The sequence below is a fragment of the Salinisphaera sp. T31B1 genome (assembly GCF_040361275.1).
Classification (GTDB): domain Bacteria; phylum Pseudomonadota; class Gammaproteobacteria; order Nevskiales; family Salinisphaeraceae; genus Salinisphaera.
Genome location: NZ_APNH01000006.1, coordinates 113,271 through 170,941 on the forward strand (window position 1 = coordinate 113,271; position 57,671 = coordinate 170,941).

54 protein-coding genes and 1 pseudogene (2 of these 55 cut by a window edge) are annotated in these 57,671 nt (G+C 59.6%); 28 read left to right on the forward strand and 27 right to left on the reverse strand.

The window, feature by feature from the left end:
* The 14 genes from T31B1_RS19360 to T31B1_RS19425 form a co-directional block, all read left to right on the forward strand.
* On the forward strand, positions 1-407 hold the 3' end of the coding sequence (locus T31B1_RS19360; protein ID WP_353251175.1) for an SPOR domain-containing protein. It extends 733 nt beyond the left edge of the window; only the last 407 of its 1,140 coding nucleotides appear in the window; the start codon falls outside the window, past its left edge; its stop codon occupies positions 405-407.
* Between the two features lie 12 nt (positions 408-419).
* A complete protein-coding gene (locus T31B1_RS19365; protein WP_353251226.1) occupies positions 420-1,718 on the forward strand; it encodes a TrbI/VirB10 family protein in 1,299 nt (432 codons plus the stop codon).
* A gap of 22 nt (positions 1,719-1,740) precedes the next feature.
* Complete coding sequence (locus T31B1_RS19370) at positions 1,741-2,274, forward strand: TraV family lipoprotein (protein ID WP_353251176.1); 534 nt, start codon at positions 1,741-1,743, stop codon at positions 2,272-2,274.
* A gap of 68 nt (positions 2,275-2,342) precedes the next feature.
* Positions 2,343-2,705 carry a TraA family conjugative transfer protein gene (gene traA / locus T31B1_RS19375; RefSeq protein ID WP_353251177.1) on the forward strand — a complete coding sequence of 121 codons (363 nt, stop codon included), beginning with the start codon at positions 2,343-2,345 and terminating at the stop codon, positions 2,703-2,705.
* 229 nt (positions 2,706-2,934) lie between these two features.
* Positions 2,935-11,535: an Ig-like domain-containing protein gene (locus T31B1_RS19380; protein ID WP_353251178.1), complete on the forward strand. Its 8,601-nt coding sequence runs from the start codon at positions 2,935-2,937 to the stop codon at positions 11,533-11,535.
* Positions 11,536-11,955: 420 nt separating this feature from the next.
* A complete protein-coding gene (locus T31B1_RS19385; RefSeq protein ID WP_353251179.1) occupies positions 11,956-12,657 on the forward strand; it encodes a thioredoxin domain-containing protein in 702 nt (233 codons plus the stop codon).
* Positions 12,654-15,050, forward strand: a complete 2,397-nt coding sequence (gene traC, locus T31B1_RS19390) for a type IV secretion system protein TraC (protein ID WP_353251180.1) — start codon at positions 12,654-12,656, stop codon at positions 15,048-15,050. Before T31B1_RS19385 ends, traC begins: the two co-directional genes overlap by 4 nt.
* Positions 15,043-15,348, forward strand: a complete 306-nt coding sequence (locus T31B1_RS19395; protein ID WP_353251181.1) for a hypothetical protein — start codon at positions 15,043-15,045, stop codon at positions 15,346-15,348. Before traC ends, T31B1_RS19395 begins: the two co-directional genes overlap by 8 nt.
* Positions 15,341-15,928: a signal peptidase I gene (gene lepB, locus T31B1_RS19400; protein WP_353251182.1), complete on the forward strand. Its 588-nt coding sequence runs from the start codon at positions 15,341-15,343 to the stop codon at positions 15,926-15,928. The genes T31B1_RS19395 and lepB overlap by 8 nt, the downstream gene beginning before the upstream one ends.
* The gene (locus T31B1_RS19405) at positions 15,909-17,135 is read left to right on the forward strand and encodes a TrbC family F-type conjugative pilus assembly protein (RefSeq protein ID WP_353251183.1); all 1,227 of its coding nucleotides are present in this window, start codon (positions 15,909-15,911) and stop codon (positions 17,133-17,135) included. Before lepB ends, T31B1_RS19405 begins: the two co-directional genes overlap by 20 nt.
* The gene (locus T31B1_RS19410) at positions 17,132-17,860 is read left to right on the forward strand and encodes an EAL domain-containing protein (RefSeq protein WP_353251184.1); all 729 of its coding nucleotides are present in this window, start codon (positions 17,132-17,134) and stop codon (positions 17,858-17,860) included. Before T31B1_RS19405 ends, T31B1_RS19410 begins: the two co-directional genes overlap by 4 nt.
* Positions 17,854-18,963, forward strand: coding sequence for a TraU family protein (locus T31B1_RS19415; RefSeq protein ID WP_502951053.1), 1,110 nt, complete (start codon positions 17,854-17,856; stop codon positions 18,961-18,963). Before T31B1_RS19410 ends, T31B1_RS19415 begins: the two co-directional genes overlap by 7 nt.
* A 3-nt stretch (positions 18,964-18,966) precedes the next feature.
* Positions 18,967-21,858, forward strand: a complete 2,892-nt coding sequence (gene traN, locus T31B1_RS19420) for a conjugal transfer mating pair stabilization protein TraN (RefSeq protein ID WP_353251185.1) — start codon at positions 18,967-18,969, stop codon at positions 21,856-21,858.
* A 96-nt stretch (positions 21,859-21,954) separates the two neighbouring features.
* On the forward strand, positions 21,955-22,641 hold the full coding sequence (locus T31B1_RS19425) for an SOS response-associated peptidase (protein WP_353251186.1): 687 nt from the start codon (positions 21,955-21,957) through the stop codon (positions 22,639-22,641).
* 15 nt (positions 22,642-22,656) lie between these two features.
* Here the strand turns inward: T31B1_RS19425 and T31B1_RS19430 are convergent, their stop codons facing one another.
* The 4 genes from T31B1_RS19430 to T31B1_RS19445 all read right to left on the reverse strand — a co-directional run bounded on the left by T31B1_RS19430 (position 22,657) and on the right by T31B1_RS19445 (position 25,281).
* Positions 22,657-22,956, reverse strand: a complete 300-nt coding sequence (locus T31B1_RS19430; protein WP_353251187.1) for a hypothetical protein — start codon at positions 22,954-22,956, stop codon at positions 22,657-22,659.
* Between the two features lie 117 nt (positions 22,957-23,073).
* Positions 23,074-23,550 carry a hypothetical protein gene (locus T31B1_RS19435; protein ID WP_353251188.1) on the reverse strand — a complete coding sequence of 159 codons (477 nt, stop codon included), beginning with the start codon at positions 23,548-23,550 and terminating at the stop codon, positions 23,074-23,076.
* A gap of 47 nt (positions 23,551-23,597) precedes the next feature.
* On the reverse strand, positions 23,598-24,509 hold the full coding sequence (locus T31B1_RS19440) for a hypothetical protein (protein WP_353251189.1): 912 nt from the start codon (positions 24,507-24,509) through the stop codon (positions 23,598-23,600).
* Positions 24,510-24,663: 154 nt separating this feature from the next.
* A complete protein-coding gene (locus tag T31B1_RS19445; RefSeq protein WP_353251190.1) occupies positions 24,664-25,281 on the reverse strand; it encodes a hypothetical protein in 618 nt (205 codons plus the stop codon).
* Positions 25,282-25,583: 302 nt separating this feature from the next.
* On the opposite strand from T31B1_RS19445, the gene T31B1_RS19450 reads away from it, so the two are divergent.
* From T31B1_RS19450 to T31B1_RS19465, 4 genes are all read left to right on the forward strand, one after another.
* The gene (locus T31B1_RS19450; RefSeq protein ID WP_353251191.1) at positions 25,584-26,018 is read left to right on the forward strand and encodes a hypothetical protein; all 435 of its coding nucleotides are present in this window, start codon (positions 25,584-25,586) and stop codon (positions 26,016-26,018) included.
* A 76-nt stretch (positions 26,019-26,094) separates the two neighbouring features.
* On the forward strand, positions 26,095-26,658 hold the full coding sequence (locus T31B1_RS19455; RefSeq protein ID WP_353251192.1) for a hypothetical protein: 564 nt from the start codon (positions 26,095-26,097) through the stop codon (positions 26,656-26,658).
* 86 nt (positions 26,659-26,744) lie between these two features.
* Entirely contained in the window at positions 26,745-27,038 is a 294-nt protein-coding gene (locus tag T31B1_RS19460) for a hypothetical protein (RefSeq protein WP_353251193.1), read from the forward strand.
* Positions 27,039-27,117: 79 nt separating this feature from the next.
* Positions 27,118-27,513 carry a hypothetical protein gene (locus tag T31B1_RS19465; RefSeq protein ID WP_353251194.1) on the forward strand — a complete coding sequence of 132 codons (396 nt, stop codon included), beginning with the start codon at positions 27,118-27,120 and terminating at the stop codon, positions 27,511-27,513.
* Between the two features lie 124 nt (positions 27,514-27,637).
* Here the strand turns inward: T31B1_RS19465 and T31B1_RS19470 are convergent, their stop codons facing one another.
* Positions 27,638-27,895, reverse strand: coding sequence for a DUF4224 domain-containing protein (locus T31B1_RS19470; protein WP_353251227.1), 258 nt, complete (start codon positions 27,893-27,895; stop codon positions 27,638-27,640).
* Between the two features lie 305 nt (positions 27,896-28,200).
* On the opposite strand from T31B1_RS19470, the gene T31B1_RS19475 reads away from it, so the two are divergent.
* Both T31B1_RS19475 and T31B1_RS19480 read left to right on the forward strand, forming a co-directional pair.
* Positions 28,201-29,100, forward strand: coding sequence for an endonuclease/exonuclease/phosphatase family protein (locus tag T31B1_RS19475; RefSeq protein ID WP_353251195.1), 900 nt, complete (start codon positions 28,201-28,203; stop codon positions 29,098-29,100).
* Positions 29,084-29,593 carry a hypothetical protein gene (locus tag T31B1_RS19480; RefSeq protein ID WP_353251196.1) on the forward strand — a complete coding sequence of 170 codons (510 nt, stop codon included), beginning with the start codon at positions 29,084-29,086 and terminating at the stop codon, positions 29,591-29,593. Before T31B1_RS19475 ends, T31B1_RS19480 begins: the two co-directional genes overlap by 17 nt.
* A gap of 134 nt (positions 29,594-29,727) precedes the next feature.
* Here the strand turns inward: T31B1_RS19480 and T31B1_RS19485 are convergent, their stop codons facing one another.
* Positions 29,728-30,087: a hypothetical protein gene (locus T31B1_RS19485; RefSeq protein WP_353251230.1), complete on the reverse strand. Its 360-nt coding sequence runs from the start codon at positions 30,085-30,087 to the stop codon at positions 29,728-29,730.
* Here T31B1_RS19485 and T31B1_RS19490 point away from each other — a divergent pair.
* The 3 genes from T31B1_RS19490 (at position 30,016) to T31B1_RS19500 (ending at position 32,264) form a co-directional block, all read left to right on the forward strand.
* The gene (locus T31B1_RS19490) at positions 30,016-31,290 is read left to right on the forward strand and encodes a DUF4942 domain-containing protein (RefSeq protein ID WP_353251228.1); all 1,275 of its coding nucleotides are present in this window, start codon (positions 30,016-30,018) and stop codon (positions 31,288-31,290) included. The two genes, T31B1_RS19485 and T31B1_RS19490, sit on opposite strands and share 72 nt — an antisense overlap.
* Positions 31,291-31,365: 75 nt before the next feature.
* Positions 31,366-31,827: an Xre family toxin-antitoxin system antitoxin gene (locus T31B1_RS19495; protein ID WP_353251197.1), complete on the forward strand. Its 462-nt coding sequence runs from the start codon at positions 31,366-31,368 to the stop codon at positions 31,825-31,827.
* The gene (locus tag T31B1_RS19500) at positions 31,827-32,264 is read left to right on the forward strand and encodes an RES family NAD+ phosphorylase (RefSeq protein WP_353251198.1); all 438 of its coding nucleotides are present in this window, start codon (positions 31,827-31,829) and stop codon (positions 32,262-32,264) included. The genes T31B1_RS19495 and T31B1_RS19500 overlap by 1 nt, the downstream gene beginning before the upstream one ends.
* A 171-nt stretch (positions 32,265-32,435) precedes the next feature.
* On the opposite strand, the gene T31B1_RS19505 is transcribed toward T31B1_RS19500, so the two are convergent.
* Positions 32,436-35,054, reverse strand: a complete 2,619-nt coding sequence (locus T31B1_RS19505) for an AAA family ATPase (RefSeq protein ID WP_353251199.1) — start codon at positions 35,052-35,054, stop codon at positions 32,436-32,438.
* Between the two features lie 678 nt (positions 35,055-35,732).
* Between T31B1_RS19505 and T31B1_RS19510 the strand changes: the two genes are divergently transcribed.
* Together T31B1_RS19510 and T31B1_RS19515 are read left to right on the forward strand one after the other, a co-directional pair.
* On the forward strand, positions 35,733-38,456 hold the full coding sequence (locus T31B1_RS19510; RefSeq protein WP_502951056.1) for a DNA methyltransferase: 2,724 nt from the start codon (positions 35,733-35,735) through the stop codon (positions 38,454-38,456).
* A gap of 303 nt (positions 38,457-38,759) precedes the next feature.
* Complete coding sequence (locus T31B1_RS19515; RefSeq protein ID WP_353251201.1) at positions 38,760-39,143, forward strand: response regulator; 384 nt, start codon at positions 38,760-38,762, stop codon at positions 39,141-39,143.
* Positions 39,144-39,171: 28 nt separating this feature from the next.
* On the opposite strand, the gene T31B1_RS19520 is transcribed toward T31B1_RS19515, so the two are convergent.
* From T31B1_RS19520 to T31B1_RS19585, 14 genes are all read right to left on the reverse strand, one after another.
* Complete coding sequence (locus tag T31B1_RS19520; RefSeq protein ID WP_353251202.1) at positions 39,172-39,804, reverse strand: hypothetical protein; 633 nt, start codon at positions 39,802-39,804, stop codon at positions 39,172-39,174.
* A 181-nt stretch (positions 39,805-39,985) separates the two neighbouring features.
* Positions 39,986-40,810 carry a manganese catalase family protein gene (locus tag T31B1_RS19525; RefSeq protein WP_353251203.1) on the reverse strand — a complete coding sequence of 275 codons (825 nt, stop codon included), beginning with the start codon at positions 40,808-40,810 and terminating at the stop codon, positions 39,986-39,988.
* A gap of 65 nt (positions 40,811-40,875) precedes the next feature.
* On the reverse strand, positions 40,876-41,316 hold the full coding sequence (locus T31B1_RS19530; RefSeq protein WP_353251204.1) for a DUF2383 domain-containing protein: 441 nt from the start codon (positions 41,314-41,316) through the stop codon (positions 40,876-40,878).
* 321 nt (positions 41,317-41,637) lie between these two features.
* Complete coding sequence (locus tag T31B1_RS19535) at positions 41,638-43,077, reverse strand: IS1182 family transposase (protein WP_353251205.1); 1,440 nt, start codon at positions 43,075-43,077, stop codon at positions 41,638-41,640.
* 87 nt (positions 43,078-43,164) lie between these two features.
* Positions 43,165-43,584 carry a hypothetical protein gene (locus T31B1_RS19540; RefSeq protein ID WP_353251206.1) on the reverse strand — a complete coding sequence of 140 codons (420 nt, stop codon included), beginning with the start codon at positions 43,582-43,584 and terminating at the stop codon, positions 43,165-43,167.
* Positions 43,584-44,810, reverse strand: coding sequence for a DNA polymerase Y family protein (locus T31B1_RS19545; RefSeq protein WP_353251207.1), 1,227 nt, complete (start codon positions 44,808-44,810; stop codon positions 43,584-43,586). The genes T31B1_RS19540 and T31B1_RS19545 overlap by 1 nt, the downstream gene beginning before the upstream one ends.
* A gap of 178 nt (positions 44,811-44,988) precedes the next feature.
* A complete protein-coding gene (locus T31B1_RS19550; RefSeq protein WP_353251208.1) occupies positions 44,989-45,615 on the reverse strand; it encodes a hypothetical protein in 627 nt (208 codons plus the stop codon).
* On the reverse strand, positions 45,588-45,857 hold the full coding sequence (locus T31B1_RS19555) for a hypothetical protein (RefSeq protein ID WP_353251209.1): 270 nt from the start codon (positions 45,855-45,857) through the stop codon (positions 45,588-45,590). Before T31B1_RS19555 ends, T31B1_RS19550 begins: the two co-directional genes overlap by 28 nt.
* On the reverse strand, positions 45,850-46,668 hold the full coding sequence (locus T31B1_RS19560) for a hypothetical protein (protein ID WP_353251210.1): 819 nt from the start codon (positions 46,666-46,668) through the stop codon (positions 45,850-45,852). Before T31B1_RS19560 ends, T31B1_RS19555 begins: the two co-directional genes overlap by 8 nt.
* An 83-nt stretch (positions 46,669-46,751) precedes the next feature.
* A complete protein-coding gene (locus T31B1_RS19565) occupies positions 46,752-47,054 on the reverse strand; it encodes a hypothetical protein (RefSeq protein WP_353251211.1) in 303 nt (100 codons plus the stop codon).
* Between the two features lie 89 nt (positions 47,055-47,143).
* Complete coding sequence (locus T31B1_RS19570) at positions 47,144-47,650, reverse strand: hypothetical protein (protein WP_353251212.1); 507 nt, start codon at positions 47,648-47,650, stop codon at positions 47,144-47,146.
* 297 nt (positions 47,651-47,947) lie between these two features.
* A complete protein-coding gene (locus tag T31B1_RS19575; protein ID WP_353251213.1) occupies positions 47,948-48,802 on the reverse strand; it encodes a hypothetical protein in 855 nt (284 codons plus the stop codon).
* 86 nt (positions 48,803-48,888) lie between these two features.
* Positions 48,889-49,923, reverse strand: coding sequence for a DNA-binding protein (locus T31B1_RS19580; RefSeq protein WP_353251214.1), 1,035 nt, complete (start codon positions 49,921-49,923; stop codon positions 48,889-48,891).
* Complete coding sequence (locus T31B1_RS19585; RefSeq protein ID WP_353251215.1) at positions 49,923-50,252, reverse strand: hypothetical protein; 330 nt, start codon at positions 50,250-50,252, stop codon at positions 49,923-49,925. Before T31B1_RS19585 ends, T31B1_RS19580 begins: the two co-directional genes overlap by 1 nt.
* Before the next feature lie 311 nt (positions 50,253-50,563).
* On the opposite strand from T31B1_RS19585, the gene T31B1_RS19590 reads away from it, so the two are divergent.
* Positions 50,564-50,899, forward strand: coding sequence for a TA system antitoxin ParD family protein (locus T31B1_RS19590; RefSeq protein WP_353251216.1), 336 nt, complete (start codon positions 50,564-50,566; stop codon positions 50,897-50,899).
* Positions 50,883-51,482, forward strand: a complete 600-nt coding sequence (locus T31B1_RS19595) for an ATPase (RefSeq protein ID WP_353251217.1) — start codon at positions 50,883-50,885, stop codon at positions 51,480-51,482. Before T31B1_RS19590 ends, T31B1_RS19595 begins: the two co-directional genes overlap by 17 nt.
* Before the next feature lie 509 nt (positions 51,483-51,991).
* Here T31B1_RS19595 and T31B1_RS19600 read toward each other — a convergent pair.
* The 3 genes and pseudogenes from T31B1_RS19600 to T31B1_RS19610 all read right to left on the reverse strand — a co-directional run.
* Positions 51,992-52,248 (reverse strand): annotated as a pseudogene (locus tag T31B1_RS19600) (Tn3 family transposase); the annotation flags it as partial.
* A gap of 51 nt (positions 52,249-52,299) precedes the next feature.
* Positions 52,300-52,497, reverse strand: coding sequence for a hypothetical protein (locus T31B1_RS19605; RefSeq protein ID WP_348762101.1), 198 nt, complete (start codon positions 52,495-52,497; stop codon positions 52,300-52,302).
* Between the two features lie 46 nt (positions 52,498-52,543).
* Positions 52,544-52,672 (reverse strand): hypothetical protein, encoded by a 129-nt coding sequence (locus T31B1_RS19610; RefSeq protein WP_281273033.1) that lies wholly within the window; start codon positions 52,670-52,672, stop codon positions 52,544-52,546.
* A 13-nt stretch (positions 52,673-52,685) separates the two neighbouring features.
* Between T31B1_RS19610 and T31B1_RS20090 the strand changes: the two genes are divergently transcribed.
* Positions 52,686-53,435: a hypothetical protein gene (locus tag T31B1_RS20090; protein WP_502951054.1), complete on the forward strand. Its 750-nt coding sequence runs from the start codon at positions 52,686-52,688 to the stop codon at positions 53,433-53,435.
* Here T31B1_RS20090 and T31B1_RS19620 read toward each other — a convergent pair.
* From T31B1_RS19620 to T31B1_RS19630, 3 genes are all read right to left on the reverse strand, one after another.
* The gene (locus T31B1_RS19620; RefSeq protein WP_037333449.1) at positions 53,325-56,294 is read right to left on the reverse strand and encodes a Tn3 family transposase; all 2,970 of its coding nucleotides are present in this window, start codon (positions 56,292-56,294) and stop codon (positions 53,325-53,327) included. The genes T31B1_RS20090 and T31B1_RS19620 overlap by 111 nt on opposite strands.
* A gap of 2 nt (positions 56,295-56,296) precedes the next feature.
* Entirely contained in the window at positions 56,297-56,857 is a 561-nt protein-coding gene (locus T31B1_RS19625; protein ID WP_037333451.1) for a recombinase family protein, read from the reverse strand.
* A gap of 276 nt (positions 56,858-57,133) precedes the next feature.
* On the reverse strand, positions 57,134-57,671 hold the 3' portion of the coding sequence (locus T31B1_RS19630) for a peroxiredoxin (protein ID WP_037333454.1). 98 nt of this gene lie beyond the right edge of the window; only the last 538 of its 636 coding nucleotides appear in the window; its start codon lies beyond the right edge, outside the window — the gene reads right to left on this strand; its stop codon occupies positions 57,134-57,136.

Sequence of the window (57,671 nt, forward strand, 5' to 3'; positions counted from 1 at the left end):
TCTATGTGGTGATGCGCCACGTGGCCGAAACGCAGGATCGCGCGCCTGAGCGGCCGTCCTTGATTCAATCCGACCTGACCGCGCGGGTTCCCGCTGCGGCACCACGTCAACCGGCGCCTGCGCCTGCCCCCATGGCACGTCCGGCACCGGTTACGAGCGCCCCCGCACCTGCGCCTGTGGCCGCGTCGGAGTGGAAGGTCATGTACCCGCCATTCCCAACCGCCAAGTCGGCGCGAGAGAAAGTCGGCCAGCTGCGTGCCATGGGCTATCCGGCTGAGACGTATGCCGATGGCGGCGACCTGTTCGTACGGATTCCCGGCTACACCTCGCGCGAGGATGCCAACAGGGCGATGGCCAAGCTTCATCAGAAAGGTGAAGTGAGCCTGACCGTGAGCGGGGGTTACTAAGCCATGCAAGCGATCCGAGCCAAGATTGACCAGATCCCACCCAAGTACCGTCGCTATGTGGTGATGGGCGTAGGCGGCGGTGTGATCGTAGCTGCCTTGTGGTTCTTCGCGAGCGGCGAAGACCAGACGCGTCGCACCGATGAAGGCGAGAGCGTCATCGAGAACGTGCTCACCGATGCAGATACGCGAGCGATCGGCGTCGATTCCTTGAGTGCCCGCATGGACCGGGTTCAGGACGAGAACAAAAACCTCAAGCGTGAGGTCGAGCGCCTGAAGAAGACCGAGCAACGGATGACGGCACGCGAAGGCGGCGTCGATCAGCTCGCGATTGAGCGCATCGAACGAAAGATCAAGGCAGAGTCTGACGCCCGTAAAGAGTTCGAGCGGCGCATGCGTGAACGCTCGGACGAACCCAGCGCGGCAGGGGTCGTTCGCGCTGATGGCAGCCCGTTGAACGAGCGGCCGGAATCAGCAAACGCGGGCCTCTATGACGACACGAGCGAGCGGCCAGCTTTCGATCCGAGTGCGATCTTCAAGACGCCGGGTGAAACGAGCGAAGGCGAGAGCACCACGGTAAGCAACGCCAAGGGCGACCGCGATACGAACCAGGCCGCCAAGATCGTCACGATCGTGGAGGACGAGGCCGAAGTGCCGGAGGAAGAGGGCGAGCAGCCCAACCGCACCTATCTCGCCGCGGGTTCCATTGTGTCCGGCACGAACATTACAGGCATGGACGCACCGACCGGACAGGCTGCACGCCGCGATCCGTTTCCGCTCCTGCTGCGCGTCAAACACGAAGCAATCCTGCCCAACCGTTTCCGTCAGGACATCAAGGAATGCTTCCTGTTGGCGTCTGGCTACGGCGATCTGAGTTCCGAGCGCGCCTATCTGCGTGCCGAGACCATTTCCTGTGTCCGTGATGACGGCGGTGTGATCGAGCAGAGCATCAAAGCCTTTGCGACAGGTGAAGACGGCAAAGCCGGTATCCGCGGTCGCCTCGTGTCCAAGCAGGGACAAGTCATCGCCAATTCGATGATGGCCGGCTTCCTGGGCGGCGTAGCTGAAGCATTCGATGTGAACCCTGTGCCGACCATTAATACGAGCAATGACGGCCAGCAGGAATATCAGCGCGTGCTCAGCCGCGACGCCATGCAAGGCGCAGCGGTTTCGGGCACCAGTGGCGCGCTTGATCGCATTGCCCAGTTCTACATCGACATGGCCGAGGATATGTACCCGGTCATCGAGATCAACGCCGGACGCAACATTACATTCATCGTCCAGTCGGGAGTGAGTTTCGATGTCAAAAAGTAACAAAAACCAGCGTTTTGCGCGCATGTGCGGCTTCGCCGGCACGCTAACTTTGGTTACAGCACTTTCCGGTTGCGCGAGCCTTGGCTACGGCGAGTCGGAGTTCAACGGATGCCCCGATACCGATCATGGTGTGGCCTGTATGTCAGCACGCGAGGTCTACCGGCAAACCGAGGATCGCGACGCGTTGAGTTCGGCGGATATGAAGACCCACGAGAACCACGATCACGATGAAGTCGCCCAGGCGCCCGTTGCGGCGCCGGCGGCTCGTCCTTTCAACCATGCGCCGGCATTGCCCGCAGTCGATGGACCGATTCCGCTACGCACCCCGGCACGGGTGATGCGGATTCGCCTGAGCTACTGGCAGAGCGATGACGGCAACTTACACGTGCCCGGCTACATCTATACCGAGATCGAGCCGCGCCGCTGGCAGGTCGGATTGCAGGAGCCGGGCGCAGCCCCGGTATTGCATCCGCTCCAGACGGTCGCGCCGGTCGGTAGGGATGAGTCTTCGGGCCGACAGAGCAGGTCAGGTCGCCAGAACGGGAACCGAATGTAGACGGCAGACCAGCAACAGGCCGGCTGCGGTCGGCCTCTCAACCCCAAGCCACCAGAGGTAGGCATCAGATGAAAATGCAGATGAAGATGGATAAGAAAGCGGCCCTTTGTGCGGGTCTGACCGTTGCGCTGATCGCGCTGGTACTGCCGGGCGTCGCAGCCGCCGGCACGGGCGGCGAGGCGCTGTCCGACGTCTGGTTGCAGATTTCGGACTTCACCCAGGGCACCCTCGGCCGCATCATCGCAGGCTTGATGGTCGTCGCGGGTCTGGGCGCAGGCATCATGCGTCAGTCGCTCGGCGGCTTTATCGTCGGCCTCGGTGCAGGCATCGGCCTGTATAACGCCCCGACTGTGCTTGAGGAAATGGTCTCCGCGACCTTGCCGGTGATGCAGGCGGCAGCACACACTGCAATGGCCGTTCCGCTGGGGTAACGCCCCCACCCCTCCCTGGCGAACGGAAGCCCCGTCCATATCGGACGGGGCTTTTTTTTTGAAAGTTCGCAAAAGGTGCACTTTCCGGCCCCGGCCACACGGCCAGCGGAATGATCATCGAGCCCGTACCAATGCGAGACGGGGATCTCACTCGATGTGTAAGCGGAAACTGGGTTATTTGATCTGTACGGCCATCCTATTGATGGTTTCGTTATCAGCAAACGCCGGAATGGTCGTCATCGCGTTCGATGATACGAACGGTGAGAGTGTCGAGCGTGAGCCTTGGCCCTATGACTACTCGCCGTATAGCTACTTCAATTATGTTTCCAGCGTGTCTTACAAGGTTGAGGCACCTGTTGGGAGCAAGATCCGAATCACCGATAAGCTCGCCTACAAGACTAAAGACCAGCTTGCTATAAAAACGAGCACGTCCGTTAAAGCAAGCGACTCATTTTCATTTGAAGGGGAAAACTATACCGGGCGAGTTATGGCGATGCCGCCCAAGATCCTGCCATCTGGAGAGACGCTAGGGGACGGGGAGCTCGTAAAAACGACGATCGAGATCCTAGCATCAGACGGCTCGGTACAAGAGACCAGAACGTACAATTGGATGCGCGATCGCGAACCGAGGGTGACCAAAAATGAACACCCATATCCGAATTTCTTTCAGAAATACCAGGACGTTTCGAATCTCGATGAGCGGCGCGCTGATTTGGTTTCGGCTCAGCCGATAGGTATTGAGTACGGCACGTCCGGCACTCTTTCATCACTCCATAAAGTGCTCATTGAGGTTAAATCGTTGACGACTGGGAAAGTCGTAAATATCAGTGATGCGCATACGGAATATCCATCGAGAAACGTGGGTCGTGTGATGATTCCTACCGATCCCTCGATCATGCCTGAACGAAAGGGTAACTATCGTGTAATTGCGACTATCGTGGATGAGGCGGGCAATCGGACGAAAAATTCAATCGAGTTCTACTTCGACGCCGTACCGCCTGCGTTCGAGATCATTGGCGTTCGATCAAACGACTATGGCGCGAACAAGCCCTGGAGCCATGTGTCTGGCCTCGAAAAATTCGTTAAGTACACGCCTGGGTTAACCGTAAAGGATTCATACCCCGTTTTTCTTGTGCGCACACGTCGCAACAAACACTCCCGTTATTCAGATAACGGGTTGATGGTGCCCACAGACGCCGAGTACACCCACGACTACGGCTGCGAATCCGAGAGTCGATTCGATCTGTGTGTCGAAAAAGACATGCACGAAGATGGAAGTTATGTCTATTCGGTGACCGGAGCGGCCCAGGGATATACCCAACATTCGGCTAGTGATTACCGCGTTTACGCTCGTGATGTGGCCGGGAATTGGGGCGTGCGAAACGCAACAGTCCGCGTGGATTCAGCAAGCGCGTTATTGCCGTTCGTTACGGCTGCCAGCCTGAAGTTCACTAACGGGGAAACAGTAGAGATGTATGGCACGCCCGGTGGGCGTGATTGGTTGGGCCTTGTCCGCAATTACTCGACCAATGGGTACGGGCAGATCGATTACAGCAACGTAGAAAGCGTAACGGTGACCGCGATCGAACCGGCGGTGACTTCACACCAGATCAAGCTGCGTGAGGCAACCGGCGGCTGGTATGGGCAAACGACAGATACAACAGTGGGCACGTTCAATGCTGGCGCGAGCCAGGCGACGTTTCCCCTGAAAAACACGACAGAACCCTATCGATTCTGTAACGCATGGGGTACTAACTGCATCGAATACACCTTCAAGCTCACGACGGTTCCGCAAGAGCGGTTCGTGCTCGCTGATTGGGCGTTTGGCGAGTATTACTCGAATGCTTATACAAGCCGCTTCTACATGGACGGCTACGAAGTCGAGATCCTGCATCAACAGACATCGAGGGTCTCTGGCGAGCTGATCGCAACCGAGTCGCGTACCGGAATTACCCACCAGGTCGATCTTCAATACGCCAAAAATGGTAGCAATAACAATGCGACGAAGCTGTACTTTCGGACCGAGAACCTTCCACTGACGGCTTATGACTTTGCTGTTCGGGTAGAGGGCGAAGACGGCGAAACAGAAGTCTTTCAGCTTGAGTCGCGAGATTTCACGCCGGCAGATGCCATCGATCCCACAGTCGCCTTGAGCGCGAACGGCGTGCCGCTCAAACATGCCGTCATTGGCGATTCCGGCGATATCGTCGTGACCGTGACGGACAATCTTGCCGGCAGCTCGATTGAGTCGGCAAAGATCACTGGCGGTCCGGCTGATAAGACGCTCACTGCATCTTGGACGAAAGCCAACGACACGACCTATCGGATCACGGGCCCGGCACTGTCCGCCTCGGCCGCGGCGAATGACTATGCGATCACCGTTGTCGGGATCGATGCGGTGGGTAACAGAAAGGTCGAGACCGTCGCGTTCACTGTTGACGGCGAAAAGCCGTCCGTGTCGCTACGGGACGGCTCGGCTGCGCTCAGTGGCGCCTCGATCGATGACGTTTCCGATATTCGCGTTCGGGTCACCGACAACCTGCCAGGCGCCGATATCAAGTCGGCCAAGATCAGAAAGCCCAACGGGTCCACCGTCAATGCCAGCTGGTCGCGTCTCGACAGCAAGAATTTCCGCCTCACCGGGCCGAGCCTTGCAGCGTCGCAGTCGGCCAACGATTACACCCTGACTGTTGTGGGCGAGGACGAGGGCGGGAATACCGATTCAGCGACCGCCTCGTTCACAGTCGATGGCATTGATCCTGAAGTATCACTTCTCGTTGGCAGCAAAGCCTTGGATGGTGCTGTGCTGACCAATGCCGAGCAGATCACCATTCGAGTTACCGATAACCTCGCCGGGGCGTCGCTGGTTTCGGCCACATTCAGGAGCGGCTCAGACGGCAAGACAATCAACGCTGATGTCTCACAGGTCAATGCAACGACCTACCGTGCGTCCGCGCCGAGTCTTACCGGAACAAGCGACTACACGCTCACGGTTGAGGCTGAAGATAATGCCGGGAACACCGTCACGGACGACGCTTCTTTCATTGTTGACGGTCTCGAGCCTGTGCTCGATTTGAGTAGCGGTGGCCGAGCGCTCAACGGCGCGGCGCTCTCGCCCGATGATCAGATCGATGTCCGTATCACCGATGACCGGTCGGGCGCCGATATCCAGTCGATCAAGGTCAGGGCGCCGAACGGCAAGACCACGAATGCCAGCTGGCAGCGTGTCAGTACCGGCAACTATCGGCTCTCAGCCCCTTCTGGCGCATCGGGCACCTACACGATCACCGTTGTGGGCGTTGATGCGGTTGGAAACAGCGCGCAGGAGAGCGCGAGCTTTACCCTCGACTCAGACGGTCCCGAAGTGACACTGAGTTCATCAGGCAAGGCCCTCGACAGTTCTGTGATCGCCCCTGGTGCGAAGATTCGTATCGCGGTGACCGACAATCGCGCTGGCGCCGATCTCCAGTCCGTGAAGCTCACGCGCCCTGATGGCCGAAAGGTCAACATGAGCTGGGATCGAATCAACAGCGGCACCTTCGAGGTCACTGCCCCGGACGGCGGAAAGGACGACGATTACACGATCGTCGCAGTCGCCGAAGATGCGGTGGGCAATGCTGAGCAGGCCAGTGCTGCTTTCACGGTCGATAGCATCGAACCCGACGTCACCTTGCTTGGTAACGGTAAGCCGCTCGGTGGGTCTCTGTTGATGCAGAGTGGCGATATCCGCGTCGTGGTTGCCGACAACCGCTCGGGTACCACGATCGACTCACTCGAGGTCACCGACTCGAGAGGTCGTGCGGTGGCGACGAACTGGACGCGGCTCAACGGTACGACGTTCCGGTTGGATACGCCCAATGGCGGCGATTACGCGATCAACGTCACGGGCGCCGACGCGGTGGGCAATACGAGCCAGGCCAGTGCCTCTTTCTCGATCGACGGCACAAAGCCCAGTCTTGCACTGACAGTGGATGGCGACCCGCTTGAAGGCGCCATCTTCTCGCCAGAAGGCGATATCCGTATCCGCTTGACCGATGATCGTCCAGATCCCGAGATCCAGTCTGCAAAGCTGACTGGCCCGGGCGGGAAGCTGGTGAGTAGCCAGTGGACCCGGATCAACAGCACCACGTACCGGGTTGGCACGCCGGATGACGGCAAACACTCCCAGTACACACTCGTAGTGGACGCTATCGACGCCGCAGGCAATACCGAACAGGTCAGTGCCACCTTCACGATTGATGCGATCGACCCGGAGGTGACCCTGCGTGCCGATGGGGAATCGCTTGACGGTGCGCTACTAAGGCCGGAGAGCGAGATTCGCATCGTCGTCGATGACAACCGTGCCGGTACGTCGATCCAGTCTCTGATCGTCACCGGATCAGACGACCGTGTGATCGATGCGAGCTGGTCGCGGGTGAATGCCACCACCTTCAAGCTCGATACGCCGGCTGGCGATGACTACACGATCAAGGTCACGGGTGTGGACGCCGTGGGCAACACCACGCAGGTGAGTGCTGCGTTCTCAGTCGACGACACAAAGCCGAATCTGGCGATCAAGATCGATGGAGAGCCGCTCAACGGAGCGATTTTCTCGCCTGCGGGCGAGATCCGGGTTCAGCTCGGTGATGATCGCCCAGGCGCCGGTCTTGAATCCGTGACGCTGACCGGCCCGAGCGGCAAGGCAGTGGATGTCAGCTGGAATCGAATCAACAGTTCGACCTATGTGCTGGCGACCCCGGATAGCGGCGATCACGAGTACACCTATACGGTGGCCGCGATTGACGCAGCCGGTAATACGGCCCAACTCAGTGCGCGCTTCACGGTCGATGCGATCGTGCCGGACGTGACGCTTGTGTCTGATGGCGCGCCATTAGCCGGTGCACATCTGATGCCGGGTGACGATATTCGGATCAAGGTCGAGGACAATCGCCCCGATACGCGCGTCGTATCCGCTTCATTCACGGGTTCCGACGGGAAATCTGAGACGGCAGAACTGGAGCGCCTTGATGGCACGACCCTTCGCGTCGAGACGCCGACTATGGGCGGTGACGATTACACGATGAACGTGGTTGGCGCCGATGCCGTCGGCAATGAAGCCTCGGCCAGCGCCGTGTTCGTTCTCGACGTAGAGCCGCCGGCCATTCTGATCCGGGCCGAAGGCGAATCACTCGATGGTGCAGCGGTCGACCGGACCAACGTGATCCAGATCAGCGTGACCGACAATTACCCAGGGGTCGATATTCAATCCGCCACAATCACGGGCGGGCCCAATGGTGAAACGGTCAACGCGACCTGGACGCGTGTTGATGACTTCACCTTCCGCGTGACCGGCCCCTTCCTGTACGCCTCGGCGTCTGCGAACGACTACACGATCGATGTGGTCGGTATCGACGCGGTTGGGATCACGAATCGCAAATCGGCGTCGTTCACTTACGCGCCGCCGGCGGGTGAGGTCGCGGCCGGCGTCAATGGCGGGGTGGCCATCATCCCCGGCACGAAGCACGCCTTCACGTCCATCGAAAGTGAGCCGTTCACTCGCATGGATGGTTCGGTTCTGGCTGGTAGCCATGCGGTTCAGGCCACCCTTCGGTCTGGTTCGGGTGTCGGGCTCGTCGTCAACGGCGTGGCTTTAGCCCCCGGTGAGACCAAGCGAGTGGCCAAGTCATTCAACTTCACCGCGTCGGGTGGCCAGATCGTGCTACCGGTCGCGGCCCGGTCTATGGGTGACGAAGGCAACGCGTATGTCGATCTGAAGATCGACGCGCCAGGCGTGGGCGAGCTGAGTGCGCCTGTCGAGGTTTGGCGCGCGAACATTGATCTCCAGTCGGCTGCGTGGAAAGTGAAGCAGGGCTTCGAGGAGATCACTATCGATGCCGTGGCCGACGGCGCGACGCGTTGCCGGTTGACGCGCGATGAGGCCGAAGCGCGACAGCATGATGCGTTGTCCGAGCCGGTCTGCTATCTCGAGTGGGACGAGCTGCCGCAGGGGCTCGAGGCTGCACGTGTGGCCGAACCCTATGCCAACAGCATCGGCCTGCGTGGCTTTGCCGAGGTCACGGGCAAGCAGGACATCGAATACAGCGTCTGGATCTTCGACGAGGCAGATGACCCGTATTTGATGCAACAGCGTCGCTTCAAGCTCGACGTGGTGCCGCCCTATGTCATGGGTGATTTCGCGCTCGAAGCCCGTGAGGATGCACGCGAAGCCTACCGTCAGGTACAGACGGTCAACATCTCGTTGCGCCAGTCCGAGGGCGAGCAGTGCCTACTCACGCTCAACGAGGACGAAGCGATCAGCCGCAGCGCAATGGGGCGGCTGACTTGCCTGGTGGAATGGACGAACATGCCGAGCGGTTTGGCCCAGGTGGAGTGGTTCGACACGCCGAACCTGACCGGCATCCTCGATACGATGGGTGAAAACCTGTTGACGTGGGATCTGTCCGTATTCACGCCGCAAGGTGCCAAGATCAAGGTCAACTCACAGACGCTGCGGATCGAGGTCAAAGATCCGCCGTTGCCCTTGCTGGCCATGGACGACAAGGAGCGCGTGGTAGAGGGCTTGTATGCCGCGTCCATGGACGGTGGCTATCTCGGTGATCTGAAGGCCACGAGCTACAGCGCCGATCTGCGTCTGACGCTTTCCCGCGAGGGTGAGGTCTATGAATCGGTCGTGGCGCCGGGCGGCTGGGGCGACTTCAACATTGCCCAACGGCGTGTGAATGCCGACAAGCGCGACCTCTGGACGCAGACCCCGTATAGCGCGAAGGCCCAGTACACCGAACTGCCGACCTACAAGGCAGAAATGGCCTTCAAGGTGCTGGCGGTTCCGTCGGAGTCGATTTCGCCCGAGATCACGGTGGCCGAGGATGAGGTGCTCAACACTGAACCCCTGGCTGTCACGGTTCGCATGAACGATCCCTTCGCTGACACGGGCTACGATCCTGAGAGCATGGGCCGCTGGCGGGTTCGTATCGTCAGGATGGAGGGTCTGGATAGCGAACCGCTGACCGACTATGTGCCGGTACCTGATAGCGGCGAGACATCATTCAGCATCGATCTGGATGACGTCGAAAGCCCGCGTATCCGGTTGAGCGCCCAGGCTGAACTGATCAGTCCGGTACCGGAATACGAGCGTATGGTGCTCTCTCCGAGGCCGCTCTATCTCACAGTGCTGCGCGGCAAGGGTATCGAGGCAACGGTCGAGGGGCGGCGACTGAGCGGTCTCGCACCGCTGACCGCCGTGCTGTCGCTCGATCTGGATAACCGTCTGGATCACACGGCACTTGGTGATGTGGTCTGGGAGATGAGCGACGACAAGGAAACGTGGGAGCCGATGAACTCGCAGCAGCTCTATGCGACCCGCATGGTGCATGTCTTCGAGCGAGGGACGTACTGGGTGCGCGCGAACGTGACCAACGCCAATAGCGGCGTGAAACTGCGCACACCGACCGTTCAGGTCGACGCCTATCTCGTGCCCAAGGTTGTTGTTGAAGGCCCGGAAAACGCGTTCATCGGCAGCACAGGGCATTACACCGCGCTGGCCAAGGATGCCCAAGGCGAGGTTGTCTACGAGTGGTCACTCGACCGCGGCGAAAGCTGGCAGTCGGGCACGGACACGCTGGACATCACGCGTGACGAGGAAACCCGGGTTTCGGTCTATGTCCGCGGCCGATATGAAAACGCCCCGGCAAGTGACGTGGAAGCATGGGATAGCGCTCGCACCCGGTTGTCGTTCCGCGAGCCACGCGGGCCGAACGTGCGTATTTCCGGTCGAAGCCTGATCGAGACCGGGAAGAGCTATGACTACCAGGCAATCGTTCGTCCGCCTTATCGGAACATGGACATCACGATTGGCGGGCGTTGGACGTTGCCGGATGGCACGAAACTCGAAGGCGCCCAGATGGCCTACACGCCGACACGCGAGGATCTGCTCAATGAGCGAATCAAGCTCTACTATCACGCTTGGATCGAAGGCTATGAAGATCAGGGCGCAGTGGACGACGCCGAGCAAACCCTGCGTATCTGGCAATACAGCTGGCCGGAATTCCGGTTCCATAACCGGATCACGGCGAAGTACGCGCCGGCTGATGTTGTGGCGCGGCTGCGTTCGATGACTTCGACTCGGATTCGCGAACTCGAGGAACCGGTCATCGAGTGGGAGATCCCGAGTGGTCTGAATGTCACAGAGGAGGGCACAGACGCGGTTCGGGTGTTCAATGTCGCAGAGCCGGGCGAATACACCCTGCGCGCGTACATTGAAGATGCGCGTGGTCATAGCTCGACGGTGGAACAGACCCTGGTGTTCGGACAGGCGCCGGACTACGCCTTCGATATCAGCTACAGCGCCTCGAATCGCTATAACAGGGCGCCGATGGATATTCGGGTTCGCCCGAACGTCAGCGGTGGTCATCCGCGCGATCGTATCCAGCGCTATATCTACCGGCTCAACGACGAGCAAATCGACACCGATGGCCGCTATGGCTCGATGAGCATCGGCGAGCCGGGCGAGCATCGCGTCAAGGTCTCTATCGAGACCGAGATGGGCGAGCAGGCTATTGGCGAGCTGACCATCGAGGCCAAGGAGAACGCGAAGCCGAGCTGCGAGATCGAGAGCATCGGTGGCGACTCCTACTGGCGCCTCAGTGCGCAGTGCGACGATGAGGACGGCCGCGTGGTTGGCCACGAGTGGTACGTCAACGGCGATCGCGTTGGCCTGAGCGGCAACCGGATCACGGTTCGCAATAGCGGTGACGGCCCGCCACGGGTTCGCATGATCGGGATCGATGATGGTGGCGCACGCGCACCGGAAGCGATCTGGACAGGCGGATAGCCACGGCCTAAACCGAGCCTGGAGTGACCCGGCCTCGAGCCGGGTCTTTTTTGGGAGAAACGTCAGAAATCGACGTTTACCCCGGTTTTCACGAAAGCTGTGTTGGCTACTATTTCTGTGCGGCGATTAACCCCCAATCGTCGTGTTTGTCAAAACCCCCTTGACCCGGCGCCCCCTCGCGCCGGGTTTTTTTTTGAAAAGCTGCAAAAACAGTCGCTTTGCTCGTGTTTCTCGAGACGACTCACGGTTACTCTGTGTCTGCGGGTTCGGTCCCCCAACCTCCCTTTACCCGCGTCCTTGTTGCCCGGCCGCTACGGCCGGGCTCTTTTTCGAGAAACGCTAAAAATCGCCACTTTCCGCACGAGCGGAAACCCTGCGCGTGACTATCTTTGCCGCATGTTCAAGCATGTAGGCACCCCAATGAATCGAGTCGCTGCATCGCTGGCGCTGGCCGTAGGCCTGTTCGCCGGCAACGCAAGTGCGGAACTGCCGGCGAATGCCCTCGACATGAGCGGCATCACGGACATGACCACGTTGCCCACCGAGGGCTTGAAGCTCATCGCGACCGATCACGGGATGATCGCGGTGACCTCCAACGGTCGCTGGGTGATCAAGGGCACCGTTTACGACACATGGCAGATGCGGGCTGTGCGCTCGATCGCTGACGTGCGTGAGTCGGCCAACAAGATCGACCTCGAACGTCTCAAGGTCGATATCGACGGCCTCGAACCGCTTTATGTCGGCACACCGGGCAAGCCCGAAGTGGTGGCCTATATCGATCCCTATTGCGATGCCTGCACCACGCTTGTCCGTCAGATGCAGGCCATCGGCGATGACTACCGCTTCAAGCTGTTGCTCATCGGTGTTGCCACCAAGGAATCCGCCGATCTGGTGCGCACGCTGGGCTGCTCGCCTGACGATGCCGCCGAGCGGGCCCTGGTGACCGGCGACTACTCCGGTCTGAAGCCCGACCCGGACTGCAATCTCGACCCGATGCGCCGAACCCTGATCACGGCGCAGCTGTTCGGCGTCGATGCCCTTCCTTTTCTGATCGCCCCCGACGGCCGGGTGCGCAAGAGCGCGCCGCAAGACCTGTCGGGCTGGCTGGAGGCTGACTCGTGAAGCGATACAACGACGAAGAACGGATCTCGAGCCTGCTTACCGTAGTGGCTTATGACGAGGATTCCTCTCTGTTCTTTCTGGACGACCAGAGCCTGGCATTCGCTTTTGTGTGCCGGCCTCTGGTCGGCGGCACACACTCCGACAGCGATCGCATCAACAATCTGCTGAACAACGATTGGCCGAAAGGCACGTTGTTGCAGTTCTGTCTCTGGACGTCGCCGAACCTGACCGATCACACGCACGCGTTTCGCGCCCGGCGTGTGGGTCTGCGCAACGACCCGCTGCTGTCGTCCTATATCGAATCGGCCTCCACCTTCGCTGCCGAAGGCGCGTACAAGCCGCTACTCGAAAACTCCGAGATGCGGGCGCGCGATATCCAGCTCGTGATCGTGTGCAAGCTGCCGATTGGGGCTGATATGCCCTCCGAGAACGACATGGATCAGGCCAAGCGCCTGCTGTCGGCCACGGAGCGCAACCTCAAGGCGATCGAGATGCCGACCGAACGCCTGACCCGTAACTCCTATCTGGAGCTGATGGAAACGATCCTGAACTGGTCGGACAATCCGGGTTGGCAAACGCGCAAGCCCAATGCAGATGACTATGCGCCCCTCAAGGAGCAGGTGGCCGATTACGACGTGGGGATCGCGCCTGAAAGCGATGGCCTGAACATCGGCAATGCCTTCGTGAAGACGCTTTCGATCAAGCGTTTCCCCCGCAAGGCATCGTTCGGACTGGCGACGACCTATCTGGGCGATCTGATGTCGGGCAGCCGCGGTATCCGCGAGCACTGTCTGATCACGGCCACGCTGTATTTCCCGGATGCCCAGTCCATGCGCGGCAAGCTCGACCAGAAGCGCTACTGGACGATCAACCAGGCCTACGGTCCTCTGCTGAAGTTCGTGCCGCAGCTCGCGGTGAAGAAAGCCGGTTTCGACGCACTGCATGAGGCATTTCAGGACGGCGATCGCCCGGTGCGCATCTATCTCGGCATGACCCTGTTCGCCTCGGACAAGACAGCGGCCGACGCCGCCGTGTCCAACGCAAAGACCTTCTGGAGTGAGGGCGGGTTCCAGCTGGTCGAGGACAAGTATTTCTATCTGCCGTGCCTGCTGAACTGCCTGCCGTTCGGCGCCGACCGCACGGCCGTGCGCGATCTTCATCGCTACAAGACGATGGCCACGCGCCACACGATTCCGTTGCTACCGCTGTTCGGAGACTGGAAGGGCACGGGTACGGCTGATTTTCAGCTCTACTCGCGCAACGGCCAGCTTATGAACATGAGCCTGTTCGACTCCGACGCCAGCTATAACGCCGTGGTCGCCGCTCAGTCAGGCTCAGGCAAGTCGTTTCTGACCAACGAGATCATCTCGGCCTACCTCTCGATGAGCGGCCAGGTCTGGGCGATCGACGTGGGTGGCTCATACGCCAAGCAGCTCGAGATGTACGAAGGCGACATGCTCGAATTCAGCGCCGGCAAAGACCCCTGCATCAATCCGTTCCCTCTCGTGAACAACTACGCCGATGAGGAGGACATCCTGATCGGGCTGATCGTGGCGATGGCCGCGCCGAATCAGCCGCTCAACGATCTTCAGATTGCCGAGCTCAAACGTGTGCTCAAGGGGATCTGGGACGAGAAAGGCAAGCGCATGACGGTCGATGACCTTGCCGCGGTGCTCATCCTGAGCGAAGACCAGCGTGTACGCGATGTGGGCCACCAGCTGTACCCGTTCACCAGCGCCGGCGAGTACGGCCGCTACATGGTCGGCGACAACAACGTGACCTTCACCAACCGTTTCACGGTGCTCGAGCTTGAGGCGCTCAAGGGCCGGCGCCACTTGCAGCAGGTCGTTCTGCTCGAACTCGTCTATCAGATCCAGCAGACGGTCTATAACGGTGACCGGTCACGGCCCAAGATCGTGATCATCGACGAAGCCTGGGATTTGCTGGACAGCCCCAACGTCGCGGCATTCATCAACGACGCCTACCGCCGGTTCCGCAAGTACGGCGCGGCTGCGATGGTCATTCTCCAGTCGGTATCCGATCTCTACGAGAACCCGGTTGGCCGAGCGATCGCCGAGAACTCACCAAATATGTACCTCCTGGGCCAGAAGCCCGAGGCCATCGAGACGCTGCGCACTGAAAAGCGTCTGTCGCTCAATGACGCCGGCTACAACTTCCTCAAGTCGGTGCACACCATCGCCGGCGTCTATTCCGAGATTTTCTGCATCACCAGCCGCGGTGCCGGCATCGGCCGTTTGATCGTCGATCCCTTCCGCAAGCTCATGTACTCGACCCATCCCAAGGACGTGCAGGCCATCGCCAATAAGCAGGCCCAGGGCTTGGGCGTGGTCGATGCGATCAAGGCCATTCAGCAGGAGCGCGCCCGTGCCTAGTCCCAACAAGACGCTGTTCGCCAGCGTGATTCTTGCCGCCATCACCGGCGCCGGTTCCGGTTGGTACGCCAGCCAATACAATCAGGAGAGCGTCGATCATCGACTGCGGCCACCGATCGCGGTGCTCAACTACGTCGATGCCCTCAAGGGGGCGCCCGAAGACGTGGACCGGATCATGGTCAGCCTCGACGCGAAGGCCTCAAAGCTGGCGGACGCCGGCTTTCTGGTCATCAACGGCAGTGCCGTCGTGGCCTATCCCGATCACATGCGGGTACCGGCAGGTGGCGACGATGAGTAGCGTTGCCGCGACGGCTGCCGCCCCACGGCGCCCGCGCCAGCCCTGGCTGTTGTTCTTCGGCAAGGCCGCACTCGTGCTCGGACCGCTCTATCTGGCCGGTCATTTCGCCGCCGAGCGCTATGCGATCGGGATCGACCCGCAGGCCGAGGTGAGCGTTCTCACCGCAGACGGCAAGGCGCCGCGGTTAATGCTCATCGACAAGCAAGACCATGACTTTCAGCGCGGCGATATTGTCTCGCTACGCCTGAATCAACGTGCGCTTGATCTGTGGCAGCGCACGGGATTCGAGTTGCGCGCTGACGGGTTGAACAAGCGCGTGGCTGGCGTGGCCGGCGATCATGTCGTTGTGACCGCGCAGGGCGTGTTCGTGAATGGCGTGCAGCAGGCGAGCGGACTGGCACTGGCCTACACGCTGCGTGCGAACCCGCTGGACTTTGAGCGCGATTTCGTCGTGCCTGAAGGCGAGTTCTTCCTCCTGGGCGATGTGGACTCCAGTTTCGACTCCCGCTACTGGGGCACCGCGAACGCCCGTGTCCTGATCGGCAAGGCAACAGTGCTCTATGCCGAACCGCGTGGTTAATCCCGGCATGACGCTTAGCCGATCGCTGCTTTGCACGGCGCTCGCCGGCGGCCTGTGGGCAGCCAGTGTGCAAGCTGATGCGCCGGACGCGATCCATGAGGCCGCGCGAGCGGCGGCCAAAGCAACCGAGCAGTGGCGCACCGCCGAAACTGGCCCGCAGGCCGAGATCACCGAGCAGATGCGCGAGCTTGCGCGAGCGATCACTGAAGGCACGGCTGAGGATATTTCCGAGCGTATCGCCAAGGAATATAGCGATGCGCATCCCGACGTGATTCTGCCCAAAGCCGATCAGGCGCCGACGCGGCGTGCGTATGTCTTCGTGTCACGCTCGCTGGGTCAGCCTGTGCTTGAGGAGATTTTCCGCAGCATTGCGGGCACATCGACCGTGGCGGTCTTTCGCGGCATCCCCGAAGGCAGTCGCATAGGCCCCGCGGTCAGCGAGATCCACGCCATGCTTTCGGCGTTCGACATCGACCCGATGCCCAACGTGACGATCAATCCAGAGCGTTGGCAGACATTCGGTGTCGAGGACGTGCCGACGGTGCTTATCGCTGACGGCGATACCGAGATTGCTCGAGTCAGCGGCATGACCAATGTGCGCTGGCTGCGAGAACAGGTTGCCGAAGGCGAGGACGGCGATCTGGGCATTCGGGGCCCGATCGACGTGCCTTCCGAGCCTGATTTGATCGAGGTCATGCGCGATCGCGCGAGCAATCTCGACTATGCCGCGATCAGAGACAAGACCATCAAGTCTTATTGGGGCGACGTGCCCATGGAGGATCTGCCTGCCGCGAGCGAGGACAGCCAGCGCGTGATCGACCTGAGCCTGCGGGTTACCCAGGACATCACGACGCCGGACGGCCGGTACATCGCTCGTAAGGGCGACATCATCAATCCCCTCGATATCCGCCCCTTTACCCGGCGGCTCGTCATCTTCGATGCCACGCGCGCGAACGAAGTGGCATTTGCTCGCCAGCAAGCCGAGTCCTATGACAACACGATTCTCATGGCCTCCCGGTTCGACCGGGATCAGGCATGGGACGGATTCAATGCGCTCGAAGCACAGCTCGGGGAGCCGCTTTATCGGCTGACTGAAGACGTGCTGACCCGGTTCCGGGTGCGGGCGACTCCATCGGTCGTGCATGCCACAAAGCAAGGCGAGGTCGCGATCTCCGAATACCACCTGGAACAGACGGTGACCCAATGAAGATAGACGTGGCCTTTCAGAAGATCGTCGATACCGTGACCGGCCGTGCCGTTGCCTATGAGCTTTTGGCCCGCGGGGTCGAGGAGGAAACCGGCCGCGTTCTGACGCCTGGCGCTTTTGCGGGCCGCCCGGGCGGCTCCAAGTGGGAAGACATCGACCTGTGCATGCTCTCGACGTTGAGCCTGAAGCTAGACCAGATCCCGCGCGGCGTCGCCATCAGCGTCAATGTCGCACCCGAAACGATCCTCGACGAGCGCTATTGGGCCCGATTCATCGAGTGGATCGACTATTTCGCTGAACGGCATGACGCCGATGTGATCGTCGAGATTTCGGAACGTATGCACGTTCCTGAATCGGATATCGCCGAGGTCATCAGCACGCTCCACAACGCCGGCGCGCTTGTCGCACTCGACGACTACGGCACGGCCTCCTCGTCAGAGGAACGCCTCATGTCGCATCAGTGGGACATCTGCAAGCTCGACTATCGCCCGATCATGCGTCCTGAAAGAGACAAGATCGCTCAGATGGTCGTGCGCTACTGCGATCGTCGCGGCATCAAGACCGTGCTCGAGGGGCTGGAAACGCGAGCGGATCTGTTGCTCATCGATCGTATCGCAGCGAACTGGAACCAAGGCTTCGTCTACGGCTACCCGTTCCTGAGCCAGCCTGTTGAAAATCAGCGTCTGTTTCCCGCGCTGTCGCCGTGGGAGATGACCCCGTGCTGAGCCGCAGCGTCCGTTTCGGACTGTGCCTTTTCCTGTTGCTGTTCTCAGTGACGCTTATGGCCGCGCCCGGAGATACGGGCGGCACGGGTGGCTCGAACGACACCGGCGGCGCTGAGGATTCTGGCGATGAAGGCGAGGGCGAGGGCGAGGGAAATGATTTCTCCTGTCCCAGTGCTGAGCTGATCTCCGGGCGAATGATCACCGATATCTGCTGGAGCTGCCTGTTTCCGATCAAGGTTGCCGGCGTGGCACTCGGCGGTGGCAGTGGCCGGATTCCCGACGATGCCGCGGATCAGATCTTCTGTGCGTGCGAAGACGATGCCGATGGTACGTTTCAGCCCGGCCTGACGATGAGCATGTGGGAGCCGGCGCGCATCGTCGAGCTGGTCAAGACGCCCGGTTGTTCACCGACCCTGGGCGGCGCACGACTGCCTACTGGATCGTCACGCGAGAAGGGCAAGTCCGCCGATGGCGAGTACGACAACTCGGACGTGTCTTTCTACCACTACCACTACTACGCCTTCCCGATCCTTCTCATGCTCGACCTGTTCGTGGAGACGCGTTGCAATGCCGGCGGCTTCATCGAGATGGATCTCATGTACCTGTCGGAACTCGACCCGACCTGGAATAACGACGAGCTGGCGTTCTTTACCTCGCCCGAAGCTGCGGCCGTCGCCAATCCGATTGCGGTCGCCGCGTGTGCAGCGGACGCGGTGGGCGCGACCGCCGGCCGACCGCTCCAGCGCATGTTCTGGTGCGCGGGATCGTGGGGCACGCTCTATCCGCTGAGCGGACACGACACATCGACCGGGATGGTCAGCGACACGAACCTGGCTGCTGCGAAAGCGGTTGCCGCATTGCACCGTCGTGGCCTGACGCGTGGCACAACTGGCTCGCGGAATCTGTGCGGTAGCAGCATCGAACCGATGTTTCCGAAGGATCAGTACAAGTGGTCGATGTTCTTCCCGCGCGCTGAAGCCGATGGGGATCATGTGACTGGCGAGACCACGCTCAAGTGGGGGTGGGGCCGCTCGATCCCCGGCATGGGTGAAGACGCCGTTTACATGCTCTGGCGCTGGAACGACTGCTGCATGGTGTTCTAGCCGATGCTCAACCGTGATTGCCTGATATTTCGCGCGGTTACTGTGCTGCTGATCGTCGCGACGTTCTGGACGCCACTGGGCGTGACCGTCAACAACGCACGCGTGCTTGGGCTGCTGATGAGTCTGGGCGTCGCCACGGCATATGCCGAGGACAACATACTCAGCGGCGCGGAGGCGGGCAGGGCTTTTGGCTCGGCTCAGATGGACAAGTTCACCAATCCCGAGATGCAGGGAAATACGGTGACGTTCCCGGGCCTGGATCAGAGCCTGGACATGAGCCAGATGTACCCGGATGCGGTGAGCAATGGCGCGACCGGTTCCGACTTGGAGGACGTCTATGGCGATGAACACGCCATGCAGGAGGCCGGTAGCGCGGCACAGGAACGTCTCAAGGACGAGAATTCGACCGACGGCATGGCCTACCGGGTTCTCATCGATACGACGCAGAACCTGTCGCGTCCCGACCTGACAAACGATCCGATCTTCACGCAGACCGATGAGGTCAACGCGAACATCGATCTCTACACGAGCGGCTTCGCTGATTGCTCAAAGGACACGACCTTTGATCAGGGCACGATCGCAGCCCATGTGCCGGACTATCAGTATTGCGATCGCAGCGGGCTGCCCATCGACGACAGCTGCCAGGCCAAACAGGTGGTGCGCTCGAATGAGATTCCGGTGTCCGTTCGGTTGGGCGCCTACATGCTTTCGACGGCCAACTACGAGGTTGATCTCCAGGCGGGCACTTGGGTGGTCACGAACCCCGCCAACGGCGCGCAATACGCCGGTGAAGTGCCCGTGCTCGATTACGACACGGTTTGTCCGGCTGGTGCGCCCAGCGAGGTCACACAGACAAGCTCATTCGACTGGACGAAAGCCCCGGTGCCGGGCGGTTTCGATAGTAGCGCCTACTATCGCGTGCTCGAGATGCCGACCTGTGAGAACGATCTGGTCGGCATCTTCCAAATTCAGGACAACAGCGGAAAGCAGTGGTTTAAGTACGGTGCCGATTTTCGGCTGAGCTTTCGCAGCATCACAGATGCCTACTGGGACAACCCCGAGTGTGCGAAGGCAGCCACGACAGTCGAGGAGTTCTGTGCGAACAGCGACGCGCAGGTGATTACCGACGGTGGCCTCAGCGGCGGCTGCGCGGTGTTCGACGGCTTCCGCATTTGTGAAGGTACCGAGTTTGCCGAGGTGCTCACGCCGCCGGCGCCGGGCTATTCGAAGTGGCTATCGACCGTCACGATCAAAGGCATGACCCCGGACAACTGCCCGTTCTGGAAAGGGCAGATGGAATGCTGGACCGATGCGCAGGGCGTCGAGCAATGCCCGGACATTGAGGAATTCTCCGCGACCGACTGCCAGGAATACGAGCAAGACCCGAGCTGCGGCTTTGTGAGTTCGGATTGCACCAAGGGCGCTGAAAGCGGTTCCGGCCAATGTCTGTCCCGAACAGAGACATGGGATTGCGGCTACGACCAGGACGTGCCGACACTCGAGTCGAATACCGAGTACACCTGCGCCGGCGAGATCCGCTGCATGGGGATGGAGTGCGGCACCGAGAACAGCTCGACCAGCCAGGATTTCGCGCGCGCTGCGGCGGCGCTACAGGCTGCGGAGGCGATCCGTCAGGACGGCTCGTGCGAACAGGCCGTGGACGGCGGGCATCACGACGTAGAGGACTGCAAGATATTCCAAGGCGAGGCCATGGAGTGCAAGAAAGCGGTCGGGGGCTACGTCGACTGCTGCGAGACGCCCGATAACGTCTCGATGGGCGATTACCTGAACCTGATGTTCAGTGCGCACAAGGCCATGACCACGAGCATTGGCACCGGCGGCGCGGTCGGAGGGGCATGGGAAACCCTGCGCACGCCTTATCAGGCGGGCTGGGATCATGTGACGTCGGCCTGGGATAGCGTGAAGGGTGGATTCGCGAACGCCTACGACTCACTCACTGGCACCAGCAAGGCGGCCGGGTCAGAGGTCGCCAAGACGGGGGTGATCGCGAAGGCGAAACAGAAGTTCATGACCAAGACAGTGGAGTGGACTGCCAAGGCATTCGGCCCCGAAGCGGCCAATGCCTTGTTTGTGTCAGTGGGCGAGGCCGGCGCGCAACAGGCAGCGGTCGATTCAGCGACGGGCCAAGTCAATGCGACCGGCCAGCTTCAGCTGGGCGGGGCAGTAGGCAATCTGTTGGGCGGCGTGATGCTGGCCTACACGATTTATACGATCACGAAACTGCTCATTCAGATTATCTGGGCCTGCGAACCGGAGGAGTTCGAGCTCGGCGCTAAACGTGAACTAAAGAGCTGCCATTACACCGGATCGTACTGTGCAAGCGAGGTGTTGGGCGTCTGTGTAGAGAAGCGCCAGAGCTATTGCTGCTTCAACTCGCCGCTATCGCGGATCATTCAGGAACAGGCCCGAGCCCAACTCGGAGTCGGCTGGGGTGATGAAGAAGATCCTGATTGCCGGCCACTGCGCACCAGCCAGCTCAACGATCTGGACTGGGATCGTATAAACCTCGATGAATGGCTCGGCATCCTCAGCGCGAATGGCCATTGGCCGAACGCCGATAATCTCAATCCCGCCGATCTGACCGGCGCCGGGTCCGCGCTCAATACGGGCGATCGTGAAGATGTGGTTACCCGGACCGAAGGCCGTATCGACGGCATCGACATCACCGACAAACGCCATGAGGCAGCCAACGATATCGTCACCGATCTGGACGACTACGCGCCCTCGGACGTACCGCTGACCAGTGACGACGGCGGCGCGAAAGCTGACTGGGATGAAGATGGTGTGCCGAATGCCACTGACAACTGCACTTTCACGGCGAACGCGAGCCAGATCGACCGTGATCGCAATGGTGTAGGGGATGACTGCGAATAGGGCTGCGCTGTTCGATTACGACTGAGCAGAGGCCGAGGTGCTGCGATAGATTAGGGCTCTGTCATTCGAGACCGCGCCAGATCGCGGTGGATCCCTATGTGTGGACGCTACGGCCGAACGACATCGGCAGCTCACTTCGCGAAACTGATCGAGGCGGCCACGCCCGATGATGTAACCGACGGACCAGGGTATAACCTGCCGCCAGGTGGCATGCGGGCGTGCGCACTACGCACGCCACGCGACAACAGCCTCAAGATGGGTTCGGCGTGGTGGGGCTTGATTCCGAGTGGCGCAAAAGACGAAAAGTTTGCTCCGATCAACGCGCGCAGCGAGACAGCTGCAAGCAAGCAGCCTTTCTCCAACGCCTTTCAAAAGCGCCGGCTGCTTTGTGCAGCCGACTACTGGATCGAGTGGCAGAAACGCGAGGAAGGGGGCAAACAACCCTGGTTGATTCGACCTGCCGACGGCGAACCGTTCTTCTTTGCCGGAATGTGGACGCAGGCGAAGGGGCTGCCTTCGGATCACAAGCTCGCGGGTGCTGTGACGTTCACGATCCTAACCGGCAAACCGCACGACGATATCGCTCATATTCATAATCGCCAGCCGCTGGCCCTGACCAACGACGCAGCACGCGCTTGGGTCGATGCGCCGGCCGATGCTTCAGTCGAGCATCTGCATGGAATTCTCGAAGACGGGGTGGTTCGATCCTACGAGAGCTGGCCGATCTCAACGCTCGTGAATAAACCGAGCAACGATGAGGCGACGATAATCGAGCGAGTGTAAGGTCCGGTCGTGACGCTATCCGCGATAGGCGCGGCGCCGCTCCTGTTCGCGCTCAGCCGCAGGGAGCTGTCGTAGATAGGTGTCCAGAGCCGCGCTGAGATACTTTTCCAAGAATCGCCGTCGCAGGTAATACGCAGCGAGAAGCACCGCAGCGAGTACGGTGCAATAACCCGAACCGTCGAGCGGGATCGTGGCCCCGAAACGATCGTGCGTGCTCCATTCGTTCAACAATATGGCCATAAGCGTGGCCCCGAAGAACATGCCCCAGGAGTATTTCGCCCAGGCGGCCAGGCTTTCCCGGTGGGCATTTCGCATGGCTTGGTAGTCGCTCGCGCTCAAAATCGACGAGGGTGTTGGCATACGCTGATACGGGGTGAAGACGTGAAGGAAGCGGGCCGAGCAAACTTTCTTCACGTCCGCTCGGCCTCAAGATCAGTAGCGACGACCGAACCGGCCGGTAGAGCGCCGATTAAGGCAGAAGTCGAGGTTCGCAGCGGCCCAGCCGGAGTAGGGAACCTCCAGTACGCCGTTTCGGATCGCTCTGTCGAGTCGTGCTGGATCGGTTGTGAACTGGCCAATGCGAAACTGAACCATGTCGCCGACGTGATCGACGGTAAATCGTCGTAGCAAGTCACCCATGCCACGTTGCAGCTGGATTTTGATGCCGCGGTAGCGCTCGCCCGAGCACGCGATAATTTCACTACGTCCGATCGCATACTCGTAGACCTCATCCGAGCTCGCGTTCGAACTAGGGCCATCTATCCATCCCTTGCTCGCGCTAGGCAGCCCAATCATCCCACCTTCGGGAACAGGGCCAGTCGAACCCGTGGCCGCTAAAGCCGGCACGGTAAACGCGCAGCAGATCGCAGTAGCGAACCCGACCTTGAGGCCGATTATTTTCTTATTCACTGGGTTTTTACCTTCGTTATATAGCGCAATCTGCGCGTTAGAGCGGACTAGGCGCCCGGTGCGGGTTCGATGAAGTACAGCGCTTGGCCCTCGTGGAGAACCATCGGGGCCGGGAACAGGGCGTACTCGGACTCGTTCTTCTGGAATGGCATGCGGTTCGGCGCGATATAGATGAAGTAATTGCGCGGCAGTTCTGTGCTCATGCCGTTGAGCAAGCGAAGCATTGGCAGGTGTGGCTCTTTAGTAGCCGTCCAGCCTGCGGTGTCGCGGAAGTAGTAACTCACGCTGATTTCAACGCGCCACGCTGGATAGCCGCCGAGCACGGCCGGTGCAACTGCATCATTGATCTGTTGCGAGGCCTTCCCGAGCATGGGGATGCTGAAGCGCACTTCGCAGATGTAGGACGATGTTTCGCATTCGCCGCCGCCGATGTATCCAATTAGCGCGTCATAGGAGGCTTTTTGCGGGTCGGTTTGTCTGATCCGCTCCCAATGGTAGGGAGTGGGCATCTGCATGGCTTCCATGCCCGCGCGGGCCAGCGTCGTGATGCGGCTTTTCGCCTGAACGATTGCTTCATCGCTGGTGGCAGCTTCGCTTTTCGGAATCCAGGCAACGATGTTCGTGCCTCCCGCCTTGGGCACGTCGCCGCCCAGAAGCAGGTTCGTGAGCATGTTCATGCCCACGTTGCCGCCGAGAGAAAGACCATTGGGGTTACTCAGAAAGCCCAGCCCGCCGGCCGCCAGCGTGCCGCCCAGGCTCGCGCCGTTCGTGTCGACCTGTTGCTCGACCTTTTCGTGTTCTACGTCTTCGAGGGTTTCGTAGCCGGCCGCACGCGTGAGATTCCACGCTTGTGAGTGGTCGGGATCGGTGTCGTGCATCGTGGGCGGCGCCGTCGCGCAGCCCGACAAGGCGGTCACTGCGAGCGCGGCTGCAATAGCGAAGGTATGGCGAGAGATCATGGGCTTGGTTTCCTGATAGGTCGTATCGTCAATGCTAGTGCGGAGCGGTAATTCCGCAAGAGGTTCAGCCGCTTAGGTATCGGCGGCAAACGCTCGGGCATAAAAAAGGGCGCCTGCTTCATAGCAAGGCGCCCAGATCGGAAAGAGGGGAGTGTCAGGCCGTGGCAGCCTCCTCGGCGGGGGCGTCGGTCGCCTCAGCATCCTTGGCAGTCTCATCGGCTGTCTGCGGCGGAATTGAAGCCGCGACTTCTTCTTCCTTGCCCTTGGCCTTGGCCGCACGGTGGGCGCGCTGTTCGAGATCGACAATGCGGTTGCCCAGGCGCAGCGTACGGCGCTGCCAGTCGAAGATCAGCTGGCGCCGATTCTTGTTCTCCAGCAGTCCATGAATCCACAGACCGTCGATCACGGCCACGAGAGCGTCGTACAGGCGCATGACATCGAGCAGGCGGCTGACTTGCGGGGATGAGACCTGCACGCTGGTATCCATGGGCGAGGTGTAGGCCACGCCACGCTCGACGCCGCCGGCGCGGCCGATTTCGGTCAGGCGAGCCTTCTCGGCTTCGATGTCGGTTTTCCAGTTGACGATCATGTCGTCGATCACCTTCTCGACTTCATCGACTTCCTCGTCCTCGCCGATGATGCGAAGGATCACGTCGATCGCGTGCAGCGACCGTGCGGTGCGGGCGAAGCTGCGATCGAACACGCGTTGGGCGTATTCGGTTTGCAGGGTTAGCGGTTGGTCTAAGACCGGGTTCGAGTATTTCGTGGCCATGGCTGTTCTCGCTTGGTGTTGGATGTGCCGATCAGGATTTCGGCAGCGTCAAAGTTAGCAACGCCCATCCCCGACACAGGGGCGCAAAGTAGCCAAAATCGGCGTTTTTCAGACGCCGCGATCCCGGTCGTCGGTCTAGTATCGAATCTCTCTCTCGTCCTTTTCGGACGACACGCTGCCCGCGTGTAAAGCCGGGTCTCGATAGCTGATCGAGTCACAAGAACAGCAATAACCCCGCCGTCCCGGAGGTCTTTATGCACCTCCCGGACGGGGGAGGTGCGTCTTCGTTCTGGAGATGTGCCATGGCAAATGCCCAAGTCTCACACCAGAAGCTCGAGGAAATGGGTCAGCTGCTGCTGACGTTCTTTTTCTCGGATGATCCTGAGCCCAATTCGGACCCTGCGTGGTCTGACGTGGACATCGACACGCTGCGCGAGAGCATTCTCAAGGATGCCCTCGGCTGCATTATCGGTGTTGGCGGTCGTCGTCTGGAGGCAATCCGGCGCGACGCCTGGCAATGGATCACGTCTCGTAATCTGCATCCTTTCGCCTTCGACGTATGTGCGAAGTCGCTGGGTGCTGATCCAGACGAGCTGAGGGTGGCTTTCGCCCGTTTGGTCGAGCGCAGCGAATACGCGACCGTGCAAGACCTGAATCGTGCCCGTGCCCTCCTCGCAGAGTATCTCGAGGAACCGGGTAAGCCCTGCGGCAAGCTCGCCGCGCTACTCAACGCCTGATCGTCAGGCGCCATCCCAGCCGGGGTATTTCACCCGGCGGGTGGGGTGCTCCGGCTTTTTTTAGCCAGGAGTATCTATGGAGTCCAAAGCCAACATCTACCGCGTTCTGCGGCAGACGTATTCCTTCATGACAGCGGCTCATGCCTGGGCGTGTGCTCAGGCCGAGATCGATCTTGCCCGGCGAGTCCAAGCAACGGGCTTCGAATGGCAGACCGATGCCCGCTACAACGAGTTCGCAACGTGGGAAGAAGCCGGTTTCACTCTGACAGCACGAAAGGAGCTGGACGAGCTGGGCTGGGAGCTGGTCGGACGCGATTTCTTGGGCACCTTTCAGGAGCTCTGGGCACCGCATGCGATCCATCACAGCGATGATCCTCGGATTCTGACCTGGTTCGTGCCAGCAGAACCCGACTATCGCCATGAGAACTACCGTCGGGCGCGTTCCTACGGTGATGACTGGCACTACGTCGATGTGGTCGTCACTGCCAGCCGAGAAGGCGTCGTTCTGGGTGAGGCCCGGTTATGTGGCATCGAGTCCGATTCGGACGAGAGCCACTTCACCACGGTCGCATTCGAGCAGGCTGACGAAGCCATCGCTTTTGCCCATACGGCACTCAAGAACCTCTGCGGCTGCCACTAGCCGTTCGTAACTGACAAGCAAAACCCTGCCGGGTATCTCACCCGGAAGGGTCGGGGTATTCGGCTTAATCCAACAAGGAAATAGCCATGAAGAATCCCCCAAGCCTGATCAACGGCCTGTATCGCACCCTCTACATCGAGCGCGCCGAGAAAGGTGAAACGATCCAAACCACGCTGGAGTTCCACACCTCGGCCGCGGCTCGCCAATTTGAGGCGAACATCGGTGAGAAGGCACCCCAGGCCCTCGTCGTGCCCGGACAGCACATGATCCACGTCACGACAGATAGCCCCGAGATGAGCCTGAGCGCATTCGACTGCATCGAAAGCGCCCCGGCTCGCAACATTCGCGTTTCGTTTTCGCCCGCAGTAATGCCGGCCTGACAACACGCTTTTTCACCCACCCCGGTCAGGGCCATCCCGACCGGGGTGGTCTTGGCTTTTTTTTAGCCAGGAGAGATTGATGAAGTACGTTATTGGTTACCGAGTGCCGCACATCCATGAGGTCAAGGTAGGCATCGATGCCGACAGCGCAGAGCAAGCGCTGGCCAAGGCTCAGATGATGTTCGACAACGGCAAGCGCTGGGATGAGTCAGACGACTGCATGTTGTTGCACGACGACTTTTCCGAGGATGAAGGCGCGGGTCACGCGTTCGAGTTCACGCTCAGCCAGGAGTTGGGCGACAACGACTATCCCCGGCCGGACTACAGCGTGCGTGCTATGGAAAAGGACGCTACCGCTAGGGCCGTGGTCGAGCAGCTCGTCGAAGCCTATCGGCGTGCCAGTGAAACTGGCGCACCGGTCAAAGGCGGCGATATCGATGCAGCCTACCTGCTGGCCCTTGAGTGCCAGCTCTAGGGCACAGCCGGACGGTTTACCTCGTCCAACAAAGATCAAGCGGGCTTCGGCCCGCTTTTTTTTCGGCATAACCAGGGCGGGCCATACATCTGGCGCGAGTCGAAGGGCGCACTGTCCGTGACCCTTACTTAGAGCTAGGTTGATTTTGCGCCGCGCGTGCGCGAAGCGCGTCGAAGTTTGGCTCGCTAGCGGCGCCCCCTACGTTCTCCATTGCACGCTCGTACGCGCCCCAAGTCGTACGCGGTCGACCGTCGCGACGCAGGGTGAATGGAACGCGGTTTTCTTTCAGCCAACGCAGTTGTCTTTTGACCTGATCCGGGTCGTATCCCGTCAATTCAGCGAGATCCTCATCGGTCAAGAGAGGCTTCGGGTACAGGGTCATGCGGACCTCGAAAATGATCGTCACGGCACACTGCCGATGAGATTAGGTGACACGATGAATACGAGCAACAAGGTGTGCAGAACCCCGATTCCCGATACTTTTCCTATTGCTACGTCGAATCCGTCTCGGACTGTGATGCAAACACCTTTGTGTGGATGCAGGGCAACGCACTGTTCGAGAATCGGCTGCAATTTGTCTATCAAGCTGGTTGCTGAGGGCCCGATACTGACGTATGCGGTACGCCACGATTAGATAACAAGCGGGCTTCGGCCCGCTTTTTTTGTGCGTCATAAAGCAAGAAAAACATGCGTCTTCCGTCGCTTGAGCTGCTTGCGTGGCCGCCTATAGTGGCCCCTGATCCAAGGGAGATAGTGAACATGCGTAGTCGGGTGATGGTGTCGTTTTTCTGCGTGCTGGCTTTGGTGGTGAGCACAGCTCACGCCAGCATCGAAGTGGCGAGTTGGAACGTGAAGCACTTGGGGTGGAACAACGGCAAGGATGAGTCAGCGGTAGCGACGGTCCTAAGCCGATTCGACCTGATTGCGATCCAGGAAGTCATGAAGCCACAGGCGATCAAGCGTCTTGAGCGGCGTCTGGAGTCGGTAACGAGCGAGGGGTGGAGCAGCCTCGCCAGCGACACGATCGGGCGTGGCTCATACAAGGAGGCCTATGCGTTCATCTGGCGCGATGCCGAAGTCTCGTTCGAGGGTGGGGCAGTCGTCTATCTCGACCCCGGCGATGTGTTCGCGCGTGAGCCGTTTTCGGCGCTGTTCGCCGATCGCGATGACGGCCAGCGATTCGTCTACGCCAGCGTTCATATCCTCTACGGCGACGGCAAGGCCGATCGCACACCAGAAATACGGGCGCTTGCCGATTACTGGCAGTGGCTTGAGGAGAGCTTCGATGCGCCGGCCGTGCTAGCGGGCGATTTCAACATGACGCCGGATGAGCCGGCTTGGCGAGCACTCGGTCGAGATGCACGCCCGCTGATCACCCGTGGCGCCACAACCCTGTCGTCACACGACAATCGCTTCGCAAATCTCTACGACAACATCTGGGTGCGGCCCGGGCGGCTCGATATCGCAGGCAGCGGGATTGCGGATTTTCCGAGCTGGCTGAACATCACTCACGAAACAGCTCGGGAAACCGTCTCAGACCATGCGCCGGTCTACATGAGGATCGGAAAGGATGAGCACGAGCGTTAAGGCAGGCGACCACAACAACAAGGCAAAGATCATGGACAACACAATTACCTATAAGCAGCTCAAGAGCGCACGTCTTTGGGGCATACCTCTGAAACTTCTGCTCGTGCCGTGCGCTGGTGCGACATTGCTGTTCGACGCTGGCGTGATCCTGGTGTCGTTCTCAGAACCCGAGCACGTCGTTAAACTTTTTCTTATGGCGCTTATCATTTCCGTTCCAGTCGCGGCCTTTGCCTGGTTCGTGATTCGGCGAGACCGTGGAATCATCGCTCGCATTCAGAACATGACCTATGCAGAGTTCTCCCAGGCACTGCGCGAGCAGCGCGTGGTGGGTGAAATTCACCCCAGATCCTTGTTCGATCCCTTCGATCGCAGATTCGCCCGTTGCTACATCCTCGATGACGGGGGCGTGGTCGATGTGGCCGGCACGCTCCAACCACGCCGGGATCGCGACAACTACCGCCATTTCCAGCATGTCGAGATCTACAAGCTATAAGCCCGATCTGGGGCGACCTTTCACGACGTCGACCGGTAGCCCGGTCGGCGTTTTTTTTGGTCTTGCAGAAATGCCGACCCCTTTTAGCTTTGAGCTGAACCCCAACAGCTAAAGCAACCACCGTGAGTGCAGTCCTAGAAACCATTGACGAACCGACCTTCTTCGCGCCGGCCAACGATGACGCCGTTGATGTTCTGATCGAACAGTACGAAAGCGGCTTGGCGAATATGCAGCATGTGGCGTCGTTCATGTCGGGCCCGGAGATGCAGCGGGCGGCACACTTTTTTCTCGAAGCCCAGCGAGATCGGTTTCAGCGCCAGGTTCCCGAGGCGGCAAAGCTGTTCAACATGGAAAAAGCCAAGAAAGCGCTCGATGCGCATTATTGGCAACGCGCACTCGAGCTTACCGACGTGCTCGACTACATGCCCAACGCCAAACGCCGGGATTGGCACGACCAGATTCAACGCTGCGACTGTCCGGCGTTCGAGGAGCATACCGTTCGCGATAATTTGAGAATGATGCTCGCTCAGCGTCTGGATTATCTGTCTGAAATGGTCGAGGGGATCTTTACTGGTCTTTCGGGTGAGCACGTCACGAACCGGCCGGAGGGCTTCTCCAAACGGATGATCATCAGCTACGTCTATACCGAGCACGGCTCCACAACCGATCGCTCGGGCCTAATCCACGATCTGCGTGCGGTGCTGGCGAAGTTCATGGGTTACGAGCTGCCGCGACACCGCGGCTCAGCCTCGATGCTCTACAAGATTCGCGACACCACGGGTGTGTGGTTCACGCTCGACGGTGGCGCGCTGCGCATTCGTGTTTACAAGAAGGGCACCGCACATCTTGAGGTGCATCCTGATCTGGCATGGCGGCTGAACGAGATCCTCGCCCATCGCCATCCTCGAGCGATTCCGTCGGCATATCGACGGCGCCCGGAGACTCGGCAGCGCACCGCTACGCTGCTCAATCGACCGATCCCGTTCCCCGTGCTACAGCTGCTCGAAAAAGGCACCTACTGGCGTTATGAACGGCCGCCGAGGCAAGCCAACGAGTTCAGCTTTGACTGGGACGCGCGCCACGATCGCAAGCTGCTAGCCGAGGCCAAGGCCATTCTTGAGGTGCTGGGCGGCGTACCGATCGCGAACAGCGACGCGTACCTGTTCGATTACCCCGCTCAGGATGTTATCGGCGAGGTGTTACTCAGCGGGCTGCTGCCGGACCAGCGCTCTCATCAGTTCTACCCGACGCCCCCAGAGATCGCCGAAGCGGTGATCGATGCCGCACAGATCGGGCCCAATCATCGTTGCCTTGAACCCAGCGCGGGACAGGGCGGCTTGGCCAGCTTCATGCCGCAGGATCAGACCCACTGCGTCGAGATCAGTCCTTTGAACTGCCAGGTGCTGCGAGCACGCGGCTTCGAAGCGAGCGAGGCTGATTTCATGTCGTGGCGTGACGGTGTGTTTGATCGCGTCTGTATGAATCCCCCTTACGACCGGCGGCGGGCCCGTGTTCATCTCGAACGCGCTGTGTCGATGCTGGCGCCTGGCGGGCGCCTCGTGTGCGTGCTGCCGGCGTCATACAAGGAAAAGGATTTGCTGCCGGGCATGAGTATGTCCTGGTCGCGAACCTATCGGGACGCATTCCCCGGTGTGTCGATCAACGTGGCCATACTGACGGTGCAGGCGCCGGGGTGAGTCCCGGTATTGGACTGCTCTGCAATGTTGAGATCGTCGGCGTATAATGACGATATCGACACTGAGGTAATCACCATGAGCGCGAACATTGAGATCAGTCGGAGCGAACGCACGCTTGCCCTGCTGGGCGGCGGCCAATTCGTCCAGTTGTCTGCGCGCGAGCTGGGCAACCCGGCCAAGGTCAGAAGCGTTATTCGTGAAGGCCTGCCTGTGGCCAGCGCCCAGTACGCGCGTGAGCATAGCGGCGTGCCGAACCGGCTGTTCGATCAGGTCGTACCACGCACGACGCTGATTTCGGCGGGCAAGAGCAAATCGAAGCGACTATCCAAGCCGGTTTCTGAGGTTGTGCTGCGCGCTGCCAAGATCATCGCGCTTGCAGAGGAGGCTTTCGGTGACCGCGATCGCGCGATGCACTGGCTTAATAACTCGAATCCGGTATTCGAAGACGAAGCCCCGATCACCCTGACGGATACGGAAAGCGGTACCGAGTGGGTCGAACAGGTGCTCGGCCGGATGATGTACGGCGTTGATGCTTGATGCGGTTATATCGCGTCGCACAGCAACGCTATGCCGAGGATCTAAGCGGCAAGGGCGCTGAACTCTACGGCGGACGGTGGACGCCTGTGGGGTATCCGGTGGTCTACGCGGCGGAGCATCCCGCGCTCGCTGGTTTCGAGAAGCTCGTTCATGCCGGCGTCGGGGTGGCTAAGGCGCCGCTCAAGCATCGGCTGGTCGTGCTCGAGGTGCCAGGCGCTGAGATTGAGCGTGTCGCCCATGTTCCGAACGATCCCGTCGATGTCGGGCAGGCGTGGCTCGATGCCGGCGACAAGCCGCTGCTGCGAGTGCCATCGGTGGTTGTGCCGTATGCCTGGAACTATCTGATCAACGTTCTTCATCCTGCGATGGCAGATCTAACCGTCAGCGACAACGTGGCATTTGTTTTCGACGGGCGCATTGGATCAGGCCGGTCATAGCGGTCACATAACGCGGCTCCGCACAAGTCTACGCCCGCTAAGAGCTTCTTACCGCACGGCCTAGCATTCGGCGGCTATCGACCCACAGCGGTCGGTCCGGCTACGGTTGCCTGCCCAAATCACATAAAGCATTTCTCCAATCGCACCGGATGCGTCGCCGAGTAATGGATGTCATCGGTTTCTGCGCCTACGGATGTCTCGGAACAGCGCATTAACCGCATTGATGTCCTGCAGCAGCTCAGCCGGCTGCGTTACCGCACGCTGCTGGCCAGCTGCGTGGGAATGCGCCCGGACGTTCCGGCAGCACTTAGCGTGCAGGCGTTGGACCTCACAATACTCCGCATCTTCCACGGTCATTACGCCGTTGAGTCGACCGACCGAAATGTTGTCTCGAAACCGCACGACGGTCTCATTTAAAATCGTATCCTCGATCCCGACCTCAATCGTTACCCGAAGATCATCGTAGGCGTTGCGTATCGCAAGCCGCTCTTCGTCCCCCGGAGGATTGTTAAAGTTGTTGGCGATCAGATCTTGATCGGCGTGATGATGCGCTATGCGCTCGCGGTATCGGCGCATGTCATATGGCAATCCTGCATCGATGTAACCAGGACCTTCCGCGCGATAGCTGATCGATTTCACGCTGGGCGTCTGTCCGGCATCACCACAAAGCGTGGTCAGTTCACCGAAAAAAACTGCGTCGTGAGTGAAGACAATCACTTGCCGGACGGCGGATTCCTCGACGATTCTTCTTGCAACCCCAGTTCGATGGCTGTGGTCGAGGCTGGAAACTGGGTCGTCGAACACGATCCCGGAAGAGGATCCTGATTGGTGGAGTTCGGCAAAGAAGTACGCAAGTGCGCACATGCGCTGCTCGGCCTCACTAAGCACGAGATGCGGATCGAGCTGGCTGTCAGAGAGGAAAATCCCGAGACGTACTGAACCAGCGTTGCCGGTTGAACTGATCCCAGCGTGAATATGGTAAAGATCAAGCCTTCTGAGCTCATCGTTCATCTGACCGGCCAGTGCCTCGCTGATGTAGGTCTTAGCAAGCTGGCCGGCAAATAGAGTGATCCGGCGCGTGTTGCCGATATCTTCAAGACACCTTTCAAGCTTCGCCTTGCGGTCTAGATTGCCGACCACACGGGCGATGCTGCCGATGTGCTCCGACAGCAAGCGTCGCGCTTCCAATTCCTTCAAGCGAAGCCGCTTCGCCGCCAAGGCCGTCGCATCGAGGTTTGCACGCAGCGCCGTCGCCTCGGAGCGCAAGTTGTCCGCCACCGAACGCGTCTGAGCGGTAGGATTAACGCCGCGATACATTGGCTTGTCTTGCCATTCCCCGTTCGCCACCGCAGTTCTGAGCCACTGGAGACGAGAGAGGAGGTCTTCTTGGAAGATCCGGATGTCGTCCGGCAGAGTATCAATACGTCCGCGCAGGCTTTCGGACATTACCTGCGAGACTGTAAACGTAACCGTCGCGTGTTCGAGGTCCCGAACAAGCTGTTGCCAAGAGTTGCGCGCGGCTTGGGCGGCTTCGGACGCCGTATTCTTCACATAGTGATCGAAGCGCTGCAAACGATCTTTTGCAGCCGGCGTAAGCTCCTGCTGGCAAAGTACGCATTGCGCGCCTTCGTCTGTGACGGGGAATACTTGGTCTGGATAAGCCGCTCGATTTGAATATTCGCGTGCGGCATTGAACAGGAACGCCCAAGGCCCCTGGCCCGTTCCGGGAAGCAGCGGCGTTGTATCTTCGGCCTGCAGCAGAGCAGAGGCGCTTCGCTCGGCTGCCTCGGCGTCCGATAACCTTTGATGCGCCGCTTGCACGGTATCGATCGCTTCATCGGACACGACGCTAGCGGCGCCTTCGATTGCGGCAGACAACTCTTCGACCCTAGTCGCGGCGTTGTCCAGCAGCGTCGCTTTGGCCGTAGGATCCGCTTCGCTAATTTCCTCGGGCAGGCGTGCAAGCTCCGCTTGCTCGTCCGCGGTGAGTTCGGAAAGTGCGCGCGCCCGTGCCAGATTAGTGGTAGAGCTGATTGGATGTACGGCCCGGCCAGCGTCGGTATCCGCAGGTATGACGTTAAACGGCGTGACGTTCACCGCGAGCCCGTCTATCTCCGCTTGCAATCGCGGGCTCAGCGCCTGACTGAGACCGTTAGCTAATTGCTGAAGATACGTTAGAGCGACCGGCTGAAATGTGGCCGCTTGTCGCGATTGCAGATAGTCGCGCGCGCAGTCGCCGTCGAACACGGAAATGCCCCTGATTTCGTGCCGAGAGACGTGGTCGCGTTGCCCGCTCCAGAGTGCCTGATCTGGGATGCCGTCTAGCTCGAAGCTGATGGTGGCGCTCGGCGTGAGCTGCGAGAAGTCAGGATCGTAGGCATTGGCATAGACGGTGCCAGGGCTCCTGGCCCGGCACGCCTGCTTCAGCACGCGCGCATAGCCGGATTTGCCGGTGCCGTTTCCACCGTATGCGATGTTGAGCCCTTGCGGCTGGAAATCCAAGGTTTGGTCGTTCGGGATTTGTCCAACGTTGACCAACGTATGCAGGCTCGTGAGCACCACCGTCGCGTCTTGGTTCGCCTCGGCGGGGAAATGGTCCCTGGCGAACGGGATCGGTTGCGGCGCAGGGTCTAGCGCACTTTCGAGTCCGTGGTGTTGCTTGGCAAGATCGAGAATCTCGTCAAGATCGGCATCGTGCCATTCTCCTTGAGTGCATAGCCGCCGTAGTGCGTCGCGACGCCATGGTGGAAGCCTGTCCGCCCAGGTAAGCACTTCCTCATAAATTGCCATGCCCCCTCCGAACTCGCACAAAAAAACGAGCATATCGGCTAATCAGGCGTCAGGCGAACTCTGCGGCTGGCCGCTGGATAACCAAATTTTGAATGCTGAGATTCCGTACTGGGAGAGCTTTTGAGTTTTCAAACCAGCCGAGCGACGTTTTGATTCCGGTCCTGTAATCATGCTGAAGTTGTGGCACTCCAGATCTGTGGCGATCTCTAGGGACGCACGGTCAAGCGGAAAGTGGTAGCTAGAATGTGACTAAAGACTGAGCTTGGGACAAGCCACATTGAAGCCCGCGAACGGCAGCTTTTGGCCGATTGCGACCCAAAGCGGCCGTAAGGCATGAAGCTTATCGATCTGCTTGGGCTCCGGGTAACCGATAGCACCCGGTGTAGCGGTCGGCTACGAGCCGGCGTCATATCGCGTCATCGATGTACATCGGCGCTGAGAATCACCGCTCCTACCACTGCAACACGTATCTCCGCGAAAGAATTTAGTATTCTCGCCGCGGCTAGATTGCGCAGTGACACCGTTGTCGCGCAAGCTCGGCATGAGTCGACAACGACGCAGCTTAGCGTTATCTAACTCATCGGTTTGGCCCGGCGACAGGGTCTCGACACAATGCACACACAGGCGGGGCGGCGTTATCGCCCACCCATCTGAATGATGAGCTCAAGGAGGGGGAGCTTGCCTTTAGCATGGAATGATATCCGCGACCGGGCGACGGCCTTCGCGCACGAATGGGCGAATGCGAGCAGCGAGCGCGCCGAAGCCCAGAGTTTCTGGAACGACTTTTTCGACGTGCTCGGCGTCAAACGTCGTCAGGTTGCGTTGTTCGAAAGGCGTGTCGAAAAGTTTGGTGATGCCGGCGGCTATATCGACTGCTTCTGGCCCGGAACGCTCATTGCCGAACACAAATCGCGAGGCAAGAATCTGGATTCCGCCTTCGCCCAGGCCATCGACTACACCGCCTATCTCAAGCCACGAGATCTACCGCAGTACATTGTGGTGTCGGACTTCGCCCGCATCCGCCTGCACGATCTCGTCAACGACACTGAACACGAGTTCGAGCTCGCCGAGCTGCCAAGACAAATCAAGCAGTTCAGCTTCATCGCGGGCTACAAGCCGCAGGTGCTTCGCCCAGAAGATCCGGTCAACATCGACGCGGCCGAGCGCATGGGCCGCTTGCACGATCGACTCAAGGAGTCCGGCTATCATGGGCACGAGCTAGAAATGCTGCTAGTGCGCCTGCTGTTCTGCCTGTTCGCCGAAGACACCGGTATCATCCAGCCTGCCCAGTCATTCCGACTGTGGTTGGAGGATCGCACGGCCGAAGACGGATCGGACTTGGGCGGCAAGCTCGCACATGCGTTTCAGGTGCTCAACACACCTCGCGACCGACGCCAGGCCAACCTCGACGAGCAGCTCGCCGAATTTCCCTATGTGAATGGCGATCTTTTTGCTGAGCTCCTGCCTATCCCGGCCTTCGACCGCCAGATGCGCGACGCATTACTTGACGCCTGCAGCCTCGATTGGAGCCAAATCAGCCCGGCCGTATTCGGCGCTATGTTCCAGTCGATCATGGATGACAAAGCGCGGCGCAACCTCGGCGCGCACTACACCAGCGAGCAGAACATCGAGAAGCTTATCAAGCCGTTGTTTCTCGATGAACTACGCGCCGAGTTCGAGCGCATCAGACACAACAAGCACAAGCTAGCCGATTTCCATCGCAAGCTGCGTACCCTCAAATTTCTCGATCCGGCATGTGGCTGCGGCAATTTCCTCGTCGTGACCTATCATGCGCTGCGCGAACTCGAACTCGATGTCCTGCGCGCCTCTGCGGCCGGCTCCGGACAGCTTTCGCTAGACGTTGAAGACTTCATCAAGGTCGACGTGGATCAGTTCTACGGCATCGAGATCGAGGAATTTCCCGCGCGCATCGCCGAGGTTGCGCTCTGGCTCACCGACCACCAGATGAACGTGAAGGTCGGCGAAGAATTCGGCATGTACTTCGCTCGTATCCCGTTGCAGGCAACACCCCATATCCACAACACCAATGCACTGCGTCTGGACTGGGAGGATGTGGTGCCCATGGATGAGCTGAGCTACATCATCGGCAACCCGCCTTTCTCGGGCGCCATGGTAATGACCGACTCGGCACGCTCCGATATGGCGAAGACCTTTTCCGACCTCAAAGGCGCCGGGGTGCTCGACTTCGTGGCCTGCTGGTACTGGCGCGCCGCCAAGTATGTCGAGGGCACCCACATCGACGTGGGCTTTGTATCTACCAACTCGATTACCCAGGGCGAGCAGGTAGGTCTACTGTGGCGCGCGATGGCCCAGGACTTCGGCATGTCGATACGTTTTGCCCACCGAACGTTTCGGTGGTCCAACGAAGCCCGCGGCGCGGCCGCCGTGCATTGCGTAATCATCGGGTTCGGTCTGGATACGACTAGGCCGCGCATTCTCTACGACTACCAGACGGTCGACAGTGCGCCCGATGCGATGGCCGTTGACAACATCAACCCGTACCTGGTCGGCGCCCCGACCGTATTCCTGCCGAATCGATCAACCCCCTTGTGCGATGTGCCCAAGCTTCGATTCGGCAATATGCCCCGCGACGGCGGGAACCTGCTGCTCAGCGAGGACGAGCGCAAGGAGCTGCTCGAAAATGAGCCGGCGATCGCCCCGTATGTGCTGCCCTTCATAAGCGCCCGCCAGTTCCTGAACAACCAGAAACGCTATTGCCTGTGGCTGGTGGAATGCCCGCCGAAAATTTTGGCCGCCTGTCCGCACACGCTTGAACGCATCGCGGCCGTCAAGGCGTTTCGAGAAGCGAGCAAGGCAGCCAGCACCCGTCGATTCGCGCAGACCCCGTCTGTCTTTTGTCAGATCGCCCAGCCCGACAGCGATTACATCCTCGTACCGCGGCATTCGTCGGAACGCCGACTCTATGTGCCGTTCGGTTTCTTCTCGCGATACGACATCGTGGCCGATAGCTGTAACGCGATCCCAGCGGCCAGCCTGTTTCACTTTGGCGTCATAACATCAGCTATGCACATGGCCTGGATGCGCTACACCTGTGGACGGTTGAAAAGCGATTTTCGGTATTCCAAAGACATCGTCTACAACAACTTCCCCTGGCCGCTATCGGTCTCGGCCAAGCGTCAAGGCGCGGTTGAAGCGGCGGCGCAAGGGGTGCTCGATGCGCGAGCCCAGTATCCGGAAACTGCGCTGGCGGATCTCTACGACCCCCTGACCATGCCGCCGGCGCTGTTCGAGGCGCACCGATCCCTTGACCGCGTGGTGGACACAGCCTATACGCGGAAGAAATTCTCAGGCGACGCCGATCGCGTGGCGTTCCTGTTCGAGGAATACGCCGAGCTCAACGACGCTGCCGAATCAGGCTGAACGAATTACGCAGGCATTAGGCCGGCGGCAGCCTGCGCGAATAAACGGTTGAGCCCATTCGACTATGGCCCAACGACCCGGCTCGACCCGAAGCCGACACCAAAGGTCACCGCATCGTAACGTTTCCGGTGCCGTTTCGCCGCCCTATAATTTGGCCCGAACGAAACCCAATAATAAACGCTTCGCCTAGCGGCAAATGCGGTAGTGACTGCTTCATCTCGGGGAGCTTGAAATAAGGCGGGAGCGTATGTATTAGTACTGATGCCCTATCGATTCAAAGGACTTGAGTCCAGGAGCATTCGAATGTCACATACGGTGTGGGTTGTCGAGGCTGATCAAGGGGTGCGCGAATCCATCGAAGGATTGCTTAATTCAGCTGGCTACAACGTTCAAAGTTACCGGGACGCAACAGCTTTTCTCCGTGAATTTAGAAAAGCGCCCCGTGGGTCGGTTCTGATTGGCGACCATCTCGCGCGACTTGATGGACTGGAAGTGCTCAATGGCGTGTTCGACATTGCGAGCGACGCGGAGGTCGTGTTCCTGACCAGCCATGCAGCCGACGAGCGCGCAACGGCAGCGCTAAGAATCGGTGCTTGTAGCGTGCTAGAGAAACCGTACGACCCCATGTACTTAATGGGTATTATCGCGGCCAATGCGCTAGCGCAAGTCTCTGCTTTCAGCGCGTAGCGCCTCCAGAGGCTGCAAGGACTCGCGTTTAAAGTTCCTTTTCGAGCCAGGCTTGCAGTTTTTTCCGTGCATTACGTTTGGCCATTCGCTTCGTGTTGATCGCCGCCGGGCGCAGTAGTTCGTTGTCGTCACCGCGCACCAAAAATTTGCGTTGTGCCCCGATGATGCCGCCTTCGGGACCATAACTCGCGATGACCGTGATCTTGCAGTTATTGACATCAAGGGTGCGCAACGGATGCGACTCATCGGCTTGTAAGTCTTTATGCCGCTCCCCCGTTTGGCGAAGCAGTGATCGAAAGGTGCCGAGATTCATTTGTTCACCCGCGCCGAGCGGCCCTTGCCGCGTCACTTCCTGGGGGCGGTCCTCACTGTCTCGGGGCTGTGCCGTATCAAAGTCGGTCACGGATTCAGTATATTCGTTATCGCTGGCGCGAATCGTCATGTTGATGCTGTGAATATAAATCGGCTCCTGACTCATGTTGCTGATCAGGCAAACCGAATCAACTTGTTGACCCCATCCTTGGTTAATCAGAATTCGGGCCTTGCGCTGCCGCGTGAAGCCGGCATACAGCAGGTGCGCATAGAACAGCCATACGCCCAGCGTGCCGAGGCTCGCGAAAAACGACAACGCCTGCGCGTTCTGGTTGATCCACTGCCACATAACGGGAACATATCTCGATGAAGCGACGCCCTTTCATCGAGCCCGTTAAACGAGCCGGCGTTTCGCTTGATAATAAAAGCACGGCCTGCTTGCGAACGTACGCTGCGCGAATGCCTCAACAGTATTGACTGGTGTGTCGGTGCGGCGGTGCGCACCGACACATCAGTCTAAACGAACTCGCTTACATCTGCTCTTTCTGAGCGCGGGCGCCTTCACGCGCCTTGCCTAGCGAGGGTTCCTGGCCTTCCGGCTCGGGTTCCTGCTTCATGGAGAATTCGCTACGGCCATCCAGCGACGGCCCTTGGCTCCAACGTCCTTCGGGCGCTTTTTTGTCCAGCAGCGTGTTGAGGTAATAGTAGGAATGGGCCTTGGCTTCGTGATCCTCCGGTGTGGAGTTCGGGATCGGTAGCTGCTCTTCCATACCGCCGAGTTCCTCGATGATCGCAAGCCACTGCTGCTGGTGATACGTGTCGCGGGCGATCAGGAACGACAGGAAGTCCTTCATGCCCTTGTCGGCGGTCCAGTTGTAGAGCCGCGACGCCAGTACGCGTCCACCGGCCTCAGCGGCCACATTGCACATCATGTCCGCGCCGATATTGCCGGTGGCATAGACATGGCTCATGTCGAACGGCACGCCGTTGGCGTTGACCGGCATCGCCGACAGGCCGGAAGACAGCAGATGACGCGGGTTCATGCCGCCGAGGATCGCGTTGATCACCGGATCCTTCGCGGATTCTTCCTGATAGGACAGCGGTGCGCCTTCGAGATTGAGCGCTACGGCGTGGCCCAGCATCTCGATATGCGAAAGCTCTTCGGTGGCCGTGGACATCAGCAGGTCGCGGATGCGGTCGTCGCCGCGCGCGCCCATGGCCTGGAAGAAGTACTGCATGGCCACGCGGATCTCGCCTTCGACACCGCCGATCGCCTGCTGGAGCAGCATGGCGAACTGCGGGTCGGGCGTGTCGACTTTGACCGGGTACTGGAGTTTGGAAGAATGACGAAACATCGATTATTCCTAGTTCAGGGGTTGGGTGTTTGTGCTACCGAACGGGCTGGCAGAACGAACCTGTATCAGGCGCGTTCTTTCATCCATTCCTTGTGACGGGCTTCGTCGGCCACACCGGCACGTAGCTTCTCGGCGAGCTGACCGTCGACGTCGTTACGCTCAGCCGCGCTGCGATAAGCCGATTCGGTTTCCACCTCGTTGGTCGCCATGGCGGTGAGAATCGCCGAATCCCCGATTAACGACGCGACCTTGACCTTGCCTTGGGTTAATAAGCTCTTGGGGCCACTGTCGGCAGGTACTTCGCCGCCCAAACCGGTGATATGGGGTGTGAGATCCGCGATATGACGTTCGTGATCCTTACGAAACTTCCGCAAGGCATCCTGCGCTTTCGTGTCTTCGAGTCGCTCAATCGCCGCGTCATAGGCGTCGATCGCGTCGTAGTCGAGTTTGACAAGGTTCTGGAGCAGATCCGTGAGATCGCTTTCATGTCCGACCGTGGTAACCATATTTATACCGTTGTGGCGAAATAGTGCCGCTTAACATGCGCGCACTGCCTGGGTAACGAAATACGGATTCTTACGGTCAGTAGACCGCCCCACCAAGCGTCTTCTTTGTAGGTGGCGCCTGCCAGCGCACCCTGAGTCGAGGTCCGCTATTGGCCCAGGCTGTGTAAAAACGCGTGAGCTGGTGTTCTCTAACCATCAGTCGCCTATGTCGGACGCTCGGGCGACCGTGGGTTAGCGCAATCAGAGCGTAGCGACCGAAGCTCATCACGCTAGACGCGTGTCAGGCGGCCTCAAGATCGGTGTTCAAGAGCACGAGCGCGCTCACGTCGCTATCGCCCGCATCAACGGCCCGATCCCGACGATTCGCATGACGCGTTTCAGGTTGTAGGCCAACACGTGCAAGCTCATTTCCGTTCGTACATGCTTGAGCGTACGCATCAGAAAGTGCGTCGATCCCATCCAGAACTTGAGCGTGCCGAAGGGATGTTCAACGGTCTGCCGCCGTATCCGCATCAAGTTCGGGTCCCGATCCAGGCGTTGCTGCATGGTCTCGAGCACCGATTCGTGCTCCCATCGCTTGACGCGGCGTTGTGCTGACGACGTACATTCGGCCTTGAGCGCACAGCCTTTGCATGCCGAGCTCCAGTAGCAGTGCAGCCTCTGGCCTTTCTCGACCGTAGTAAAACGCCAGATCAGGGTTTGACCGGCCGGGCAGCGATAGGTATCGCTGTCGGGCTCGTAGACGAAGTCGCGTTTGCCAAACTGGCCACGGGCCTGGCTGTTGGAGGTCTGGGGCTTGGGCACATGAACCTGGATGCCGGATGTCTCGCAGGCCACGATCTGTTCGCCGTTGAAGTAACCGCGGTCAGCGACTGCGGCCAAGGTTTCGGTCTGCATGACCGAACGGGCGCGATCCGCCATCGGCTGCAGTTGCGTACGGTCGTGGCCGACGTTGGTGACCTCGTGATCAACGATCAGATGATGCTCGGCATCAACCGCCGATTGGACGTTGTAGCCCACCATCCCCGAGCCCTTGCCGCTCGTCGCCATGGAGCGCGCGTCCGGATCGGTCAATGAGATCTGTTGGTCTGGCGCTTCATCCACGGCCTTCGCCATCACCTGCATGCGTTGCATTTCCGATCGCAGCGTGTCGATCTTGTCCCGAATCTTCGTCGTCCGAGGCTCGGCGATATCGCTCTGACGCTGACGATCGGCACTCTCGAGTTCTGACAGGTAGCGGGCGACACTGGCTTCGATCTGTTCGATGCGCCGCTTGACCTTGGCGCGGGTGAAGTTGCTGTCCCGGCTGTTCACGGCTTTGAACTTGCTGCCGTCGATGGCCACCAGCGCCTGCGAGAACAGGTCGAGACGGCGGCAGAGCATCACGAACTCACGGCATACGCGTTGAATTGCTGGACCATTGTTACGGCGGAAATCCGCGATCGTCTTGAAGTCCGGCGCCAGACGACCGGTCAACCACATGAGCTCGATGTTGCGCTGAGCCTCGCGTTCCAGCCGCCGGCTGGATTGCACCCGATTCAGATACCCGTAGATATAGATCTTGAGCAACGTGGCCGGGTGGTAGCCCGGCCGGCCGGTAGCCTGAGCGACGACGCGCTCGAAGCCGAGATCACCAAGGTCGAGGTTGTCGACAAAGACATCGACCACTCGGACTGGATTGTCCTCGGTGACGTAGTCGTCGAGGCTCGCCGGTAGTAGTGTGCTCTGGCAGCGATCCTCGCCTACAACGAAACGACTCATCCGGCACTCCGCTAACAGCTTATAAGGAGTTTAGCCGCGCAGCGGAGTTTTCACACAGCCTGGGCCGGTAGAAGACACTCGGCAACCCTAGGTTGGAGCGATGACGAGCCGCGGCCAACGCTCAAACTCGCCGACATCGGGCGCACAATCGAGCGTTACGACATACACGCGTCGTTCACGATCGAGCGTCGCCACGCACCCCTGCAAGAACTGCCCACGCGTGACCATGAACCAGTGCTCTCGGCCGGTGACATCCCGCTCGGCGAATTCATAGACCGGTAGCCGCACGGGTTTCGGGCCGAACTGATCCCAGACACCGCCTTGCAGATGCGTCAGATGCGCCCAGCCGCCTTTTGGGAGCTTTCCCGGTTCATCCGGGCGACGCCCCCAAGGCATGAGCACGATCTGGGCTCCGCGTCGCGCCGAGACGGGCAGACACGCACTGCGATGCTGGAACCGGCTCAGGCGCTCGGCCTGGCCGTGCAGATAGCGCACCGCCCAGCTCATCAGTAGTCGATCGATTCACGATGGCCACTGGGTCGCCAGCCCGGCGAGATGACGTTCGGCATATCGGTGCGGCGAACCAGCGGCGCCCGGTGCACGGCAAACGCGCCGAACTTCTCGTTAATGGCGTCCACTGTCGCGTTCAGACCGTCTGCGGCCGTGCTGTCCGTGGCGAACAGGTCACCTTGCTGCGCCGCCGGTCGTGGATCGAGGGCATTGATCTGCACCTGGAAGCCGCCTTGGCCACCCCAGCGCGTGTCGATAAAGCTCTTGGCCAGCGCGTAGATCGCGGCGCCATCGTCCGTCGCGGCCACCGTGCGGTACTTTGCGCCAATGCCACCGAGATCCGTGCGCAGACTGATCGCGAAGGTCTGGGCCTCGAGGTCGTTCTTGCGCAGTCGACGCCCGACCTTTTCGGCCATATGCATGTAGTACATCAGCAACAGCTCGCGATCGCGCGTGTCGGGCGCTATCACCTTGCCGTGACCGAGTGATTTCGCCGGCGCAGTTTCTTGCTGCACCGGCTCGGGATCGCGGCCCTGTGCCATCAGCCAGAGTCTGCGACCGGGATTGCCGAAGCGCTGGGCGACCGCGCTGATCGGGATGCGTTTCATGTCGCCACAACGCTCGACGCCGCGGGCTTTGAGAAATGCCCCGATGCCGTCACTGATACCGCACAGCTCGGTGATCGGCTCGTTGGCTAGCGTCGCCTCGGCATCCCAGGGTGGCACCACTGTCAGGCCGACTTTCTCGCGCTTGGCAGCCCACTTGGCTGTCGTCTTGTCGCCGCTGATGCCCACGGCACAGCGCAGCCCGGAGGCATCGAACACGGTCTGCTTGATCAGACGGCCGATCTGTTCGGGCGTGGTGTTGTAGTACGACTGGCAATGCGTCAGATCGAGGAAGGCCTCATCGACCGAGAAGATTTCTATATCGGGGGTGATGTCTTCGAGCGCAGCCATGATCGCGCTGGAGACTTCGGTGTAGCGGGCGGGTCGTGACGCGACCTGGATGAAGCCAGGGCAGAGCTGCTTGGCTTCCTTCACACGCATACCGGTTTTGACTCCGAAGGCCCTGGCCTCGTAGGACGACGTGATGATGCACGTGCCGCGCTCGCCGTTGGTCACGCCGATTGGACGGCCGCGCCATTCGGGGCGGTCCATCTGTTCTACGCTTGCGAAGAATGCCGCCATGTCGATTAAGGCGATGATGCGGGGCCAGCGTGTCATAAAGGGGTGCCGATAGGTGTATATTTATACAATAATCATGACGAGTAATGAGCCCGTCAACGATCGTCGCCCGAGTGCCCGTGCCTCGGTCATCAGACCCGTCTACGGATCGCGAAAACGCGCATAAAAAACCCGGCGCATGGGCCGGGTCTGCTGCTTTAAACAGGGTGGGTGGGGCTTATTCGCAGCCGCGAGCTAGTCCATCGGCATCGGCATCCGTGAAAACGCGCCAGTGGCGCCAGCCGCGCTCACACCAGAAGCCCCATTCGCGTGATTTCTCCGCGGTCAGGAACAGCGTCGTGACCGGACGGCCCTCATCGAGTTCGACGCGGTGCGGGTAGGCCGCTTCGCGGCGCACGACAATATCGCCAGCCGTTCGCCGGCGGCGCACAGTGGGGCCGGCGGGGTAGTCCAGATCAGCCGGGACATGCTCCCAATAACTGCCATCGAGCAGAACGGTGACCCAGCTCCAGGGATGGTCGTGCAGCGCGCGATCGTCATCGCTACGCAGAAAGCGATGCACGTAGGCGTTCTCGAGCGCACAATCCTGTGACTGCCAGAGGCGCTTGAGCCACGGTTCGCAGAAGGCGTCGAGCAGGCGAAACTTGCGCTGGGCGAACCAGCGCAGCATGTACGGGTTGTCCCGGTCGGGAACGTATTCATCCGGCGCGCGGTGGTCGATGTGCGATGACCGAGCCCAGGCCAAAATCTGCGACAGGGCGCTCGCCTCCAGCGTGCTGTCCTGTTCCAACAACGTGTCTAGCAATCCCTTGCGTCCTACTTGCGTGTAATCCTGATCTGCCAATCGCCGATGGGCTCGCCGCCGGCCGATGCGCCGTTGAGGTCGATCGTCGCGCTATCGGCATTGCTGCGCCGGGCGAGATCGATCAGCAGATGCGCGGCCATCGTCGTGTGTGCGCCCGTCGCACCGTACTCGTCGTCGCACATCTGAGAAAGCTGGCGAACCAGTTTGCCGAGCGCGGCATCATCCCAAGCGAGGTAGTTATCGGCAGCTTTTTCGGCTTCTGTGAGGATCAACTCAGCCATTGTTCGCTCCCGACGCGACGCGGCGCGCGACCACCATGCGGATTGTCTGGATGATGTCGCTCGCGGTCATCCACGGCGCGTTCAGGCCCAACTGGCGCAGGAACAGTGTTGCAATCCGGTAGGCGTCCTCTGGCGTCATGGGCACGGCACGCACCGGATGATCTTTCGCCCAGGTGCGCACGAACAGCTTATTGCCCTGATCCTCGATCGAGAATCCCTTGTCGTTGTTCGCACCGTGATTCTTGTATTCGCAGCTCGGGATCAGGCCGAGCAACACGCCGGCAACGACTGGCAACTCGTCACGCGTTAGCTGAACGCGCAGCTTGCTCTTCCAGTCGTACTGACGTGGGGCATTAGAGGTGGCGGAGTCCAATGCCACCGTGAAATCGTCGCCGCGCGTCGTGGTCGGCTCGAAGCACAGGGCAGCCTTGCCGCCATAGACGTGCATGGTGTATTCGAATTCGCGTGGCGCGCCGTCGCCGTTCTGCGCCGGCTGCGTGGCCGTCTGTTGTTGTTCCGGGGCGCGCGTGCCTCCGAAGTCCGGCCCCTCCTGCGGCGCGGGTCGCGGCGCGCTCTGCTGCTGCGGCGCATTCACCACGGGCGCTGCCGTCGCGCCCACCTCCTTGATCGCCTTTTCCACGAACGCGCGCGCGTTGCGGTCACTGTGCATGGTGGTGACGGCGGAGATGAGCTGGTTGCGGGGTTTGGCTTCTCGCAGGCTCTTGAACTGTTGTGCCGACAAGCGCGGCAGTTGGGCCTGCTCAAGCAGAGCATTGAACTCGCCAAGGTTTTGTGGGGCAGCTGTGGTCATTTTCTTGTCCGTCCTGATCGGTGTTGCGTTATAGGTTCAATTCTCCGGGTTTCGGGGAATCCGCAACCCCTTCGAGCCTCGGCTCAATGCCACAAATAGAGCCAGAAGCGTTGCCAATCCAGTCGTGTGATATACGGCGTACTTATGCCGTTTTCGGCTGCGATCAGGCGGAAGATGCTGATGGTTGCCAGACCCGTCACTGCGACGAGTGCCGTAAATGCGGCTAACGCATAGGCCAAGCCCGCCATCCCGGCGTAGCCGTAGCCCGTAGCCGAGGTGGCGAACAACGCGAGGAACAGACCGCCATGCTTGATTCGCTGGCTGTCGAGATAGAGGCCAAGCCCCCAAACGAAAGCGCCAAGCACAATGGCGGATCGGATCAGCACGGGGAATAGATGGTCAGGCATAAAGACAGGCATAAAGAAAGGAAAAGCCCGGGCCGACGGTCGACGCGGCCCAGGCCTAATGCTCAGAACTACACAGCGCGCAGCGCGTCGAACACCGAGTCATGCAGGAGGTTCGTGTCGTAGTCGAGCACACGGCGATACTTCAGCCATAAGTCTGTTTGGGTTGAGCCGCGAATCGTGCCGAGTATGACCTTCACGTCGCCATACATAAGAGCGATTGTGCCCAGCCAGGTACGACTGAAAAGCGATGCCTTGTACTTGATCAAATCCATCCGAACGCATCGATACTCATTATCTGCATCGAGCATGGCTTGGTAGTCGCTCTCCGGGCCTGTGGGCATACCCGCACAGCGCCATAGCGCGCCCATTTCCTCGCTGCTGACTTTCTGTAGCACCCAAGGCTGTCGACCGTCTTGCATCCGTCGCTGGCCCATTATTGGGATGACCGACCCGTAAGCGTCGTCGAGACCTGCGATTGCCAGCTCAGCATCGTTCAGATCCTTCTTGCTGAACTGCGCGATTCGTCGGGTAAATTGTTCCACGGCTCTCATTTGGGCGGGGCTGTAGTCTTCCAAGTGGTCTTCCTCTGGCATGTTGGTATGAGCGCCTTTGAGTCGGCGCTAGGGGTTAAACGGCAGGTCATCCGCCACGCTTGAGAAAGCGGTACGGTGTTTCGAAAGCCATTGTCCACATGCCTAAAAATCCGCAAGTGCCCAATTAGCGGACTTTTTATCGACCATCTCGACCTACCAGCGCGCGCTCGGCCAGTAGCGTGCGGATGGGGCGCTAGATACGGCGTCTGTTCACCGTCGACTATGGCCCTGACGCTGTGCCGAGTGCCGGTAACGCCCTTATGCAGAAAGGCTGAAGCGTCACAGGCCCGTGCTCGCGTAATGTGTTTCCACGCGTTCGAGCACTGCTTCGCGGAAGGAGTTGTAATAGCGCCGCTCAACATTTGAACGCGCATCTCGAACCGCGTCCTGGAGAGGCCATAGCGTTTCGAATGTGAATTCTCGCGCGAGCACTTTCTTCTCGGAACGCCGCTTCCTATAGGTCCGTGACCAAACGCCCAGAGTGATCAGCAACGCCAGCGCGATAAGTAATCCACCAGCCAACGCATCGCTGAGATCGAAGACGTTTTCTAATGGCACAATCACCAGCAAGAGACACACAAATGCCGCGATCGGGGTGACGGGATAGGTCAGCCAAGAGGTCAGCTCGGTGTTTTTCTTCTCCATCTCAGCATTCTCGTATGCATTCAGCGCCTTTTGCTGGTCGCGCGAGGCCGCGTCGCATTCGGATACACACCCTAGAAACCCTTCGTTGGCACTCAAGGACAGTGCTTTCGTCGCATGGTTGTATTGCCCGATCCTTGATCCACCGTGATGAATTTCCGTAACGAGATGGCCGGTTCGGGCCTCATTGTCGAACTCCGTAAACCACTCGAACTCTTCTTGATCAACCAAGAATCCCTCGGTCACCTGTCGCCGCGTTGTTACTTCGCCGAAGTAGCTTGTGCGCGTCGGCGCGATACTGCCGTGTACCTGCCCGACCGCATTGGTCATGACGTATCCGCCGCCCCCAACTGTCTGAGATTCGGCCGGGGTGGTATGGACAATTTCTCTTTTGTCCACTGAGGCAATTCGGCCGGTATGAAATTTCAGCTCGTGGCTATGGCCATTGGCTTCAACAGTAACGTTCGCTGGATTTGAAAATTCCTTCGACAAAACAACCCCCAAATTTTGTTATTAGTCCTTGCTTACCTGCACCCCAGGGGAGTGCCGGTAGAGTTTTCTGAGATGGAATATGGACGTTACCGCTCCGGCTTCTCAGATAGAAGTCGTTGAAGCGTCGAAATCTGCTCTTTGCGTTCCTCGGCGATGCCACGCGCCTCGCTCAACGCTTGCTGTAGCGAGGATTGCTCAGATCGCGCGTTGGCCAACTCCGCTTCGAGCGACTGCACCTGCGTCTTATGCTCCTGCGCTTCTGCCGCGGCGCCACGATGAGCTTCGTCGCGCTGCGCCTTCGCCATAGCGCATTCGTCGCTAAGGCGTTGGATATCTGACTTCAGAACACTCTCGCGCTCATTGGCTCGATGGAGTGCCTGGTCGGACGCAGACACGGCATCCCTTAGCTGCTTCTCGGCGGCGTCGTGCTTGGACTGGGCCGTGCGCAGTTCCTGGCGGGCGTCATCAACCTGTTTCGCCCACGCCTTTTGCTGGGAATCAGACCGTTCGATCTCACGATCCCAGCCGGCTTGGCATCGTGCGCGCTCGTTCTCCGATGCGGCGAGCTGGCGTTCGTGTTCCGCGACGAGCTGCTTGCGCTGTTCCGCAGCACGGGCACGTTCGTCGCTGAGTTGTTCGTCCAGACTCTGAGCGCGTTGCTCGGCCGCGTTGTGGGCCTGCTGGCTGTCATCCAGTGCCTCGCCGAGCCGTTGACCCTCCGCCTCGGCGGTCTCTGCGCGTTCCTGGAGATGGCCAACCTGGTCGTCGAGTACGCTGATTCGCTCGCGCGCCTGCTTGAGCTCGAGCTTGAGTGCTTTCTCTCGCTCCTGCATGTCAGCCTTCTGCCGCTCGAGTTCCTCATTCGCGTATCCGCGGGCTTCCTCATAGAAGCGATGTGCCGCATCGACGACGACTCGGGGCAGTCCCTCGGGTAGTCCGCTACCCATTTGGTCAGCCAGTCCCTGCCAAGCGGACTTCATATGCCGGGTCAGCGTTTGCTGTGATGCGGTCGTTCCCAGTTCGACACGCACCTTGGCCATCGACGGATATTCGCCACGCGCAAGGATCGCGCGCAGCGCGTCGTGAAGCGACTCAGGGCTGAGTTCGGTTGTTGTGGCCATCAGTAGGTCACCGGGTTGTAGCCGGGGCAGGTACAGCCCGGCAGCGCGAGCGCGCCGATCGCCAGTTCGTCGGTCTCGGCGCGAATGGGGTAGAAGCCAGTAAATGCCCAACCATCGTGGCCCAGCCCGTCATACCAGCCCGCCGTGTCGCGGTAGATGACCGGGCGGCTACGCAATCCGCCGAGCTGGGAAGCGATGTAAGCGACGACGGCTGCCGCGTCGTTGGTGACGCTACGGCCGCGATCGAGATCTGTGACGACAACGATCTCGAACTGATCGACGTGTACGACGCGCCAGGTAAATGACGACATGAGGTGAACGGTTTGCATGGCCGCGATCTCAGGTAGATACGGCTCGATTATACCGTATTGTTACGCAATACGCGAGACGTAACAAACAGTACGATAAAAGCATTAACCCAACACAACTGTACTTGTGTTGCGAAAGGGCTGGTTAAGGCCGCTATACGGCGAGGGCGCACGGCCTGCGTAGTCCGCTACAGGAAGCCGATTCTAAGGCTGCGCTTCATCGCCTAAGGCGGGCTTCCGCAGTATTCCTCCGGTTGTGCCGCGTTGTCGCGTGTTGTGGTAAAATACCTACATGCCGCAGAGAGCGGCTGCATAGCAGCATGGAGGTAGCTATGACGAGTGACAGCGTGAGGATATCGCGCGATATCGTTTCCGCAGCACGACGGGAAGCACAGCTGGTGCAACGTCCGTTACAGGCGCAACTTGAGCATTGGGCGCGTATTGGACGTGCCATCGAGGGTGAGGCCAGCTTCAGGAAGGACCAGGTCGATCGAGCGCTGCGGGGCCAACTCAACCCAGACGAACTCGGCCGGTATGAACGCGCAGTCTACGACGCAGAGCATGAAGCACTCATGATGCGAGCCAATGAAGACGAAAAAGTGTGGTTCAAACAGCTTGAGAAGCGTCTAGCTAACGCAGGAATTCACACTGATGGAATTGGAACCTGAAGCAGAAAGCAGGCCAACACTACACCTGATCGTCGGCCCCAACGGGGCAGGTAAATCGACACTTTACGAAAAGCGCGTTGCCCCGGCGACGAACGCTCCATTCGTAAATGCTGACGTAATTCAGCAACAAGCAGCAGCGGCCGGGGAGGCGCTCGACGCCTACGAGGCTGCACGGCGCGCTCAGGGTCTGCGATTGCAGCTCATGGCCGAGCGACGCTCATTCATAACCGAAACGGTTTTCTCCCACCCGAGCAAGCTTGAGCTTATTCAGCACGCGAAAGCATCGGGGTATCGTGTCGTGCTCTACCACGTGAATGTCGAGACCGCAGATATCTGCGTTGAGCGCGTGCGTATTCGTGTCGCATTGGGCGGTCACGACGTGCCCGAAGAGAAGATTCGACAACGCTACGAGCGAAATCAGCGTTATATCGCTGACGCCGCACGCCTGTGCGACGTGGCTTTGATCTACGACAGCTCCAAAGCATTCCAACCACAGCGTTGGGTTCTCACGCTTCGCGACGGTGCTGTCGATGCAGTCGGCTCGGATCTACCTCCGTGGGTTCAGCGAATCTACGAGGTTTGAGCCCGCACGATGGGGCCAACCAAAGGTGTGAGTGACAACTTGGCCAGTAAGGTGAGGCTTTGGGATAGTCGGCGTTATGATGCAAACGAGCACGATCGGGGCGTAAATTCCGAAAGGCAGTTAGCGGCCAGAAGCAGACATTGCTGGCGAATCAAATTAATACTCCAAGAAAGTTCTTTTGCTATGCAGCATTCAGAGACGATTAGCCCCTAATTCGCACAATACTTATGCGCCTTCGCGTGTAGTCACGAAAGTATTTGTTCTCCTTTTACGATCATTTCATCTATCGACAACGACGCTTCCGCTCGCCCTTCGTGACGATTGGGGTCACGAAGGCTGGTTAAGAGTTCGGCCAGCGACTTGCCGATTTGAGCGGCGTGAGCCCGACTCCACCATGGATTTATAGCCTCTGCTATATCCTCCTCAAGAAATCCACCGTCCGATATCGCGAATAAAAGCGCGGCTAGATGGGGTAGACCCAACAGTCGTGTCACCGGCCGCCATCTGAGTCAAAGCAAAGCCAGTCGAACGTTCATATCAAGCTCGAACCGCCCATACGAATTAACGTGCTCCCATATCAAAGGCGTCAGTGCCTCGTAGTCTCGCGGCGTGAATCGTCCCTGCCAGTGCGGTTGAGCCAACACTTTTGGATCATCAGGGTATTGACGCAGACCGTGCAGTTCTGGATCAGATGGAGCGCAAGCATGCTGACCTCGTGATCTTCGCGGCGATTGCTGGCCATGTCGCCGCGACGTGCGAAGAACACTCGTTTCGGCCAGCTTGTTGCCGACAAAGCGCACACGGGTATAAAACGACGTCATCGCGTCTTCCACCCACTGCCGAGTCCCTTGCGCGTTGCTCCCCGGGCGGCGCGCATGTCGCGCATGATGCGGGCGAAATCCACGTCAATAGTGGACGTATCGACGTTGATGCCGAACTGCGAAGTGTTTTTGATCGCATCCACAGCGCGTGCCGACTGGATTAGGGTTTTGATGAGGATGCAGCTGAAATTCACGCAGGTGCCGCCGATGGCGTCGTGCGAATCATGAACAGGCTCTGAGCTAAAGTGATTTGTGCAAAGGCTCGAAGATATTCGCCTGGTTGGTTTCCCAATCCGCCTGATTGTCGAGTGTGGCGAGCGGCTGGATCATGTCGGTATCGAATGCCTTCTGGGCGGTGTCTTCGGCCACGCGCTGTCGCCAGTTGGCATTTGGTAGCGCCCCGCGCGCGACGGCGGCCAAGCTCGCGCCGCCGGAAGCGAGCTGGGCTTCGGCCTTGTCGGGATCGTCCAGCTCGCCGTTGGCGATTACCGCAACACACCGGCACCGTGTGCAGCTACGCCTGAAGGACGCTCGACTCGCCGGCCGCGTGGGCGGGCGACGACCCGAGCTCACTCGCCAGCAACAACAGGAAATCATTAGCTTGGTCGCCGAATCAGCTTATATCGACTCGCTCGCCCTGCTGGTGCGCCTCTACGAACCAGAGCCACTGGTCCACGCCGCGTGTTATTTCGGTCAAAATATCCGAACTGACGGCATCCTCGAGTTCGTCCATTTCGTCGATGCCGAGCCGCGCAGTGCGGGCGAATGCGGCAATCGCCGTGGACAATGCATCGACATGCTCATCGCTCGTTTCCAGGACCAATGGGTAGACGTCCAGAGCGGAGCGCTCGGCCACGACGCGGGCCGTGCCTTCGGCGATGCCGCCCAACTGCGCGATGCGCTCGGCAATAAGGTCGACGTAGTCTTCGACCGAGTCGTTGATCTCGTCAAAAAGCTTGTGGAGCGCGATAAAGTTCGCGCCCTTCAGGGGGTCAACTCACGAAACGGAAAAAATCGTACGCTAAGCCTCGCGAGGCGTCCGAAGCGGTCGGAATCTGCCACGCTCGACCCGTTTATCCTGCTGCCAGATATAGTCTCCGGTCAGATTGATGTGCTCCCAGCCCAACGGTGACAGGTGCGACAGCAGCGTGTCGTCGATTTCTTGCCCGGATTCGCGCAGTGCTTCAACGGCTCGCTCTATATAGACCGTGTTCCAGAGAATGATGGCGCTCACCACGAGATTGAGTCCGCTGGCGCGGTAGCGCTGGTTTTCGTAGCTGCGATCGCGAATTTCACCCAGGCGATTCAAGAAGACGGCGCGGGCCAATGCGTTCTTGGCCTCGCCCTTATTCAAACCCACCTGCACGCGACGGCGCAGCTCGACGTTTTGCATCCAGTCGAGTGCGAACAAGGTGCGCTCGATGCGGCCCAGCTCGCGCAATGCCACAGCTAGCCCGTTCTGGCGCGGATAGCTGCCGAGTTTTCGGAGCATCAAAGATGCCGTTACCGTGCCTTGCTTTATCGACGCGGCCAGGCGCAGGATCTCGTCCCAATGTGTTCGGATGTGTTTGACGTTAACGCGTCCGCCGATCATGCCCGCGAGCGTTGGATATTGCTTGGCGTCGCCGTGAATATACAGCCGCCGGTCGGCCAGATCGCGAATACGCGGCGCGAAGCGATATCCAAGCAACTGCATCAACGCAAACACATGGTCGGTAAAGCCGGCCGTGTCCGTATAGTGCTCTTCGATTCGCAGGTCCGACTCGTGATACAGCAGGCCGTCCAATACATGGGTGGCATCCCGCACCGTGGCATTGATGACCTTGGTATGGAACGGCGCGTACTGATCGGAGATATGCGTGTAGAACTGCACGCCCGGCTCCTGGCCATACTTCAGGTTCACATGACCAGCAAACTGACCTCGGCCACCGGCTTTGAAATTCTGGCCGTCCGAGGATGACGTGGTGCCTTCGCCCCAGTAGACCGCGAACGGCTGGCGGAACTGGGCGTTGACCAGCTCGGCCAGCCCCGCTGAATAGGTCTCATCGCGGATGTGCCAGGCCTGGAGCCAAGTCAACTTGGCGTAGGTGGTGCCGGGACAAGATTCAGCCATCTTGGACAGGCCCAGGTTGATCGCATCGGCCAGAATCGTGGTGAGTAGTAGTTGCCGATCGCTCGCGATCGCGGTGCTTTTGAGATGCTTAAAGTGCTGCGTAAAGCCGGTCCAGTCATCGACTTCCAGCAGGAGTTCGGTGATCTTGAGGCGTGGCAACCGGCTATAGACCTGCTGCATCAACGCATCGACACTGTCGGGTACGGCGTTATCCAGCGGCGTGATTTTGAGGCGACCGGCGGACGTAATACCCGCCTCCGGTAACGCATCGGCGGCCGCCAGGCGTTCAACGGTGGCAAGCTCGTGCTCCAAAAGCGCCAACCGCGATTCCAGATAAATATCGCAATCGGTTTCAACAGCCAACCCGAGATTCTGGTGCGCACGCTGATCGGCGAAGCGTGTCGGCGGCAGTAGATAGTCCTCAAAGTCCTTGAATTGGCGCGAGTCCTGAACCCAGATATCGCCCGAGCGTAAAGCGTTCTTGAGCTCGGATAATACGCACAACTCATAGAAGCGACGATCGATCCCACCCGTTGTAAACACCAGGCTTTCCCAGCGCTTGCGTACGAAGCGGGTCGGCGCGACGTCCGGCACTTTCCGTGCTTGGCGCTGGTTCATGTCTTTCAACAATTCGATACCGGCGAGTAGATTACGCGCCGCCGGCGCGGCCTTCATATCCAGTGCTTCCAATAACGCCGGCGTATAGCGTCGGAGGGAATTGAAGCCGCTACCGATCAAGGCGAGGTAGTCGAAATCTTCCGACTGCGCCAGTTTCTCCGCTTCGGCGATGCTGTCGCTGAACGCCTGCCATGGCATGATCGCCTCAATCGCGGCGAATGGGTCGCTGCCGGCCTGTTTGGCATCGAGCAGAGCGCGCCCAACACGCGAGTACAGACGCACCTTATTATTGATGTCTTTGCCGGAGCGCTGGAATTGTTCCGCGTGCTTGCGCTTGGCCTTGTTAAACAGCGATCCTATGAAACGATCGTGCAGATCGATGATCTCGTCGATCAGCGTGGCGCGGGTGTCGAGGATGATCGCCACCAGCGTCGCATAGCGACGGGTCGGTTCCAGATCGCGCAAGTGCTGTGCGGTCATCTGCCCGCCTTCGCGGGCCAGTTTCAACAGACGGTTCTGGTGGATGGCGTGTTCCAGCCCGGCCGGGATGTCGAGATCGCGTACGGTCTGCAATCGTTCGAGGTGGATCAGAATATGTTTGGGTCTCGGCGGGCCAGGCGACTGGCGCAGCCAAACCAGGACACTGCTCGACCTCTCCTTGCGAATCGCCAGAAGCTGCTCAAAGGCGCGGCGATGGTGATCCGTTAATGATTCGGTCAGCGCCTCATACACGAGCCGGGTACCGCGCGTGAGCGCTTCGCTGCACACGCGCTCAAGGACATCGAGCGGCGGCAGGATGATGCGTTGTTGTCGTAGCATCTCGACCAGCGCTTCAGCCAGAACGATGCCTCGGTCTGTTTGTTGAGCGAGATCAGCGATCGGATCAATGAGACGCCGATAATCGACGAGGCTGAACGGCGACAGGTTCAACCACGCCCGCAATTCCGCCAAGTGCTCACGTCGTGTTTCAGGCCGCTGGGCATACTGCGACCAAATGTCGGGCTCGATATCCAACTGTTGGCCGATAAGGGTCAGCAAAGACGCAGGCGGTGCGGCATCGGTCGGCAGCGCGATGCCGGGATAGCGCAGGTAACACAATTGCACCGCGAAACCGAAACGATTGTGTTGGCCACGCCGCTGTCGGATCACCGACAGGTCGGGCTCGGAGAACGCGTAGTGTCGGATGAGTTCGTCGTCCGTCGCCGGGAAGGCGAGTAGGCTGGCGCGTTCGGCGGCAGTCAATAGGCGGCGACGGGGCATCGTCAGGCATCCGTCTTCAGGTATTGATAGAGCGTTTCACGACTGATACCAAAATCCCGAGCCAGCTTGGCTTTTTGCTCGCCATTCGCGACGCGCTGCCGAAGCTCAGCAATCCTGTTGGATGAGAGGGCTTTCTTGCGCCCCCGATACGCTCCACGCTTTTTAGCCAAGGCGATGCCTTCGCGTTGACGCTCGCCAATCAACGCGCGCTCGAACTCGGCGAATGCACCCATGACGGACAGCATAAGATTGGCCATCGGCGACGCCTCGCCGGTGAAGGTCAGATTCTCTTTGACGAACTCGATGCATACGCCGCGTTCAGTCAGCGCATGGACCAGACGGCGTAAATCGTCGAGATTCCGGGCCAGGCGGTCCATGCTATGAACGACGACGGTATCGCCCTCCCGGACAAAAGCGATCAGCCGATCCAACTCGGGCCGGTGGGTATCCTTACCCGATGCCTTATCTGTGAATACCCGATCCACCGCAACCTGCTCAAGCTGGCGATCGGGATTCTGATCGAGGCTGCTAACTCGGATATAACCAATGCGGTGACCGTCCAAAATGCCTTCCCGAGCCAAAGTGTCAGAATGAACTCTATGACCCTTGGTAACGTGCGTCAATGATTATTAAATTTGACCCTATTCTGACAGTTTTACAATCCGACCCCTGACGTCCGGATAGGGTGTGCTTTACCTTGACGCACTAGCGCAAGGTATTGCGTTCCCAGTAGTCGAGAGGCGTAGCGTTAGGTACGGATTCAAGCTCGGCCAAGTCCAAAATCCGGGCACAAAAGTTAGGTGTGCCCGGGTGATCGCTTATATAGTGCATTCTGCACATTACTTGTTGGGCTGCTTGGTCATGCGCAGATAGGGCTTGAGTTCGTTCCAGCCGGCGGGGAAGAGTTTTTCGGCCTCCTCGTTGGACAGCGCGGGCGATACGATCACGTCGTCGCCGTCCTGCCAGTTCGCCGGCGTGGTCACCTTGTAATTGTCGGTCAGCTGCAGCGAGTCGATCACACGCAGGATCTCATCGAAGTTGCGCCCGGCGCTCTTCGGATAAGTCAGCGTCATGCGGATCTTCTTGTTCGGATCGATGATGAACACTGAGCGCACGGTGGACGTGTCCCCGGCGTTGGGGTGGATCATGCCGTAGAGTTCGGCGACCTTGCGATCCGCATCACCGATAATCGGGAAATTCACGGCGCAGCCCTGGGTTTCCTCGATATCGCTCGACCAAAGCTTGTGATCCTCCACCGAGTCCACCGATACCACGATGGCTTTAGTGTCGCGCTTGGCGAACTGTTCCTTGAGGCCGCCGACCGCGCCCAGCTCGGTGGTGCAGACCGGCGTGAAATCCGCCGGATGCGACATCAAC

What these genes read in the sequence shown, in the direction of transcription:
- T31B1_RS19370 (WP_353251176.1), top strand. Translation starts at nt 1,741, where the DNA reads ATGTGCGGCTTCGCCGGCACGCTAACTTTGGTTACAGCACTTTCCGGT.
- traA (WP_353251177.1), top strand. Translation starts at nt 2,343, where the DNA reads ATGAAAATGCAGATGAAGATGGATAAGAAAGCGGCCCTTTGTGCGGGT.
- T31B1_RS19380 (WP_353251178.1), top strand. Translation starts at nt 2,935, where the DNA reads ATGGTCGTCATCGCGTTCGATGATACGAACGGTGAGAGTGTCGAGCGT.
- T31B1_RS19385 (WP_353251179.1), top strand. Translation starts at nt 11,956, where the DNA reads ATGAATCGAGTCGCTGCATCGCTGGCGCTGGCCGTAGGCCTGTTCGCC.
- lepB (WP_353251182.1), top strand. Translation starts at nt 15,341, where the DNA reads ATGAGTAGCGTTGCCGCGACGGCTGCCGCCCCACGGCGCCCGCGCCAG.
- T31B1_RS19405 (WP_353251183.1), top strand. Translation starts at nt 15,909, where the DNA reads ATGCCGAACCGCGTGGTTAATCCCGGCATGACGCTTAGCCGATCGCTG.
- T31B1_RS19410 (WP_353251184.1), top strand. Translation starts at nt 17,132, where the DNA reads ATGAAGATAGACGTGGCCTTTCAGAAGATCGTCGATACCGTGACCGGC.
- traN (WP_353251185.1), top strand. Translation starts at nt 18,967, where the DNA reads ATGCTCAACCGTGATTGCCTGATATTTCGCGCGGTTACTGTGCTGCTG.
- T31B1_RS19425 (WP_353251186.1), top strand. Translation starts at nt 21,955, where the DNA reads ATGTGTGGACGCTACGGCCGAACGACATCGGCAGCTCACTTCGCGAAA.
- T31B1_RS19430 (WP_353251187.1), bottom strand. Translation starts at nt 22,956, where the DNA reads ATGCGAAATGCCCACCGGGAAAGCCTGGCCGCCTGGGCGAAATACTCC.
- T31B1_RS19440 (WP_353251189.1), bottom strand. Translation starts at nt 24,509, where the DNA reads ATGATCTCTCGCCATACCTTCGCTATTGCAGCCGCGCTCGCAGTGACC.
- T31B1_RS19445 (WP_353251190.1), bottom strand. Translation starts at nt 25,281, where the DNA reads ATGGCCACGAAATACTCGAACCCGGTCTTAGACCAACCGCTAACCCTG.
- T31B1_RS19450 (WP_353251191.1), top strand. Translation starts at nt 25,584, where the DNA reads ATGGCAAATGCCCAAGTCTCACACCAGAAGCTCGAGGAAATGGGTCAG.
- T31B1_RS19455 (WP_353251192.1), top strand. Translation starts at nt 26,095, where the DNA reads ATGGAGTCCAAAGCCAACATCTACCGCGTTCTGCGGCAGACGTATTCC.
- T31B1_RS19460 (WP_353251193.1), top strand. Translation starts at nt 26,745, where the DNA reads ATGAAGAATCCCCCAAGCCTGATCAACGGCCTGTATCGCACCCTCTAC.
- T31B1_RS19465 (WP_353251194.1), top strand. Translation starts at nt 27,118, where the DNA reads ATGAAGTACGTTATTGGTTACCGAGTGCCGCACATCCATGAGGTCAAG.
- T31B1_RS19470 (WP_353251227.1), bottom strand. Translation starts at nt 27,895, where the DNA reads ATGACCCTGTACCCGAAGCCTCTCTTGACCGATGAGGATCTCGCTGAA.
- T31B1_RS19475 (WP_353251195.1), top strand. Translation starts at nt 28,201, where the DNA reads ATGCGTCTTCCGTCGCTTGAGCTGCTTGCGTGGCCGCCTATAGTGGCC.
- T31B1_RS19480 (WP_353251196.1), top strand. Translation starts at nt 29,084, where the DNA reads ATGAGCACGAGCGTTAAGGCAGGCGACCACAACAACAAGGCAAAGATC.
- T31B1_RS19490 (WP_353251228.1), top strand. Translation starts at nt 30,016, where the DNA reads ATGCCCAACGCCAAACGCCGGGATTGGCACGACCAGATTCAACGCTGC.
- T31B1_RS19485 (WP_353251230.1), bottom strand. Translation starts at nt 30,087, where the DNA reads ATGCTCCTCGAACGCCGGACAGTCGCAGCGTTGAATCTGGTCGTGCCA.
- T31B1_RS19495 (WP_353251197.1), top strand. Translation starts at nt 31,366, where the DNA reads ATGAGCGCGAACATTGAGATCAGTCGGAGCGAACGCACGCTTGCCCTG.
- T31B1_RS19500 (WP_353251198.1), top strand. Translation starts at nt 31,827, where the DNA reads ATGCGGTTATATCGCGTCGCACAGCAACGCTATGCCGAGGATCTAAGC.
- T31B1_RS19505 (WP_353251199.1), bottom strand. Translation starts at nt 35,054, where the DNA reads ATGGCAATTTATGAGGAAGTGCTTACCTGGGCGGACAGGCTTCCACCA.
- T31B1_RS19515 (WP_353251201.1), top strand. Translation starts at nt 38,760, where the DNA reads ATGTCACATACGGTGTGGGTTGTCGAGGCTGATCAAGGGGTGCGCGAA.
- T31B1_RS19520 (WP_353251202.1), bottom strand. Translation starts at nt 39,804, where the DNA reads ATGTGGCAGTGGATCAACCAGAACGCGCAGGCGTTGTCGTTTTTCGCG.
- T31B1_RS19525 (WP_353251203.1), bottom strand. Translation starts at nt 40,810, where the DNA reads ATGTTTCGTCATTCTTCCAAACTCCAGTACCCGGTCAAAGTCGACACG.
- T31B1_RS19530 (WP_353251204.1), bottom strand. Translation starts at nt 41,316, where the DNA reads ATGGTTACCACGGTCGGACATGAAAGCGATCTCACGGATCTGCTCCAG.
- T31B1_RS19535 (WP_353251205.1), bottom strand. Translation starts at nt 43,077, where the DNA reads ATGAGTCGTTTCGTTGTAGGCGAGGATCGCTGCCAGAGCACACTACTA.
- T31B1_RS19540 (WP_353251206.1), bottom strand. Translation starts at nt 43,584, where the DNA reads ATGAGCTGGGCGGTGCGCTATCTGCACGGCCAGGCCGAGCGCCTGAGC.
- T31B1_RS19545 (WP_353251207.1), bottom strand. Translation starts at nt 44,810, where the DNA reads ATGACACGCTGGCCCCGCATCATCGCCTTAATCGACATGGCGGCATTC.
- T31B1_RS19555 (WP_353251209.1), bottom strand. Translation starts at nt 45,857, where the DNA reads ATGGCTGAGTTGATCCTCACAGAAGCCGAAAAAGCTGCCGATAACTAC.
- T31B1_RS19560 (WP_353251210.1), bottom strand. Translation starts at nt 46,668, where the DNA reads ATGACCACAGCTGCCCCACAAAACCTTGGCGAGTTCAATGCTCTGCTT.
- T31B1_RS19580 (WP_353251214.1), bottom strand. Translation starts at nt 49,923, where the DNA reads ATGGCCACAACAACCGAACTCAGCCCTGAGTCGCTTCACGACGCGCTG.
- T31B1_RS19585 (WP_353251215.1), bottom strand. Translation starts at nt 50,252, where the DNA reads ATGCAAACCGTTCACCTCATGTCGTCATTTACCTGGCGCGTCGTACAC.
- T31B1_RS19590 (WP_353251216.1), top strand. Translation starts at nt 50,564, where the DNA reads ATGACGAGTGACAGCGTGAGGATATCGCGCGATATCGTTTCCGCAGCA.
- T31B1_RS19595 (WP_353251217.1), top strand. Translation starts at nt 50,883, where the DNA reads ATGGAATTGGAACCTGAAGCAGAAAGCAGGCCAACACTACACCTGATC.
- T31B1_RS19620 (WP_037333449.1), bottom strand. Translation starts at nt 56,294, where the DNA reads ATGCCCCGTCGCCGCCTATTGACTGCCGCCGAACGCGCCAGCCTACTC.